The organism is Pseudoalteromonas sp. 2CM36K (genome assembly GCF_023161865.1).
Taxonomy (GTDB): Bacteria; Pseudomonadota; Gammaproteobacteria; order Enterobacterales; family Alteromonadaceae; genus Pseudoalteromonas; species Pseudoalteromonas tetraodonis.
Genome location: NZ_JALNTK010000010.1, coordinates 1 through 57,671, shown reverse-complemented (window position 1 = coordinate 57,671; position 57,671 = coordinate 1). Strand labels below are relative to the sequence as shown.

Below are 57,671 nucleotides of genomic sequence, written 5' to 3'. Positions count from 1 at the left end.
ATGACTGGCTTATTACCGCTGGGCTGCGTTATGAGCACATGCAATATGACTATCAAAATAATATGCTTGCAGGGCGTACAAAAGAGGATGGCAACGAATGTGGTTTTGGTGGCTGTCGATATAGCCGCCCCGAAAGCACTAAAAACAGCTTTAGTAATCTTTCGCCAAAACTCGGGGTGAGCTATCAGCTTAATACTAACAATACATTATACGCTAATTTTTCAAGAGGCTATCGAGCCCCCCAAGCGGCTGAACTCTATCAATTACAACGCGAGCAAAGTACTGCCAACTTAGACGCAGAAATAGCAAATAATGCTGAGATGGGTATTAAAGGGATGTACAACAATACTCGCTATGGCTTATCGATGTATGCGATGAGCAAGCACAATACCATCTACCGCGACAGTGACTTTTTTACTGTTAATGACGGCCAAACTCGGCATCGCGGTATTGAGCTTGAATTAGCGCATAGCTTTAATCAGCATTTATCTGTTAATTTTGCAGGCACCTATGCCAAGCATACGTACTCGAATGAGCAAATTATTGGCAGCATTAATATTAAAGGTAACGATATTGATACCGCACCTCGAAAGGTTGCTAATATCGATTTTAACTGGCAAGCCAACGAGAGTATTAGCCTTGCGTTGCAATGGCACTATGTGGGCCGCTACTTTACCGACCCTGAAAACTTACATGAATATCAAGGCCACGATATTTTAAGCTTGCGCGGCCAGTGGCAAATTAGCCCACATTTATTACTCAGTGCGCGAATAATAAACCTAACAGACACTGCTTACGCTGAGCGCGCCGATTACACCAGTTTTACTGGCGAGCGTTACTTCCCAGGAAAACCGCGTAATGCCATGATTTCGGCAACTTATAATTGGTAGGCAACTAGTTCGCTCATGTAACGCATGGGCGATTTTTTCATTACCTTTTTGAACATAGTAATAAACGCACTCACCGATTCATAACCTAATAACTCTGATACCTGTTGTACACTTTGCTGATTAGATAACGCCTGCAGTGCAATTATAATATGCAATTGAGTACGCCATTTACCAAAGGTCATGCCTGTTTCTTTTTTTATCAATCGCGCTAAAGTACGCTCAGTTAAAGCAAATTGCTGCGCCCATTGTGGTAATGTTTTGCGGCTATAAGGCTGACTAATAAGCTGATCACTCATGTTTTTAATCACACTATTTTTTGATAGTACAAAATCTAAAGGTTGAATTGGCATATCCACTAATTGATCAAATAATACTTGTGCAAGCCGCGCGGTTTTACCTATTAAGCTATAGTTTTGCTGGTTACCTGCCAAACTAAGCATTAATTCTTTTACAAGAGGACTGATAGTTAATGTACAGGCTGTAGCTGGCATTCCTTGTAAGTTTACATCAATAAATAAATGGCATAAATGCGCACTATCAGATGCCCTATTACTGTGCTCTACATTTGCTGGGATCCAAATAGCACTGTGGGTAGGTACCATCCACATTTTTGTTGCTACTTCACAAGTAACATAGCCGTATAGAGCTAAAATTAACTGCCCTTTTGGGTGTGTATGCAGTGGAATTTCACGGCTAAGCTGGGCATATTCTATTTTTGCAATAATCGGCTGCGGCATGATTTCAAAGTTTATTATTTCATTCCAATCTTGGGAAAGCTGCATTTTGTCCGTTTTTAGTTATTTAATGTCTCTTTTACTAAATTATAGTGATGATTAAGCCTTTATACTAGGCTCAATTGCCTCTTGCTAAATAACTAACCTGCTAGGACATTTACCTTGTTAATCCAACAACCTCAATCTCGTTTATCTTTCGCATTATTAATACTGGGTATTTTACTTATTGCTAGTAACTTACGTGCGCCGGTGACTGGTTTAGCGCCTGTATTGGACCAAATAATTCTTAGTTTTAATTTAAGCGCATCACAAGCCGGTATGCTTACCACCTTACCTTTAATTGCATTTGCTGTAGCAAGCCCATTAGCAACTAGTATAGCTAAAAGACAAGGTTTAGAAGTATCGCTATTCATTGCTCTTATTTTGATTGGCCTAGGCTTAGCATCACGCATGATAGATTCTGTGCCGATACTCTATTTAGGCACCGTTGTCATCGGGGTAGGCATTGCAATAGGTAATGTACTGTTACCGAGTTTAATTAAGCGCGACTTTGCACATAAAGTAGCAGTAATGACCTCGGCGTATGTACTTGCTATGGGTATTTTTGGTGGTAGTTACTCAGCGTTAATTATTCCACTTGCAGAATATAAACAAATGGGTTGGCAAATCGCTTTGGCCAGTTATGCGTTAATTACTTTACTAAGTTTATTTATTTGGTTACCGCAATTAAAGCTACGCACCAAACCAACTAAAGATCTAGTTGAAAATACCGATGAGGTTAAAGTGTGGCACCAAGCGCTTGCGTGGCAAATTACCTTGCTACTTGGCTGTAATTCGTTATTTACTTATATAATTATTGGCTGGTTACCAAGTATATTAATTGACAGTGGCTTCAATGCACAGCAAGCGGGTGCATTACAAGGCTCATTTCAGGTGGCTTCGGCATTGCCTGGTATTATCTTAATTCCTTTATTAGCAAAACTGAAAGATCAGCGTGTACTCACCTTTGCCTTAGGAGTATTGGCAAGCCTATCTTCAATAGGACTACTGTATATGCCAGTACATGCGTTTGTGTGGTCAATTACTATGGGGTTTTGCTCGGGAGCATGCTTTATATTGGGCTTGTCGTTTATAAGTTTACGTACTCACGACTCACATCAAGCTGCTGCCCTTTCAGGTATGGCGCAGTGTATTGGTTATTTACTTGCCGCTACGGGGCCTATTATTGCAGGTGCACTACATAGTTATTTTGGTAACTGGACATCTACTTTGTGGTTTTGCGCGAGTGCGAGTGCACTAAGCGCTATGTTTGGCTATTTAGGCGGACGGAATATTACTATGCGCAACAAGGCCTAAGTGTAAATTAAAGGTGGGCCGTGCAATCATAAGCCCACTGTTTATACTTTAAACTAGTTTAATAAGCCTGAATTGCTTTTTGCCACGCTGCATTATCCAAAAGCGTTCAAACAACGAAATATCAAGCTGCGCATGCTCGTCAGTAACGACCATACTGTTAATTTTAATCGCATTAGCTGTTATTAATTCACGCGCCTGTCGCTTTGAGCTGGCCAGTTTACTTTTAACTAATAACTCAGCAATACTTATTTGCGTGTCGCTAATAGTGTTCACGGTTAGCCCATCTTGCTCTAACTGTTCAAGCTCTGCCAAGGTGAGTGTTTGCACCTGACCATTAAATAACAACTCAGTGATACGCTGCGCACTTGCCAAGCCTTCTTCAGCATGAACAAAACGTGTTAATTGCTCAGCTAAAATGCGCTGTGCTTGAGGCTTTTGGCCGCTTATCTTATCGTTTGCTTCTATGGCCTCAATTTCTTTAACTGACAAAAAAGTATAAAAACGCAAAAAGTTATACACATCAGCATCTTCACAATTTAACCAAAACTGATAAAAGCGATACGGTGAGGTTTTTTTAGGCTCGAGCCAAATAGCACCGCCCTCAGTTTTTCCAAATTTTGTGCCATCTGACTTAGTAATAAGTGGCAGTGTTAAACCAAACACTGTTTGCTGGTTTAAACGGCGGGTTAAATCAATTCCACTGATAATATTACCCCACTGATCGTTACCACCTATCTGCAAAGTACAATTTAACTCACTATTGAGCTTAGCAAAGTCATAAGACTGCAATAAGGAGTAACTAAATTCAGTAAACGACAACCCTTGGTCTGGACGTTGCAAACGTTGTTTTACTGACTCGCGGTTAAACATGGTGTTAATTGAAAAGTGTTTACCTACATCACGAAAAAAGTCTAATAAATCAATACAGCTAAACCAGTCAGCGTTATTTTTTATTTGCAGTGGCTGGTTTAAATGCGGACCAAGTACACTTTCAACTTGGTTTGCAAGCGCTGTCACCCATTGTGACACCGTTTGCTTGGTGTTTAGATTGCGCTCAGTGGCTTTAAAACTCGGGTCACCAATCAACCCTGTAGCACCCCCAATTAATGCCACACCTTGATGCCCTGCATCCATAAAACGCTTTAGCATTATTAATGGTACTAAGTGCCCTATGTGTAAGCTACCTGCGGTAGGATCGAAGCCACAGTAAACCACCTGTGGAGTTTTAAGCTTATGGGTTAATTGCTCAATATTACTCACTTGAGAGACTAAACCACGCTGCGTAATGTCATTAAGTAAATGTGCTGTCATCGTATTTCTCAAAATTATCTATAAGAAAAATACTAATTAAACTCAGCGATGGGCACTATATCCCTAAAGGGACATAATCGCGTTTTATTTTGCGTGCATTAAATGATTTAAAAACAATCGAAAAAATTCACTCAGTGAAGCAACGTTTAACTGCGAATATATACGTTTGCGATGGTTTTTAACTGTACCTAGGGCAATCCCAAGCTGAGCAGCAATATCTGCGGAGTCGCAACCTTGCACAATTAAACAAGCCACTTGATGCTCTCGTTGAGTAAGTTGTAGGTTAGCAAATGATGTGAGGGCATTTTCTATAAGCTGCCCAGTAACTGAATTATTAAATTGATTTAATAGTAATTTTTGGCTACCCCAATGTTGGCTACACAGTGCTTTTATTAAATTAAAATGTGCTATTAATTGCTGCTTTTGCAACGCAATAAAGCGTTGGTTATTGGATAATAAACCAAGGTAAATAACAATCGAGCGACCGTTACCTATATTAGTACAAATACTGAGCTCATCAGTCCAGCCAGTGTGAGTATAAAACTGCTTTTGATATGCCTTAAAGGTCAGTTCATCTTGATAACGAGCTATATCAGCGAGCCGAAATACTCCTTCCTCAGCTTTACTAACCAGTTCAGTATAAAAAGGGTCGTTTACAAACGAGTTAGTAAGGTAGCGCTGAAATAAAAGTTCACGCTGTTTCTCGATAGAATCGAATAAATAAATGGGATGCTTATTTACTCTGCAAGCCAATACAACCGCACAATCAAACTCAACAATAAGGGCAATGTAATTAACCAGCTTTTGCGCAAAACTGGTCCCCTTTATAGCTTGTACACATTGCGCTAACGCATCTTGCTGAGTTAATTGCTGCTGCGAGTCCGACTGCATTATGATGCCATTTTACACTGAGTATTACTGATACAAGTTTGCTTGCTTAATACTGGCAAAATCATTAAAACGCACGCCGTGTTGGCGCATCACTTCAAGGATTTTTTTACTGATCATTTGTCGTAAATAAAACGGCTGATTCGGCACAAAATGATGAATAGTATGAGTATGCCCAAAGTTAAAGCAAAATAAATTAAATGGCATAAACAAACGGCTGGTGATGACGTGAGTTTGTTCAAGCATATTATTAACACCGCCGTAATAATGCATACTTGAAGTAACAAAATTAAGTGAGCTCGAACGCACAATATTAGGCACAATCAGCACCACCATTAGAAATTCAAACACATTCATTACATCAAGCAGCAATACAGGTGAATTAGCAGCCAGTGGAGTGAACAAATTAACTAAGTGAAACACAATTACGCTATATAAAATGGCGAAATACGCAGTGGTAATTGGAAAACCTGCATTAAACACTTTAAAGAAGCTAAACCCATTAATTTCTTTACTAAAACGTTTTGCATTAATTAATAAACCGAGTAATCCATCAACAATTACCAAAGCACGTAAAAACGGATTTTTAATACCATTACCTACCAAACGTTCTTCTAAGTCTTGCTCAGTACCCGACGTTTTATGATGATGTAAATGCATCTTGCGACGGTACCATGGGCTTATGGTATTAGGACGCATCAGCCACACGGTTAACATCATAAAATTATGCAAAAATGGTTGGTTGCTAAAATACTGTTTGTGGATTAAGTCATGCTCAAGCTCATGGGAAATTGAGGTAGCAATCGCCGCTAAAATAATGCATAGCCAAGCGGGAATAATAGCAAAATAATACAGCGTGCCAATTCCGATTAATGCACTCAAAGAAAGTAATAAAATAGTCATTCCTAAGGTATTTTGATGCATTAATAGCGGGTGTTTTTTACGCAGTAATGCTTCTTCAGCCTTAATCGCTTTTACAATGGCTTGAATATTCTGTTTTGCGGTTAGTTGAGTCATGGTGTTTTATTCGCAACAAGAGGTTGAGGTATATAATACCCGAGTCAAAACACATTGCATAACTTGTCACACCCGTATCAATGAAAAATACGATTAAAGTAGGCACGTGTTTACTATATAACCATAGTTCTGGATAAGAAACCTACCTCAAGCAGATCTTAAGGTTAGGTAAACCAAAACGTTTACTGAGCAAGTTTAGATCAAAACCTACTGCTTATAAAAGTAGCAATGTTGGACACATTTTTTGTAATTAAAATCCGTAAACTCAAATCTTAGGCATAAAAAAACCCCTGCTAAATCTAGCAGGGGTTATAAAAAGTGGTACCAGCGGCCGGACTTGAACCGGCACGCCTTGCGGCAGGGGATTTTGAATCCCCCATGTATACCAATTTCATCACGCTGGCATCATTTTTCTTTAACCTTCTAAACACGAGAAGATAAAGAAAAACCACTTAAGAGTGAAAGATTATGTACCCTCTTCCATCTCATTGCCTAGCATTATACAAACAATGAGCAAAGCGGCAAGCGTTTTATGTATTAAGCGTGATCGACCGCTTAACATTTAGGCAACCATTAACATTTGAGCCAATATCGAGTTAAGCACGTAGCGTAATAGGTAGTATTTAATGGCTTATTTGCTAAACTATCGCGCACATTAACAGTGAGAGTATATTTATGTCGGCTGAGTTTCCACGAGCAGGGTTTTGGCGTCGTTTTGCGTCATTGGTGTACGACACATTAGCTATTATCGCTTTTGCGATGCTAGCGGTGGTATTGTATTTATTTGCTATCCAAGGACTTATTTCCCTTGATGTTATTGCCCTCAATGGCGCTGAAGATGTATCTGCACGAATTCAGGATTCACTATTACTTTCTGGTATTCGCAGCTCGCTGCTGGTGCTTGTTGGCTTGGTCTTTTTTGGCTATTTTTGGACAAAAAGCGGGCAAACAATTGGTATGCGCGCATGGCGCTTAAAAGTGCAAACCAGCCAAGGAAGTTTAATTAGCTGGCCACAAGCTATTATCCGCAGTATCAGCGCATTACTTGGTTTAGGGAATTTAATGGTATTAGTCGACTTTAAAAATAAAAAAGCACTGCAAGATTACTTATCAAAAACCGAAGTAGTTACGCTCACCAAAGAAGAAAATAAACGCGTGTATCGCGAACTATGATATCAATCCGCAATAATACTTAATTAAGCTAATTGGTATAACCTCAAGCTAAAGCATAAAAAACGCGGCACTTTTAAAAAAGGCCGCGTTTTTTAATAAAGCTACAAATTAAATTAAACCCGCTTATTCATCAAATAAGCTGCAAACCCAGTAAATAAAATGCTCGGCAGAACGGCGCCTACAATGGCTGGAATTTGATATACCATTACCACTGGGCCAAATATCTCATTGGTTAAGTGGAACACTATCCCCGTTACCACTCCCATAATAATTCGTGCCCCCATAGTTACAGTTCGTAGCGGACCAAATATAAACGATAAGGCAACCAACAACATCACAGCAATAGACACGGGCTGCATTAACTTACGCCATAACGCTAAATCATAGGTACTGGTGTCTTGTTCATTTTGCTGTAAATAAGCTAAATATGACCACAATCCGGAAAACGACAAAGACTCTGGTTTTACTGAAACCACGCCAAGTTTTTCCCCAGTAAGCTGCGACGGATAAAACTCTTCATTAACTTGCTCCGTGGTAATAAGCTCTTCACTGATCAATACTTTATTCACATCGCGCAGTAACCAGCCATTATCACGCCCTACCGCTTCTTTTGCTTTAGTAATTTGTGTAAGTAGTAACGACTTATCAAAGTGGTACATATTTACGCCGCGGAGCATGCCGTTTTGGTCAACGTCTTCAATATTAATAAAGTTACTGCCATCTTTAGCCCACACGCCTTTTTGCGCATTAAATACATCCCCACCATGAATAGCTTGGTTACGCATTTCCTTAGCGTGCAATTGAGCTGCGGGCGCCCCCCACTCACCTAATGCCATTACGCACAGCGCCATAAAAATTGCGGTTTTCATTACCGAGCCAATAATTTGTAAACGCGACATACCCGCTGCTTGCATCACTACCAGCTCACTATTAGAGGCCAAAGCACCTAGCCCTGTTAAGCCACCGATAAGTGCTGCCATTGGAAAAAACACCACTAAATCGCCAGGCATACTATAAATGGTATATAGCAAGGCGGTCATAATATCGTAACTACCACGGCCAACCGATTTAAGCTGCTCTATAAATTTTATTAAAGTACTGATCCCCACCAATACCATTAGTGCAAATCCAGTCGTTTGCATAATGCTACGGCCTAAATACCAATCAAGCGTTTTCATCATATGTGTTGCTCCCGTTTAGTCACGACAGCTTTTAACCAAACACCTAATGGGCGGCCTTTAATAATTAATAAACTACCTATAAATAATGCACTTAGGTGAATCCACCATAGGCCAATAGAGGGCGGAATTTTCCCATCTTCTACCGCAAATTTAGCCGCATTGAGTAAAATGAAATACCCTAAATATAAGCTCAAAGCAGGCACTAATTTAGCAAATTTACCTTGACGCGGATTAACAACGCTAAGGGGTACTGCTAGTAAAGTTAATAATGGAATAGATAACGGAATAGCTAAACGCCATTGCCACTGTGCAATTGCTTCGGGAGTATTAATTGACATAAGTTCACGAGTTGGCACAGCTTCTAACTTACGCCGCTGATGTTCTATTTCTTGTTCGCGAATCTGTACGCTGTAGCCATCAAACTCAGTTAAGTTAAGAGAAGGCGCTTCACCGTCAGTTTCGTAGCGTTTACCGTCAGTAAGTACTAACTGCTGCTCACCATTTTGTGCTTCAATTACAACGCCTTGCTCAGCATATACTAAACGCGCTAAATCGCCTTTTTCACTATCTGGCAACTGTGCAACAAATACTTTATTAAGTTCTTTGCCGCCATTTTCAATATTATGAATAAATACCACGGCTTTTTCATTACCGGTTTGTTGAAAACGCCCAGCTCTAAGCGCCGATAATCCAGCATCCGCCTTTGCTTGCTCTTTTAATTGATATTCTTGCTCGCTAGCCCAAGGTGCAACATACAAGGTAAGTACCGCGGCGAGTAACGCTAAGATGACACTAGAAATAAGCGTAATACGCACCACATACCACTCACTCACGCCACAAGCTTTAAGTACTGTCATTTCACTGTCAGCGTAAATACGGCTATAAGCTAAAATAATTCCTAAAAATAAGCTCAGAGGCAAAATTAGTGATGCTAACTGTGGCAACTTAAGCGCAATCATGGCAAACACAAGCTTTGCTGGGATGCTCCCCTCTGAGGCATCACCAAGAATAACAACAAACTTTTGCGACAAAAATATGGTCATTAAAGTTAAAAATACGGCGACCTGCGATTTTAAAACCTCAGTGGTCAAATAACGGAAAATTAGCAACATTCGCCCCTGTTAAACATGGAATTTCAATATAATAATAAAAAACGATGAGTGAACTAGTTAATTCACCCATTTTAAATGAGTATTAAGCACATATTATAAGCCATCAATATTAATTATCCTACCTAACATCACGATATAATGTTGCATTAGTAACCCTTAAGCATATAAAGTTCAAATACACAGTAAGAGTCGAGTAAAATCTACTAATATTAGCGCTAGACCTAAAAATTTAGGTAAAAAGACTAGAAAACACATTTTTAGTCCCAATTTAGCTTCTATAGATGACTCAAAATCAGGAGTGACAATGGAATTCAACGTAAAAAGTGGTAGCCCAGAAAAACAACGCAGTGCGTGTATCGTTGTGGGTGTATATGAACCACGCAGGTTATCCCCCATTGGTGAACAACTTGATAAAATCAGCGATGGTTATATCTCAAATTTATTACGTCGTGGCGACTTAGAAGGTAAGCCAGGGCAAGTATTACTATTACACCATGTACCTAATATTTTAAGCGAACGTATTCTACTCGTTGGCTGCGGTAAAGAACGCGAACTAGACGATAAACAATATAAACAAATTATTTCAAAAACTATCAACACCTTAAATGAAACAGGCTCGATGGAAGCAGTGTGCTTTTTAACTGAGCAACACGTTAAAGGCCGTGATACCTATTGGAAAGTGCGTCAAGCGGTAGAAACAACCCAAGACTGTTTATACACCTTCAATCAGCTAAAAAGTAAGAAAGTAGACCCTCGTCGTCCACTGCGTAAAATGGTATTTAACGTTCCTACGCGCCGCGAACTGACTATAGGTGAAAGTGCCATTGAGCATGGCCTAGCGATTGCTGCTGGCAGCAAGTTGTGCAAAGACGTTGCCAATATGCCGCCTAATATTTGCAATCCAGCGTACCTTGGCGAGCAAGCCAAAGAACTGGAAGCTAATTTTGACAACATCACTGTTGAGCTAATTGGCGAAGATAAAATGGCCGAACTAGGAATGAACTCATACCTAGCAGTTGGTCGTGGTAGTGATAACGAATCAGTTATGTCAGTAATTAACTACAAAGGCGCAGGCGATGACCAAGCGCCTATCGTATTAGTTGGTAAAGGCTTAACCTTTGACTCAGGCGGTATTTCATTAAAACCAGGCGAAAGCATGGATGAAATGAAATACGACATGGGGGGCGCAGCTGGTGTTATTGGTGCTATGCGCTCGCTTGCACAAATGCAGCTACCTATAAACGTAATTGGTGTTTTAGCCGGCTGTGAAAACATGCCAAGCTCAAACGCCTATCGCCCAGGTGATATTTTAACCACTATGTCTGGACAAACGGTTGAAGTACTTAATACTGATGCCGAAGGCCGTTTAGTGTTATGTGACGCGCTAACCTATGTTGAGCGTTTTGAACCTGAAACCGTGATTGATGTGGCTACATTAACCGGTGCGTGTATTGTTGCTTTAGGTGCCCACGCTACGGGTTTATTAGCAAACCATAATCCACTGGCGCATGATTTATTAAAAGCGTCGGAGCAAAGTGGCGATCGTGCATGGCAACTGCCATTATGGGATGATTATCAAGATCAACTAGAAAGCCCGTTTGCCGACTTTACTAACTTAGGTGGCCGAGCTGCAGGCACTATTACCGCGGCCTGTTTCTTATCTAAATTTACTAAAAAGTATAATTGGGCTCATTTAGATATTGCCGGTACGGCATGGCGCAGCGGCGCTAAAAAAGGCGCAACAGGTCGTCCTGTTCCTATGCTGACTCAGTATTTATTAAACCGAGCTGGTATTAGCGAAGCAACTCACGACTAACAAACCAACACAGGGCTTCACAGCTCAATGTAGAGTAATAAATAAGGCGCTTTTAAAGCGCCTTATTTATTGGGTATTAATTGAAGCAACCCCCGTTATATGGCAAAATCCCCTTCTTAATTTGTGTGTATTTAATAACAGCACAATCAATGTCATGGGAAATCCCGATACAATGAACATGAATGCCCAGTTTTTCATTTTAAAGCAACAAGATGAGTCATTAGCTAAAGCCGATGATCACTTTACTTTAGCAGCTCAAATAGCTGGGCAACAGTATCGGCTTGGTCAACGCGTATTTATTTTTGTAGATAGCGAAGAAACCGCCAACAGCATTGACGAAACTATTTGGACATTTGATGCCGACAGTTTTGTACCTCACAATTTACAAGGCGAAGGCCCAAAAGGCGGCGCACCTGTAGAAATAGGCACAACACCACCCGTTGGTAATCGTAAAGTATTAATTAACTTGGCCAATCACTTACCGGATTTTATTCGTCGGTTTAACCAAGTTTTTGATTTTGTACCCGTAGAGTCCGTAGCCAAACAAGCCGCTCGTGAGCGCTTTAAAAAACTACGCCAACTCGGTGCCAATATCACCACGCAAGATATTAATCGCTAACGCTCACTGCGTACAAAGCTAACTAACTCATTTAAGTACTTATTTAAGGTTCTGTGTAATGGATAAAACCTACAATCCGCAAGATATTGAACAGTCTCTCTATCAAGACTGGGAACAAAAAGGCTACTTTAAGCCATCTGGCCAAGGCACCCCATATTCAATTATGATCCCGCCGCCAAATGTCACGGGTAGCTTACACATGGGCCACGCTTTCCAAGATACCATCATGGATACCTTAACGCGCTTTAAACGTATGCAAGGTAACAATACGTTGTGGCAAGTAGGTACTGACCACGCAGGTATTGCCACACAAATGCTAGTAGAGCGTAAGCTTGCGGCAGAAGAAGGTAAAACACGCCATGATTTGGGCCGTGATGCATTCATCGAAAAAATTTGGGAATGGAAAAACGAGTCTGGTGGCACAATCACTAAACAACTTCGCCGCCTAGGTGCTTCTGTTGATTGGGACCGTGAACGTTTTACTATGGACGATGGCCTATCAGAAGCTGTTAAAGAAGTATTTGTACGCCTTCATAAAGAAAACCTAATTTACCGTGGTAAACGCCTAGTAAACTGGGATCCAAAATTACACACGGCGATTTCTGATCTTGAAGTTGAAAATAAAGACAAACAAGGCCACATGTGGAACTTACGCTACCCACTGGCTGATGGTGTAAAAACACAAGACGGTAAAGACTACATTGTTGTAGCCACTACGCGCCCAGAAACAATGCTGGGTGACTCTGGTGTGGCCGTAAACCCAGATGACGAGCGCTACCAAGACCTAATCGGTAAAGAGATTTTACTACCGATTGTTAATCGTCGTATTAAAATTGTTGCCGATGAACATGCCGATAAAGACAAAGGCACGGGTTGTGTAAAAATCACGCCAGCGCACGACTTTAACGATAACGAAGTAGGTAAACGTCATCAACTGCCGATGATTAATATCTTCGATAAAGACGCGGCTATTTTAACTAAAGGTGAAACCTACACCTTTGATGGTAAAGAACTTGAATTTGACGCGCCAATTCCTGAGCGCTTACATGGCCTTGACCGTTTTGACGCACGTAAAGCGATTGTGGCTGAATTTGAAGAGCTAGGCCTACTTGAAAAAATTGAAGACCATGGCCTAACTGTTCCTTACGGTGATCGCTCTGGTGTGGTTATTGAACCACTACTTACTGACCAATGGTATGTACGTGTTGCACCACTTGCTGAACCTGCAAAAGACGCAGTTAAAAACGGCGACATTCAGTTTGTACCTAAGCAATACGAAAACATGTACTTTTCGTGGATGAACGACGTACAAGATTGGTGTATTTCACGCCAGCTTTGGTGGGGTCACCGTATTCCAGCTTGGTACGATAGCGAAGGCAACGTATACGTTGGTCGTGATGAAGCGGAAGTACGCCGCGACAACAATATTGCAGATAGCGTAGCGCTTAGCCAAGATGAAGACGTTCTTGATACTTGGTTCTCATCTGCACTGTGGACCTTCTCAACCCAAGGTTGGCCAGAAAATACTGATGACTTAAAAACTTTCCACCCGTCTGACGTGTTGGTAACCGGTTTTGATATTATTTTCTTCTGGGTTGCACGTATGATCATGATGACGCTGCACTTTATAAAAGATGAAAATGGCAAACCACAAGTTCCATTTAAAACCGTGTATGTAACTGGCTTAATACGTGACGATAACGGCGATAAAATGTCGAAGTCAAAAGGTAACGTACTTGACCCACTTGATATGATTGACGGCATTGGCCTTGAAGACTTAGTACAAAAACGTACTGGTAATATGATGCAGCCTAAACTTGCCGCTAAAATTGAAAAAGATACCCGCAAAGTATTTACAAACGGTATTGAAGCACATGGTACCGACGCACTGCGCTTTACCTTAGCAGCCATGGCTTCAACTGGTCGTGATATAAACTGGGATATGAACCGCCTTGAAGGCTACCGTAACTTCTGTAACAAGTTATGGAACGCAAGCCGTTACGTATTAATGAACACAGAAGAGCAAGACTGTGGTTTTAACGAGAGCGAAAAGCAGTACTCGTTAGCTGATCGCTGGATTTTAGGCCAATATGAAGCCACGGTTAAAACCTACACTGAGCACCTTGATAACTACCGTTTTGATTTAGCGGCGAACACATTATATGAATTCACCTGGAATCAGTTCTGTGATTGGTACTTAGAACTAACTAAGCCGGTACTATTTAAAGGCAATGAAGCTCAGCAACGTGGTACACGTCATACACTTATTACCGTACTTGAAAGCTTACTGCGTTTAATGCACCCAATGATGCCTTATATTACAGAAACAATTTGGCAACGTGTAGCACCACTTGCAGGGCTTGAAACAACAGGCACTAGCATTATGGTTCAAGGGTTTCCTGTTTATAACCAAGCCAATGTTGATTCACAAGCGATGGATGACTTAGAGTGGGTTAAGCAATTCATTTTAGCGATTCGTAATATTCGTGGTGAAATGGATATCAGCCCGAGCAAGCCGTTATCAGTGCTACTAGCCAATGCATCGAGCGACGATGTGCGCCGTATTAACGAAAATGAATCGTTTTTAGCGTCACTCGCTAAGCTTGAAGCATTTACTCTGCTTGAAAACAAAGACGATGCCCCTGCGTGTGCAACCTCTTATGTTGGCAACCTTGAGATTATGATCCCAATGGCGGGCTTAATTGATGTGGAAGCTGAGCTTGCACGTATTAACAAGCAACTTGAAAAAGCAGAGAAAGGCCTAGCGCAAGTGCAAAACAAACTGGCTAACGAAAAGTTTGTTAACAACGCACCTGAAGCGGTACTTGCTAAAGAAAATGCTAAGCTAGCTGAATTTACCGATGCTAAAACTAAGCTACTAGAGCAAAAAGTTAAAATAGAAAGCTTATAATTAAACCGTTACGGATGGCTTATGCTATTCGTAAACAGTTAATTTATAAGTATAAAAAAAGCCGCTTACTTCATTTGAAGTAAGCGGCTTTTTTGTGTCTAGACTCTAGGCTCTAGGCTCTAGGCTCTAGGCTCTAGGCAGAATTAGAACGTGTAGTTATACTGAGCACCAATAAGTACGGCGTGACCTTTTGATTCAAAAGACCATTGCTGAGGTAGCGTTTCGCTTTCTACTTTTTCAGTGAACTTTTGCGTTTTACCACGTAATACACTCACACCCAAATCAACATTTGAGTTTTGATCAATCGCGTAGTTACCACCAAACGAGAACCAAAAACGGTCTGTATCTGGAATAGAAATTGATAAATGCTGTTGTGACACTGGCGACTCATCAAACGCAAAGCCGGCACGTAGCATTAAGTTTTCGCTGTACTGGTAATCAGCACCGATTGAGTAGCGCATTGCATCAGAAAAGTCTTCTGTTTTTTCGAAGGCACTGAACTTATCGCCTGTAGGCGCAGTAACTTGCGCTTCTAATGAGTCAAAGCTGCTCCAACCTGTCCATAATACGCTGTAGTGAACGCCTAGTTTCTCGTCTAACTGATGAGAGCCTGAGAACTCAGCAATTGCTGGTAATGTAATTTCAACAGAGCCCGGTAATTCAAGCTGTCCGTTTAATCCACCAGGAATAAATGAAGGTAGTTCATTCGAGTATTCACCTTCAAAAGTAATATCTGTTTCTGTGCGGTAATTAAAACCAAAGCGGCTATTTTCATCTAGCTGATACATTAAGCCAACGTTTAAGCCGTAACCCATATCATCACCTTCAAGGTTAACCGCATCAGCACTTGCAGGAATAGAAGCAATAGCAGGGTTTACAGGAGGTACGAAACCAAACTTACGGATAATCTTCGCTTCTGCATAAATTGCATTCAAACCAATACCAAAGCTAAAATGCTCTGATACTTTATAAGCAACACTTGCGTTCATGTTTACAGTAACAATTTCAGTTTCACCGGCAATTTGGCCAGCTGCGTAATCATCGTTAAACTCAGTGGCAAGGCCAAAGTTAGAAAAAGCTCCAAACCCAACCGATACTTTATCGTTTACTGGCATAGTGAAATAGCCCGCAGGAATAATCGCGCTTGGTGCAATGCTGTCATCATTTAATACGCTGTTATCTAAACCATAGGCATTACCTGTGCCTGTTAGGCTCACATCAGGAATAACAGCAATAGCTGCAACGCTAAGTTGCTTCTCTTTAAACAACGTCATTAACGCTGGGTTACGTGCTACTACAGACGCATCATCTGCTACAGACGCTTCACCTGCGTATGCACGACCTAAACCAGATACATTTTGCTCAGCAAGCTGAAAAGCCGCTGCAAAGGTATCTGCTGAAACAAATGCCAGCGATGCAGCAATAAGAGTTTTAGTAAATTTCATTGTTGTGTCCTTAGCCAAACTTACTGTTTGGATAGCTATGTGTGTTGTTATTAGAGTTTCAAACCCGCGTACACTACCTTAATTTTTTATAAAAAACCCTACTAAAACGTTAAAAAAGGCCAAAAAACACGTTTTTTAACGACAATTTAACAACTATTTAAAACTCATCGGAGCAGAAGTGTGGTATTAGAGCATATACTCTAATGATATTAATTCTCATTTACATTGACTTGAAATACTTTGCAATTTACACTGCCAATAAAATCACCAAGGGAGAAAACAGTGATCATTTTACTTATTGTTACAGCGCTTACTTTTTGTGGCTTAAGTGTTTATTTCTTTTATAAAGCAAATTATTGCGCGTGTACGCAGGCAGGTAAATGTGACAACCCAGTTAATCTCTATTGGTTAGCAGCCATTAGCATGGCAATTATTTCTTTGGTTTTTTGCTGCTTAGCGCTGCATGTAGAATTAGGCACATTACTGTGGATAACGTTAATGGGTAATTGCTTTTTAGGTGGGTATATTTCTGCTAAAACAAACAGAAAAAGGCGATGCAAAAATACTAAAGCAGTAAATGCTCTTTTAAAAGTCGAGGTAAGTTAATTTTATAATCAGCGGGGGATCTCTCAAGTAACATAGCGCTAAATTCTCAAAAAGGTGTTTGGCTTAGCAGCAGAGAAGCGATGAAGCACCTTAAAATATCAGGCTGTGAGCTAATGCAACTCCTTAGCTAGATGTAAAAATGTGCTAGTTAGAGTATTAGATTAACACTTTTAAAAATTAATGGTGCTTTTAAGTCAACGTTTTTAACTTGGTCACACTCAGGTCACCATTTACTTGGATGTTAGTATTTACTATCAATAAAAGCTAACGGATCAAATCGCACTCTCGGCAGGGATCGAACCTGCAACTTAGCCTTCGTAAAAACCTATACCCTGATAATCGATTATAGGAATAAAATATGTCTAACCTTTAAATTATTAATTACAGGTATACCCTAAATATTTAATACTTATGAGTCCCTTTTATTTGCATCACCGCTTTAAGAAAAACTATAGTCAGCTAATATTTAAAAGAGAAAAAAGCTTTCCAGTTGTCGTAAGCAATTTTAACTTTTACAAAATAAGATACATTTTTTAAAAAGCTAAACTACACACTTTAAGCAAACACCTTAACCAGCTCTCTTATTTACCCAATTCAGATGTGGATTAAGAAACTTAAAGCTATAAGAATAATGCCCGAAAAAAACCAAACTCCACAGTATTTCACCCAGTAATTACTATTAAGATAAGTGACATTAGGATTGTTAGAGTCAATTAAAATTGTACAATCAATCCCATTTTTAAACTGGGCTATAAGCTGCTGATCAAAAGCAACAAAAACACTATAAAAATTACCTTTAAATTTATAGCTGACTAATATCCTCTTGTAGTGCAAAAGCTCTAAATTGCGCACGTTATTATCAATTACATTGTTAATGTTTACAATTTCACAAACTCGCCAATGGTGCTTATCATAACGAATCCTGAGCCATCTTATAAATGTTAGTAAGCCCAACATAACGAAACAAAGCCCTAATAATAAAAGTAATAAGCTACTCATTTTTTAATGACTTATAAATATAATGTGCAGTTATAAGATCACTTAACGCTGTGCCAACAGACTTAAATACTGTTATATCGGATTCACATTTTCTCTCATAGTTATTTTTTTTAGCTAGCTCCGCAAGCTCGCCGGATATATTAGCTTCATCAAAAACTCCCTCAGAAATAGGAATCAACAATTCACCAGCTTCAGCAAGAACATTCTCCTTGCTATCTACATATACCTTACTTTGTGCGATAGTAATACTGTCACATTCGCGCGAGTCGCAGCGATGATTACCAATCAAATCAACATGCGTACCAGGCTTTAACCAACCACCTTTAAATAATGGCGTTGGTGAACCTGTTGCGCAGCTGATCACATCGGCACTTTTAATAACTTTTTCACAACTTTGTCCGATAACAAACTCAATATCAGTAAATGCACGCTGTAAGCTATTGTGTAAAACAGCAACTTTATCTTGATTACGCCCAATTAACGTTACACATTTAAAATCGCGCACACTCAAGTGTGCTCGAACCATATACTCAGCTAAATTGCCGCTGCCAAAAAACACTAAATGCTGGCTATCTTTTCGCGATAAATAGTAGCTTGCCAAAGCAGATACTACAGCTGTGCGCCAAAGTGTTACACTTGTACCATCAACCAGAGCAAGAGGTTCACCATGAGCGCGAGAGAACAGCATTATTTTTGAATAAAGTGACGCATACTCACTATCAGTATTACTTGGAAAGTAGGTAAATGCCTTTACTCCAATAACCTGTTCATTCCATGCTGGTAATACGGCAAATGCGTCATGGTTTGTGTCTGTTTTATCTAACTCATACACATGACGCTTGGGCATAGTAAACTGCTGAGCAAACCCTTTTTGTAAAGCAATGCGAAGCGAGTCAAAATCTAGGACAGCATCAATTTGCGTTTGATCTATTACTTTCATCCTACCCCTCCAATTCGAACGGCTTAGGGGCGTGGGTTAATACTTCATAACCATTTTGAGTTATTAAAATATCGTCTTCTATTCGCACACCACCAAAATTCGGAATGTAAATACCAGGTTCAATCGTGATCACATTACCTGCCTCTAATACATGACGGCAATTTTTATTAATAAAGGGCAACTCATGTAAAAACAAGCCAACTCCATGGCCCAACCCTTGCCCTGCCCATTTACCAAAACCAGAGTCATCGAGTACTTGCTGTGAGATGTTTTGTAAGTCTAGACAGTCAACACCTGCTTTGAGTAGGTTGATCGCTGCTTGCTGAGCATTGCTTACACTTTGATAGATTGCTGATTGTTTCTTTGAAGCTTTACCAAGTACATAACTGCGAGTCATATCAGAGCGGTAACCATTCACCACTGCGCCAAAGTCAAGAGTAATAAAATCACCTTTAGATAGAGTACGTTCACTCGGGCTGCCATGAGGCAGTGCACAACGCTCTCCAAACATTAAAATAGTGGCAAACGACATTCCTTCAGAGCCTAGTTTTTGCATTCTGAATTCAAGTTCCAGCGCTAGGTCTCGCTCTGTTACACCTTCTTTAAAATAGGGTAATGTTTGTCTAAGCGCTTCGTCAGCAATGGCCGCAGCCGCTTTTATTTGCTCGACTTCCCAATCATTTTTAACCATGCGTAAACGCTCAACCATACCGGTAACTTGTGTAACTGTATGACTAGTTAACTCACTTGCCACTTGCTGCCAAAGTGCAACATCAATAAAAGCGGCATCAAAACCTAATTGACTATTAGTCGTTAAAAAACGATTTATGCACTGACCTAATGTTTCACTATCACGATCACGGCTGACAACCTCAAAGCCAATAGACTCTTCTTGAGCTCGGCCAAAATAGCGATAATCGGTTATTAGTACACTTTCCTCCGCAGTTATTAACGCGTAAGCAGCATTACCGCTAAAGCCACTTAAGTAACGAATATTTTCATGGCCTAATACGAGTAGCGCTGTTAACCCATTTTTTTTTAATGCCTGCTTTAGTAATTGTTGGCGAGAGGTAAATTGATTTTTCATCGAAATATAAATCCTTGCTTTAGGGGATCATTTGGATCAATTAAAAAAGTATGTTTGCCAGTGACAAAGGCTTCACCGCTCACTCTAGGTATTACTGCATGGGTATCAGCTAACATGCGTTGCGCTTTTAGCTCAACTGAAAATATAGAGCCTAAAATACTCTCTATTTTTATTTGCTGTCCTAATTTAAGCCTGCCTTTTGCAAACTCTAATGCAGCTCTGGCACTCACGCCGGTACCCGTAGGGCTGCGATCTAATTCGCCCTCAGCAAAAATACAGACATGGCGGCTAAATACAGAATGACTTTTTTGTGAATTTGAATAGAAAATCACCCCATATAAAAAGCTTAATGTATCATCGGTCGGGTGTTTTGGTTGGTACTGGCTATTAACATGCTGCTTAATGATTTTTCCTAAGCTAATAATTTGTTCATGATTGTTGGGCGCCAAACTTACATCCAAAGTATCAGCATCTACAAAAGCATAATAAGCGCCGCCATAAGCAATATCACAATTGACGGCACCAAACAGAGGTATTTCTATTGGCATATCAAGTTTTTCTGCATAACTTGCAACATTATCAAAACAAACACTTATTAGTTGGTTATTTCGAAGAGTAATATACGCCTTGATAAGCCCTGCTGGTGTATCTATACGTAACTCATTAACGCCTTCAATAAAGTTGCAAATGCTGCTATCTTTAGCTGCTGTGGCAAGCGCTATGATAGCGTGACCACACATTGTGCTATAGCCTTCATTATGTAAAAACAGTACGCCAAAATGGCTATCTTTACGTTCAGGTTTTGTGATCAACGCGCCGTACATATCAGCATGACCTCGGGGTTCGAACATCAGTGCTTTACGTAGGTGATCGAATCTTGTTAGGCAATCAGCTCGCTTTTCAATCATGGTTTGCCCTTGTAGTTCAGCAAACCCATCAATGATTATGCGTAAAGGTTCACCGCCGGTATGCATATCAAGAGTATCCACTTGCAGCCAACCATCTTTAGGCTGTTGCCAATGAGAATATAAACTGTTCGTCATAGTTAACCTTAAAATTTATACGAAAAATGCCAAGCAGTTTCCTGCTCAGCATTAAGGCTGTATGGCTCAAATGAGCATGTGCTTAAACATCAAAACAACACACTAATATTACCCTCAGATAAATAGCTTAGTAGGTTGTTTTCAAACAGCTGTTTCACCAGGGAGTTAAAACTCTATACGTGCAACTAAAGACACATACCGCGCGCCTTGGCGCCCCGTCACGAGTCCATAGTCTGGATTCAGTTCTAAGCCATTATCACCGTACTGCGCACGCTCTTCATTGATTGACATAGCACTATCACCATCAAATAAGTTATAGACGGTGCCTTTTAAAGTCATATCGGTACCAAAAAAGTCCGTGTTATAAGTCAAAGACATATCGACATTCGTTAACCAAGGTAGGTTTCCTTTGCTACCACGAGGAGCTGGATTACCATTTTCATCGTAATGTGATGCTTGATCATAGTATTGGCTAATACACGCATCCCAAGGATTCCCCTCTGCACAGCTATCTACGCCCGCTGGATGAACTGAGAAGTAACTTTTTGGACGGCCTGATGTAGTGCGGGCAACAAGGCCTATGGTCAGAGCTTCGGTGATGTTATATGCACCACTGAATTTAAATGCATGGCGGTGGTCGTTAGGTAAATTACCGTAGCCGTGATCCATCAAATCGCCATAGTCATAAGAGGTTGTCCAGCCTGGGTCGGCTTGATCATTATCTGTTTTCACAAGCCCTTCGGTGTTACCATAACTATGTGACCAGGTATACGAGGTGTTAATACGTAAATCATCCGTCACATTACCATCTAGAGTAAACTCAAGTGCTAAGTACTTACGATGCGCCTCTGGTAAAGCAAGTTCATCAGCACTTAAATTAACCTCATCAACCTGACCATCACCGTCAAAATCATATGACATTTGAATAGCTTCACCTGGGTTATTCAGCACATAATAAGAGCCTTGACCCACGTTATCGGTAATACCCATTTCAGCCAGTTTTTTAGCTAATACCGGGCCGACATCAGTGTCTTCAACACTGCGTCCAAGGTCACGATAAATCGCGCGTACACCCGCTGACATAGTATCGAACACTTCTTGCTGATAGCCGATAGTAAATTCATCACTGTACATTGGTTTTAATGAAGATGAAGCAATCAATCCTGGTTCAGTAATACCACGCTGACGCCAACGCCTATCTCGTAGCATATCTCCTCTGCTTGGCGAGCCATCAGCCATTAAACTTGGTGCACCGTTTGCGTCTAATTCATCTAACTCAAAATACTCAAACCATTCAATTGAAGCTGATCCTTGGGTGATATTCATGTTCGCAGATACGGGTTGAAAATAGCGTCCATACGTAGCAAAGATCTTAGCACTGCCATCACCCGACACATCATAAATTGCTTGCAAACGCGGTGCTATTTGATTGTCAATATCAACGAAGGCACGCCCATCTGATACTGTGTTTTCAAACTGGCTATAGCGTAGCCCCATGTTAAGCACTAAACTATCGGTTGCTTGCCATGAATCATTAATATAAAAAGCGAGTGAAGTTGTATCAGAATCGACTTCGCGACTTCGAACTCGTCTTTCTATAAAGTCACTCCCCAAAGGTGCACCTGATATATCATTTTCACCGGCAGTTTTAACTGTCCACCATCCCTCTGCATCACCGATGCCGTTTTGGCCTTCAAAGTAGTCCACTTTTACATTAGTATAATCAATACCAAACTGAATTGAGTGCATATCTAGATCCCAGTTGAAATCAATTCTTGCTTGGTCGCGCGTGAATTCTTGTTCTGTCACAGACGAGTTTGTATGTTGACTCAAAGTGATAAAGCCATCACGCTCATCCCAAACACCTGGATTTGGTGATGCGACCACATTTTCAACGTTTTCTGTCACTCGGCCAACGACAGCTGAAACAGAAAAAGTATCAGTTAAGTAGCCATTATAATTTAAGCTATATACTTTACCGCCATCTTCCCCTGGTGCATCCACACCTTGTTGCTCACCAATCACATTCTCTTGCCAGCTGTAAGCAAAGGTTTTATCGGTCCAAGTGCGCTTATTGTTCATTGCTGAAAAACCCACTGAGTGATCTTCATTTATAAACCAATCTACTTTTGTGAACCAGCGGTCTTCATCACGCTCAAAATCAGAAAAAGTTGTTTGTCCTGCGCCTGTAGACTCTTCACGGCGAGGTGCGAATAAGCCATAAAAAAACAGGGTATCTTCGATAATTGCACCACTAGCCCATAACTGTAGTTCTTTAAAGTCGTAACTACTTTGCTGTGTATTGGTGCTAATTGTGCCATTTTCTTGATAAATAGAATCGTGCTGGCTACGTAAACTATCAGGATCCCAACGTACTTCTGCCCCGAAGTTAAAGTCATTTTCACCGGATTTAGACACTGCATTAACAATACCGCCAAGTGCTCCACCAAATTTAGGACTAACACCCCCTGTTTTCACTTGCGTTTGTGAAATAGCTTCCCATGGCAAGCGAATTGAACCCAGACCTGTACGAATACTGGTTACGTTTAAGCCATTAAAGTAATAACCATTTTCAGCTGCTGATGAACCACCAAAGCTCGATGCACCATTAAAATTTGCGCCGCCCGGTGCCGCAGTGCCTGGAGCTAGTAAAGCGATACTTTCAAATCCTGTGTTTACTGGCATTGCTTTTAATTCAGCATCACTGAATGTTAAACCCGAAGTAGACGAGGCCATATCAACACGGCGAATGGCTGATCCCGTAACAGCAATGCGCTCAATATCGCTACCGGCTTTATATAATTGTGCATCGAGAATAATGGATTGCCCAATCGTCACAGCGACATTTTCTTCTACTAACGGCTCAAAACCTTCTTTGCTTATAGTGACATCATATATCCCAACGGGCACATTGCGCAGTAAATATTCACCATCATTATTGCTGATAATGGTATACACTAAACCTTTACTTTTATGCTTTAAAGTTATTGTTGCCCCAGTTAAATCGTTGCCAGCGTGGGCCACCACATGACCTTTAACAACACTACTACCATCAACTGCTTTTGCTGTAGGGGTCATTATTAATGCAGCTGTTACCGCCGTTGCTAACAGCGATTTAATGCCTATTCCCCGAGTTTGCTTTTTATTATTTGTAAACATGTGAATGTTCCCTTGTTCCTGTTGGTTTTTAATGCCTATCTAACTTAGACAACAAAAAATATACACCTATTACATATTGTATACAATATTAAATATACACAAAATTCACATTTAAAAATAACCAACTGATCTTAATAGTAAAAAAATTTATGAACTTTCGATCCAACAGAAAGGAGCTATTTATGGTGCTAATTGGAATAATAAAAAGAGGGGAAAGGCATCACTTCTTTATTATTGCTGCTGGAAAGCTAAAGCGATGCCTAAAGTTATAAATTAGAGTTTAGTAGCCTGTACTTATTGCCAGATATATTTTTTAATTACTATTTTCACCTTCTAATTTTATAAGTAATCTTTTTATATCGTTTTTAGCTTTAACAATATGATTTTTTAGAAATTCACAGGCATTTTGACAGTCTTTTTTTCTGCATAACTCGAGTAAAGTACGGTGCTCTTCAGGAGCTTTTGTTAAACCGCCTGCCAATAAAATATGCATACGTACATAGCGCTCTGAGTTTTTGCTGTACATATCAACCAACTCACGGGTTTGTGGGCGCGCGGCGCGGCTGTATAATTTAGCATGAAACTGGCTGTTTAAATCGCCAGTGGCAAGGTGGGTATCGCCGGCATCCATGGCACTTTCAAGCTCAGTTAAAATAAGCTCGGCATCAATTAAGTCTTGATCAGTTAAGCTTTGTATTGAATGTTTTAATAGCTCGGCTTCAAGAAGTGCTCTGAGGTCAAAAATCTCATCAATTTGCGATGCCGAAAGCTGTGTAGCAGTCGCACCTTTATGAGCTTCAAAATTGACTAGTCCTTCGGCTTCTAGTTGTAGCAAAGCTTCACGTACTGGAATCCGACTTACGTTTAGCTCAGTGGCTAATGCTGCTTGACGTAATGGATCTCCCGCTTTTATTTCACCTGAAAGAATTTTTTCACGGATAGCTTCTGCAACAAGCTGAGTTCGAGTTTTATGTTCTATGGCCATAGTAATTTCTATAAATTGCATTTGATATACATTATACCTATAAAAACACGCATGCCAAGTTAGAATCCTTCACAATAAAGAGATAGCGGGAAATGCAATTTCCACTCCCGCTACAATTAACTAAGACTGATAGCAAATTGGTCGCAAAAATCTCAACATTGCATTTAACCCAACGGAAGTGCTACGTACATCTGTGGAGCTTGGAAATGGTCCACCATGGTTCATTGAGCTACACACTTCTACACCGGTTGGCATTTGATTGTGTATTAAACGCCCTACTTTGTATTGTAGCGCTTCAATGACTTTTTCTGCACTAACGAAATCATCACTACTTCCATGCACACTTGCTGTCAGCTGACCTTCAAGCGCTGCTACTAGTAAACTTAACTGCTCCATGCTTTCATACCGAACCAATAAAGCGGCTGGGCCAAATACTTCTTCACGTAATGCAGGGGTTGCTAAATAGGTATCAACATTACAGGCAAATACATGGGCATTACCATGAAAGTCTTCTGTAAGTGCGCCTTTTGCAATAAGCTCTACGTTTTCGAGCTCACTGCGCTGGCTAACTTGCTTTTTAAAGGTCTTTACAATACCTGGGGTTAATAAAGTATCTGAGGCGGCTGCACTAATGCAGTTGGCTACCTCGGCTTCTAATTCATCACAGCCCGTTGGTACCAGCCATAAGCCAGGACTGGTACAAAATTGGCCATTACCCATTAGCATTGATTGGCAAAGAGCTTCAGCCATAGCTTTACCTTCATTTTGCGCTTTATTGGGTAAAACTATTTGTGGGTTTATGCTACCTAGCTCACCATAAAATGGAATTGGTTCTTGGCGTTTCGCTATAGTAGCTTGCAGTAAGTTAGCCACATTAAACGACCCAGTAAAACCGACTGCTTTAATGGCCGGAGCTGCGACTAATTGATGCGAAATATCGTAAACATCACTTTGCAGCACTGAAAATACACCTAGCGGCATATCACATTCTTTAATCGCAGCAAGCGCTGCACGAGCCATTAGCTCCCCTGTGCCTGGATGCGCAGTATGATTTTTAACAACCACTGGGCAGCCTGCTGCAAGTGCGGCGGCGGTATCCCCCCCGAGTGTTGAAAATGCATACGGAAAATTAGACGCACCAAATACAGCTACAGGCCCAAGCGGTAAGTAATTAAGCTCTGTACGAGGTTTAGGTAGTGGCGAGCGATTACTATCAGCTTCATCAATCAGCTTTAAACCTAGTGGTGAATCTGGGTTTTCACGCAGTGCACTGGCAAATGCTTTTAACTGATTAACCGTGCGCATTCGCTCACCTTGTAAGCGTGCCATAGGTAAATTGGTTTCTTGCGCGGTTTGCGTTAGTAAATCATCGCCAAGTGCTAAAATTTGCTCTGCAATACTCTCTAAAAAATCTGCACGCTGACTAAAACTCGTTTTTCTGTACTCGATAAAAGCATTATCAGCAGCATTAACTGCCGTATTTAACTGAGTACTCGTTACATTAAAGTAGCGTGTCGATAATGGTTGATTTTTAGCCGGTGAAAAGGCTTGAAATTCACCTTGCTCAGCGCGACCTTGCCATTGTCCGGCAATTAGGCTTTGTCCTGTTAATGTCATGCTTTTCTCCTCGTTAAATTACTTGAAACCCATAGGCATATGGGTCGTCGTCATCTACTGTAATGGTGCTCGTTCCGGTTACCCGAGACCAGCCGCGAATGCTAGGTAAAATAGCAGTTTGACCTGCCACTTCAGACACCTGCTCTATACAGCCAATAAACTGGCTGCCAATATAACTTTCATGAATAAATGCATCGCCTTGCTGCAATAAGCCTTTACTAAACAACTGAGCCATGCGGGCGCTAGTGCCTGTTCCGCATGGTGAGCGGTCAATGGCTTTATCACCATAAAAAACCGCATTAGCGGCGTCAGAACCAGAGTTTTTAGGTATACCTGTCCACAACACATGGCTAGCACCTTGAACGGTAGAATCAAGTGGATGTATACATTGTATTTTGGCGTTAATGGCATCGCGCACTAGGGGGCTGTACTTGAGTATTTGCCCCGCGCTTAAATGTTCAATGCCCTTAAAGTTACCCTGTGGCTCGACAATAATATAAAAGTTACCACCAAAAGCGATATCAACCTTTAACTCACCCAACTCTGTGATATTGATACATATAGACTGATACGCTAAATAAGCAGGCACATTATAAATTTTAACCCACTGTACTTTGCCATCCGTCATTTCATAATTGACCTGAATTCGTCCTGCTGGCGTATCCAGTTTTAAAGTACCGGGGGTTTTAGCATGTAGCAAACCATGCTCTAAGGCGAAGGTAACAATACCCATTGTACCGTGGCCACACATGGGTAAGCAGCCGGAAGTTTCTACAAATAAAATGGCTGCATCACCATCTTCGCTAGTAGGTGGGTATAAAAAACCGCCCGACATCATATCGTGACCTCTGGGCTCAAACATGAGCGCTTGACGGATCCAATCATGGTTAGCTAAAAAGTCCTGGCGCTTTTCGCTCATGGTATTTCCCTGTAACAGAGGGTGGCCACTTGTTATAAGCCGCACAGGGTTACCGCAAGTATGGCCATCTATACAAAAAAATGTTCCTTTGCGCATCACTTAATCCAATTTAGGTTTATTTACATCAACACAATACGCTTTCGCAGTATCGTTAAGCGTTGATGAAGAAGTTTTTTCATTTACAACCAGTAGTTTAAAATCTGCTATAGCTTTTACTATAGCGCTGCCAACTAGTTGCCATGTAGAGCTAGCTAACTCATCACTATTAAACTGAGCGGCCATTGCTGGGTTTATGCCATGCCAATTGGTTTTCATTTGCCTATTCCGAACTGAATTTATGTTTGATATGATAAGTATATTGTATACAATAATCAATATCCTATTTTAATATTGAATTTATAGGTACACACCCTTAAAAGATTACAAATAACAAATTACACATAACTAATTGAAAGTTATAACTAAAAATGAGTTAGAAAGAGCTTGTAGAGTTTTTTCTTACTACTTGTCAGTAAATACAATATCGATTTAGTCCTTAAAAAAACGTATAGCGTTTTACTTTTATCATCAGGGGAAGGTAATTTTGGCCAATAAAAAAACACAAAGAGTCGCTGTGATCGGTGCTGGTGTAATTGGTATTTGCACAGCTTTACAGTTACAACAAGCTGGCTTTGCAGTGACGCTATACGATGAAAATGGCCTAGCGCAAGGCTGCTCAAAAGGTAATGCTGGGCACTTTGCCACCGAACAGGTATTTCCTCTAGCGCAGGTAGCATTATTAAAAAAATTACCTGCTATGCTTTTTAACCCATTAGGGCCATTGCGCATTGATTGGCGCTATGCAATAAAAGCTCTCCCTTGGTTTTGGCAGTTTATTAAAAATATGCCTACTGCCAGATTTATTGCACATACACACGCTCTCAAAGCCTTAAATGAACATGCAATTCATGCATATGAAAGATTATTAGCAAACTATCAACTGGGCCACCTGCTTACTAAACAAGGGAGTTTACTTACCTTTGAAAAAACCCCATTGGTTGATGTGCAGCGCACCTTGGCTATGTATCAAGCGCAAGGAATTAAAGTAAAGCTACTTGATACAAAGCAAGTACATGCTCTAGAGCCCAGTTTATCCGACAAAATAAATCACGCTTTATTATTTGAAGACGTTGCTCATAGTATTGAACCACATTTATTTTGTATCCAATTAGCGCAAAAGTTCAGTTTATTAAAGGGGCAATTTCGTCAACAGAAAGTAGTTGCTATCACGCCTAAAAGTGAAGGTTTTATGGTGAGTGATGAACAAGATAGTCTCAATTTCGATAAAGTCGTGATCGCAGCGGGTGCTTGGAGTGCCTCTCTCATCGAGCCGCTTGGATACACAGCACCTTTAGATACCGAGCGTGGTTACCACTGTATGGTTAATATTAACCATGGCCTAACACGGCCCGTAGCTTCTGCTGAACGGAGTCTTATCATGACCCCGATGAGTCAAGGGTTAAGAGTGGCAGGCACAGTGGAGTTTGCGGGTATAAATAGAAAGGCTAACAATAAACGTGCATTAGCTTTACTGCCCCATGCACAAGCGTTATTAGCTAGCCAGCCTCTTAGTGCCACGACTACATGGATGGGCTGTAGGCCATCATTGCCTGACTCATTACCTATAATAGACCAAGCCCCCAATCACAATAACCTGTACTTTGCCTTTGGTCATCAGCATTTAGGGTTGACACAAGGAGCCATAACTGCCGAGTTAATTACAGATTTGTGTCTCAATAAAGCCCCCTCCATAAATTTAGAGCCATATTCTATAAACCGGTTTATGCGCTAATTCTTTAAAAATTATAATTAAACAAATACATAGGAGAACCTAATGATGACCAAAGGTATTAGTACTCAAACGAAAGAACAAGCACTTGCTAGTCTTTCCAATATGACTCGCGATTTAATTCCCATTCAAGCTGATGAGCATCTAGCCCGTATTGCCCGTGCTCAAGAGTATATGCAAGCCAATAATATTGATGCCATTTACTTAAATGCAGGGACTAACCTTACTTACTTTACGGGTATGCGCTGGTACGCAAGTGAGCGCATGGTCGGTGCTATTTTACCCGCGAAGGGCGAAGTACAATATATAGCCCCTGATTTTGAAATTGGCTCTCTCAATGGCTTTAAAGTTATAGAAGGCCCAATTCGCGGCTGGCTTGAACACGAAAGTCCTTATGCATTATTTGTCAAAGTGCTCACCGAAATGGGTATTGCTGAGAGCGGCACTGTAGGGATTGACGAAAGCGCGCAGTTTTTCATTTTCGATGGCATAAATAAAGCGCAAACAGGCTTAAACCTCGTTAATGCACAGCCTGTTACAGCTCATTGCCGCATGCATAAGTCAGCCAATGAACTAATGCTAATACAGCGTGCGATGGATATGACCTTAAAAGTTCATCAGGCCACTGCCAGTATGCTATATGAGGGTATAAGCACGACTGAGGTAGAAGAATTTATTAAACAAGCCCACCAAAAAGTTGGCGCGCCAGGTAACTACTTTTGCATAGTTTTGTTTGGCCTCGCGACATCATTTCCTCATGGTATCAAAGAACCACAGATTCTTAAAAAAGGAGATATGGTTTTAATTGATACTGGCTGTAAAGTACACGACTACTTATCAGATATTACACGCACTTACGTATTTGGTGAAGCTACGGACCGCCAACGACAGTTTTGGAATTATGAAAAAGCCGCACAAATGGCCGCTTTTGATGCAGCTCAAATAGGTCAAAGCTGTGAAAGTGTCGACCACGCTGCCCGCTCTTACTTAGCTGAGCAAGGCCTTGGACCTAAGTATCAAACTCCTGGCTGCCCACACCGTACCGGGCATGGCATAGGCTTAGACATCCATGAATGGCCTTATTTGGTCGGCGGTGACAAAACACCTCTAGCCGCTGGTATGTGCTTTAGTAATGAGCCAATGCTAGTTGTACCTGGTGAATTTGGTGTGCGTTTAGAGGATCACTTTTATATTACTGAAAATGGTCCAAAGTGGTTCACTGAACCCGCTCATAGCCTCGAAAACCCATTTGGGTTATAAGATAAATATACTCATTGCTGCACGGCGAATGCTTACCGTGCAGCTAATTAGTACTTGAAAGAACTAGAAAACGAATTAGCCTAACAAGTCCAAAGCTTTGAGTCTCTCTCTAGCTAAAAGATATCTTGCACAAACGTCATCAATTTGCTGTTGAGTTAATTTATTACCGAAGGTACGAAGTCCACCATCCTTATCGTCATGATGAATTCCAAATGCGCACTTAAGGTACTCCATAAGTAGCGGTTGAGCATCCAAGTAAGAGATGGAATTCATAGCCTGAGAAATTTTGTTAGCCTCAGCCCATTCCCCTTTATTTACATACTCCTGCATCGTCACACTCGCTTTTGGAAAGATACAACCTACACCTGTGATCCCGCCACATGCTCCTGCTAGTCCGGCATACACAGTGACAGTGTCTACACCTGCCAAAATTTTTGCATCTTTGTTTTCTAACATTATCGTCTCAATGATTGAAACATCTGACGTCGATATTTTTAACGCAGTTACTTCAGGAAGCGCAGCAAGTTTTTTAAGAAGCTCGGTTGAGAGCGCATGGTAGCCAGCTGCATCTGGGTTGTTATAAGGCATAATTGTAATGCCAGCCTCTTTAGCGGCTGTTGCACAAAGCGCATAATATTCATACATATCTTCATCACTAGGTGCTTCTTTGGTTTTTGGTGGCATAACCATGACAGTATCTACGCCAACAGATGCAAGTTGCTTTACAATTTCAGCTATTTCTTCTTTCGTTTCTGCCGCAGCACCACTGATCAGTGGCACACTGTATTCTTTTGCAACATCAGAAAGAGCTTCAAGTAAAGAAAGACGCTGATCAACACTTAGATAACTATTTTCACCTAATGTGCCTGAGCCAACAAGCCCCCCCATTCTACTACCGCCTTTCCCTTGTACTTTTAAAATTTCTGCAGCGTATTTCTTTGTTGTATCAAAGTCTATTTCAAATGATCCAGATTCAGACTCTTTTAGCCATGTGAATACGGCCGGCATAACTGAAAAGCGCCAATCTGTGTTCGTTGTTTTCATCATATTTCCTGTTGCTTAAAGGTAACTCCTATAAATATTAACACAAATAGAATATTGTATACAATATTCTATTTGTGTTAATTCTCTTGTAATTTGTGAAGCTTAAGCTATGGTGATTAATTTATGCCATAGTGTGATTAGTCTGGTGAACTGAATTAAACAGTGCCAATTATTGGCACCATTTACCTTGCTTTTGAGCAATTAGTAATAAGTGTGCTGCGCTCCATGAAAAGTTAGGCGCTCCTTGTTGCTCACCATTAAGCGGATTATAATTCTCACGTATTGGCGCATTAGAAAGCAAACCATTGGCATGATTTAATAGCTTTTCACTTAATTGCTGAGCTTGTTTGCAATAACCGTAATGACTCATACCTACTAACCCAAAGTAAGCTTGATCAAGCCATACACGTCCACGCCAATAAATATCCGCACCGAAAGCCGGGTTAGTCAGCGCAGCACTGCCAAGCGGAACGTAAGTATTAAACTCATTGTTATCAAGCATTGTTTTTACCACATCACTGGCCTGTTCCATACTCGCTACTTGATTAAACAACGGTGACCACCCTTCAGGACCTTTGCCTCTTTTTACTAAAGTCCTCCCAGCGCAACCATTCGCTAAGGGGGTATCTGCTATTTCAATGTCGTAGTAGAAGCCTGTATTTTTATCAAACATGCACCGATTGATATAATCCCTTAACTGAGCGGCTTGCCTTAAAAAGTAACTTGCTTGGTGCGGTAATTTAAGCTGCTTCGCTATTTTACTTAAATAACGGTTATCAGCAGCCATATAAGAGGCTTGATCCACAGATTCTTGCAATAATGAATACCCAACTAATGTACCTGTATCATTACGATTTTCTGCAAAACCAACGTGCCAGTCACCACGAATCCCGCCGTTTTTTATATAACGATTTAACTGTTGATTATTTATAAAACCAAACACAGCAGCATCATCACGACCAGATTCCCAAGATGCGGCTGTTTGTGCCGGAACTTTAATTTCTAAGGTTGCTTCATCGCTTAGGTAAGTCCTATAGTTTTTTAAGCCACTTTTTGTTCGCCAACCTGCCGAGGTTTTTACTTTAAACAATAACTTACCGTCACGAGTATTATGAGCTTTATCAACAGTGGCACCATACTCAGGCACACCGTTTTTGTTATGATCACGGTTGCGTAACCACCATTCACGATAAGCAACTAGTTTAGGATACATGCGTCTGAGCCACTGAGTATCGCCTGTATTTTCAAATACCTGCCACACAGCCCAAGCTGCCAAGCTTGGCTTAGTATTACGCTCATTCCAATTTGTGCCGTCACCACCGCGTTTTGCACTAAAATTATAGGCCACTAAGTCAGGTATAAATCCAGCATCCCATGGCCTGACAGCATCGTTTGGCGTTATTTGATGCTCAAACACAGCATTCAAATTTTGTTTTGCAAGCTCTGGATTAAATGTTACCAGTGCATATGCCTGCTTGTAACTATCCCAAGGCCAAGTTTGATTACCTGAAAACCAGCGACCGGTAACGGCTGGACTAACGGTATCAAAACCTACTGCACCAGCTTTACTGCGCCAATTTCCAATTAACGTTTCAACACTTTTTACTGCAAGTTTTTGTAGAGCTGGTTGCTTGTTACTAATTGGCTGTGTGGCTTTATTTATATACTCTTGCCAACGTAATTTACTAAGTGATAAATGATGTTCGGGTTGCTTTAAAATTTTATCAATAACCTCTTTTTCACGTACCGCTTCTTGATTATTTAATAAATATGAATAGCTTGTGTAGAATGTACGATTGTTTTTTATGTGCGTTGTGCTTGAGTAACTTAGGTCGTCATGACGTGTTCTAACCGCTAACGTTTTTTTAAGCAATAACTGTGAGCTCCCCGAAGTGAGTATGTGTCCATGCGCCCTTACTTTGCCAAAACTAATCGCAATACTATTGTTGGTGACTTGCCATTGGGGATTTAATTCCGGATAAACCACAAATGGCGAACGCCCCTCTCTTTCAGTGCCATTGTTAGCACGTAAATGGTTTATAAGCTGTCCTGCAAAATGTAATGTAATAGGCTCTGTGGTTTTGATCTGTGTTTTAACTAATGAAGTGCGATTTGTCACAAAGCGCAAAGTAAGTATTATGTTTACCCCGTCACCGCTTAGCTCTTGCACTAACGCGCCGGGTAAGCTGTAAGCCCGCATTGCTAGCTTCACTTTATTGGCCTCGTCAATTTTCTGGCCTTTATAAACAGTCAGCTTTTCTAAATAAGGTGCTATAAAATTTAAATACTCCTCAGTAACAATAGCAGGCCCGGTGAACGCGCCGGCGTTTTCACCTGTTGGTAACAAATGTCCATGCCATGCGCCTAAATCAAAAAGAGGGCTAAAACGTTGGTGGCCGCCTTGCTCAAAGTCCTGCATATAATATGGGCTGCCGGTTCTATTTATTAAGTTCTTATAATTAACCACCTCACTGGCAGCAGCCTTACAATGACTGATTAAAAGCACGGTGATTAAAATAAACAGATTTTTAAAAATCATTTATTTAGTCCTTTTTGTATCGCGCTAATAAATAAAAACCAAACCCAGTAGCTAGTGCAATGCCTGCAAATAATAACCACATGATTTCAGGTGACTTTATCTCTTTGACCAGGTAGCCGTAGCTCCACCCAGACAAAAATCCAGCAAATAAAAAGCCTAATGCCATAGACACAAAGTAATAACCCATAAACATAGCAGCACTGCCTTTTGGAGCTATGCTGGCAACATACTCTTGGCTTTTTGGAGAGGTGAGCATTTCACCAAAAGCAATTAATAATATAACCGTTACCACTACTAAACCTCCCAACTGGCTTAGTAATACCCCCGCACTCATTAATAACAACACTAAAAAAGCACCTGCTGTGACAAGTAAACCGCTTATTAAGACAGATATAACTTTAAAATGCTGACATTTAACACTTACTATTATTTGTAACAGAACAATAGCTGCAAAATCTAAATTAATCAGGTATTCAGGGTTTACCTGTCGGTATTTAAGCCACTGCTGCGCCACTTGCATACTTTGCTCAGCTGAAAAGTTAGAAGCACTAGCTTGTTTAAAAAATAACGCTATTTCAGCAACAGGAACATTAACTTTTAAGTGGACTAACTCTAGACGCACTGCCTCTAAATTTATCTCTTTGACTGGTGTTAGACTTTGAGTAGCAGCCAGTGTTTGCAGTTTGTTACTTAAAGCTTGAATATCAACATAAGCAAAAAAATCCACTGCTGATTGACCAAAGTAACTCAAGAGTGCAACTAAATCTTGAGTATCAATATAGTCACGTATAAACAGAGGTAGAGTATAGAAAAGTTGGTTATATACCGTCCAAAACCCCGTTAATATTGCTAAATATAGTGCAAAACTACGGTTGCTAACCCTCACCGGTTGTAGATACCATTTAGACGCTTTTTGCACGCTTACGCACTTATCCCATAACCAGTTCGCAGCTAACCAAATCGTAATTAGTGAAAAAGCTTGAGTGTATGTTAACCAGCTAACTCCCCCCGTCATTAAAATAATTACACTGGTAAACAGTAATAATGCGAAACGGCTGTTACCCAAAACATGTTGAGCTTGCTGTAAAACCGCTGCCGCACCTATGCTGCTACGTAGTTTACTGCTTGACTCACGGTAAAAAAGCAATGGAATAAAATTAACAACTATCCAAGATGCCGACATAATAAATACCGCATCCCAACTAATAGTCCGTAAATACCCAGCCACTAACGGGCCTATGAAGCCCCCCAAATTAACCATAGTGTAAAAAATACCAAAGCCTAAACCCCGGTTACTGTCGTTAGTGTTTTGACTTATAGTGCCAACTACCACAGGCTTAAAGCAGGATGCACCAAAAGCGACTAACATTAAAATCATAAAGAACGAATTAAAGTCTGTCACTTGACCCAAAAAGTAATAACTCGGCGCCATCACAATAAATGAGCATGTAAACATTTTTTTATAGCCATAGCGATCGGCAAAAGCCCCAGTGATCACAGGTAATAAATATAAAAAAAACGGAATTATCCCCTGTACTGCACCTCGCTCTGCATCACTAAATCCGACCCCCCCTTGTTCAACGGGTGTGGTCATATATACCGATGATACAGCAAAGAAACCATACCAAGCTAAACGCTCAAAAATTTCCATGGTATTAGCCAAATAGAAACCTAATCCAAAGCTACGCCAAGTTTGTTTATTTTTCTCGGTTCCCTGCTGTGCTGCTGATTGTAATTGTTGGTTATTATTCATAGTTTACTTTTTCAATTAAACACAGTATTTTATATTGCATACAATATACACTTAAAGCAAATAAAATGACAAAAATTATATCTCTCACATTATTAACTTTACTACTCATGGCCTGTCAGCCCACGCCTAATTCTAGTGCGAATAATAAGCCTAGTATTGGCAATATAAAAAGCAGCCCAAGTAAAATGCAAGCAAACATTACCGTGCAGGGCTATACCAGCACACTCAATAATATCGATATAGAGTTTTTAGGAAAAAAAATTCCATATACATACAGCGATGGCAAAATAGGAAATAGTCGGGGCTACAACTGGTGGGTAAGTAAGCACTTTGCGCTAAAAAGTGATCTACCTAAAGAAAAAGTCACGCTTTACTTAGAGCTACTTGAAATGGCATACCCACATTATGTTGCTTTATTTGGTATGGCTCCCCCTAATATTGAACGCCAACGCATTGCCGTTGTTTATGGTAGTAGTCGATCCCGTGTTCGAGAAGCCATGCTTGATGATGGTTTTTTACGTGGGGTACATAAAACTGCCGGTGGTGAAACCATGTTTTATAACCGTGCCGGATATAATTTCCCCAGCCACCGTGAGCACCACCAGCGCTATATAGTTATTCACGAAACCATGCATGCTTTTCATATGGCATTAAACGGCCATTCAACGTGGGCACCTAATTGGATCACCGAAGGTTTAGCTGATTCGATTGCTCACCATGTTTATGATCCTAAGCAAAAACAACTCACCGTTATGGTATTTGATCGCGCTCCAATGAATTACATTGAAACCGGTTTAAAACAATATTACAGTGCAAATAAACCTACAATTGAAGAAATAAATGACGATCCTGCACTAAAACGTGGACTTAATTTTTTTATAATTCATTACCTTTTAAGCTCTCCTGAACGGGCACAGTACTTTGCTCACTTTATTGAAGAGCTCAGATTAGCAAACCCACACAGCGAAGCCACACTTTCAACAGCTAACTCACTGCTTAAGAGTACTTTTAAAAATTGGTCGGAAATAGAACAAGGTTTTGCTGATTTTGTAGAAAATATCCAGCCTAGCTTCCATATTGTATCGGGCCCTTGGGAGCAAGACGGTAACGCTTACTGGCTACGTAATACTCAATCGACGGCATTATCGCGGTTAGATATTACCCCCCCCTCAACGGCTAATCACCCAGTCATGGACTTTCCTGCTCCAAAGCCGAGTTCACTCATTGATGTAGCAAATAAACACCAAGTGGCCGCGCTAATCGAGTTCGAAGCTGCTCAATTACATCGAGGAAAAATTGGCATAGCACTACAAGGAAAGCGTGACCAACAAAATCTAAAATATCGTCGTACTTTTGTTGGTGAAGAGCAGGCAAGTGATGATCAATTGCTGATGCTGCTTATTGAAGATGGCAGTCACTTAATTATAAATGCACAAAGCTACGATAACTTTAAAGCAAAGCAAATAGCCCTGACACCTGAGATAAAAAGTGCATTAATCGCAGATAAGAAACTTGCAATAAACCTAACGCTCGAGCAAGCACAATTAAGCATTAACTTACACGCTCAAAGTAATAGTCAAAAAGTAACCCAACAATTTTCTATTCCCCTGAATAAGCAAATGATTTCAACACTTAACAGCGAAAAGATCAGCTTAATAGGTCAAAATAACAACCATAAAATCACCCCGTACTTATTTAACCCTACCCCCACTCGCTTGGTGTCTGTCACAGCAGAGAATGCGCTTACAAACCCTTGGCTTTTTAAAAATTATGCTCTATTAAACCGAATGTTTAAAACCTGCCTGCAACACGAGAGATTTATACCACAATGCGATCTTGAATTGAGTAATATTTTGGCAAAACTCCCCTCTATAGAGCTGCACGATGAAGCCAGTTCTGAACTAGAGTTCTTGGAAAATCAATATATAGCCACATTAAATAATACTGGTTTTAGTACTCTTTCCGGGGTTAAATCTGATATTTATTATCACCAAAAAAGGCCTTTTTTAAGAGTGGTCAATCCAACTGGTTCCCCTTTAGAAATTACTGCACAAGTGATACTCACAAATAGCGCTGATAAGCCAAGCAAAACTCATCAGCTAAAACGCAGCTTGAGCTCAGGAACACATAATATCTCACTGCCAACAGAAATAAATGCTGAAAAGATTACTATTGCGCAAACTCTCAAATGGAAGTCGTTAACGCACCAAACTACGCTCTCCAAACGAGTAACCCCGTTTAATGGCGTTGAGTTTAATATAGTAAAATCGAAAGAGCATGAAGACCATTGGTTAGTAGAGCTTAATTTATCAGGGCCTTATTCTGGGGATACAATTGGTGACATTATTCTAACCTCGACATCATTCGAGCAAGCCACTCCCGCAAAATCTCAACAGAAAAGTGTTGATTTAGCACCTTATGAACAAAAAAAATACATCTTCAAAGTAACAAAAACTGACAAACCACAACAGATTTCTGTAAAGGCCATTTTAAATGTTGATGGTGAGCCTATTCGCCTTATTCAAGAGCTAACTTTGTCCTAAGCTTAACAATAGGACAAACGCCACTTTCGAAAGAAAGTGGCTTTAAGCTTCTCTTTAAATAACCATTATTTAGTCCAGCGTTAACTGAGTTGCTTGCTTCCTTTCTCTTCATACTCAGCCACCTATGCCCTAATTTAATTACCTTTCAATGTACTCATCAATATTGAAGTTGTCAGCTTTATCGACACTTTTGCAACGTAAGTACAATTGAATGTTTATTTATCAACTTTACATCTAAGTAGTTCAATTTATAAAAAAGATAAAGGGGGGGTTTTGACCTTGAAGAAATGAACCTTTGCATTTGTTTCTTTATAAAAAAGAGCCACCAGAAAACTGATGACTCCATTATATAAAGTACGTGAGATCACGCTTTAAGTTTATATATAAACTAACGACACCCTTGACTGTTAAAGTCGACGACTAAGCTTGCACCAGTGCTATTACCAGCTACTTTTAGGTAGCCCCAGTATTCACTCTGGCCTGAAATATAAATACACTCTCCATTTCCGCTATTATTTGACTCAGCCACTTCATTGTTACCATTTGGCCAACCACTTGCAGCGTAGCTTAGACTTAAATCACCACTACCATTAGCGGTGGTGATCGCAATACCATTTTGGCCTTGAACATCTGCAATGCTAAACCACATAGGATCGCTATTACCTAGACAAATTACTTCGCCATCATTTAAGCGGCCACTGCTTCGGCTGCCTTGACTAGCACATACATCTGGCACGTTAGAAGTCACTTGGGTAAATGATGCTGTTAACTGAACGTTATCAAATGCATTATAACCTCTAACCATCACATGGTATCGGCCTACTTGTGCAGGGTTTATAGCACACGACTCTTCGTTACCACCAATGTAAGGGCGACAATCATATATAGCTTCACTCGGTGCTGCTTCAAAACTTACATATAAATCCGCATCACCTGTACCACCAGTTAAATTAAACATAAGGTCGCTGGCGCCTGAAGGAACATCAAAAGTGAAATATAAAAATTCATCTTGAGCGCCACTGATGTTAATTGGCTGGCTATTCAATAGCACACCATCATCAACACTACTGTCAGCTTCGATAGTTGCTACTGTAGTGACAGTTTGGCTTGCACCTTCATTATCAACCACAGTTAATGTTATGGTGTATTCTCCTGCACTTGTGTAACTATGAGTAGGATTTGCCAGATTTGAACTGCTACCATCGCCAAAGTTCCATTGATAACTGGCGATACTACCATCGCTATCATTACTACCATTACTCGTGAAGCTAATATTGTTATTTTGCATGCCAGAATACGGGCCATTAATTTGTGCTATTGGTGGGGTATTAGTGCTCGTACCTGCAACTAAGTCATCGCACCACTGTACAAATTCATTCTCATAGTTATTGGCCCACTCTACAGTTTTTGATTTATAGGCACTCCAATTACCAGTGCGGGTATGAGCCAACATGGCATCAAGTTCGTTGTTGTGACGTTCAAACATAAAGCGAACAGCTAAGTAACCCCAGCGATAAATTCGATCTTGATCAAATCCATCATAGGTGGTGTCAAAAATTTGCGCTAGTGTATAGCGCGAGCCATCACTAATAGTGGCTTTTGCAGCATCGTTGTTATTTAAATTAGCAACATACTCTGCAACCCCCTCTGACCACCAGACAATATCTTCTGTGGGTGCGTTAAAGTCACCATATAAGTCGAAACGGCCATCTAAATAGTGAACATACTCGTGCTCTAAGTTCCATACATAGTGCTCTGCATTGGCATAACTTGCTTCATAAGCTATAAAATTAGCTTGATTGCCAGCTACAGATGGGTCACCTTCTAAATACATACCGCCATTGTTCGTATCTATACCAAAGATAGCACCTGCGTACTTGCTATAATCGTCACTACTGTCAAAAATATTTACTTGTAAAAAGTTATTGTTGTCATCAGCAACAGGGGTGTTATTTGTGGCTAGCTTATTATGAAAAAGCCCTTCTTCAGCGCCCATAGCATCACATGCTGATGCATGTTGAATAGCCGTCATATTTTGTGAGCGAATTTTTATAGTACTACTACAGCTATAACTTTGTGACAACACTTGTTGAGTTAGTTCATCAACAAAGCCACAAATACCGTAGTCATTACAATCTGCGTAATAACTTACAGAATCAGCTGCTGCAAGCCATACTGCATCACCATAACCAAAACTGTTATAGGTGCTAAAAATAGCTTTCAAACCAGTATCAACACTTGCTTGTATTGGCGTGCCTGAATATTGTTTTAAACGAGCTAGTTCACTGGCAGCGTTAACAATCAAGTATTGTGCATCTGAGTCTATCATCCACTGCTTTTGAGTAAATGCGCTTAGCTTAGCAACTAAGTCAGTATCAGTGCCGATAGCGGTTACAAATGCATCATTCCACTGGCCACGATAAAGTAGCGTGAAAATACCATTAACAGCACTACGCATATTCCATTTTGCAGCATAACTCTCATTGAAGCGCGTTAACCACTGCTTTACCACGTTTAAGTAACGATGCTGCTGCTCAGCACTATCCATAGTTATGATAACTTCAGCAAGTGTTTTACCGTGTCCATCATTATCATCATAAAAGTGGCTATTGTTTACAAATGCATCTATAGCATCAACTACTGCAGGCTGTACCCAAGAACTAAAATTCACGTCACCGTTGTAAAACTCAACATAAAAACCCGCACGCAAATATAAAAACAGCGCTTCTAAGTCAACATCTCCACCACCAGCATAAGTCTGTGAGAGTGACTTAGCATGATTTGCAACGGCATACATGTTATCTGAACTGTAAACTTGACTCTGAATAGAGGATGGCGCACTAAATAGTTCATTAATACAACTAGTACCTTGGCTTTTAAGTTCAGTGATAATTGCACTAGTGCTTGCACTTGCCATCGCAGCTAAATCACAACTGACAACGGCGGCTTGGCTGCGCATCATAAATTGATTAAGTTGTTGTGGCTGCTTTTGCAACTCAGCTATAGGGGCTTTTTCATTATGTTGGTGATCTACACCGTGATGATGTGTGCGCTCAACTTCTGCATTTTTTGGTGTAAACAAGCGCTCTTGCAGGTTAGCTGATTGAGCTAAAGAGCTTGCTCCAAGTATAGGTAGCGCCAGAATTAATGTTTTAATTTTCATAATTTACCTTTGATAATTATTGTTTTCTCTATCCAACTCGAAAAGAGAAATACTTTTGTAACATTAAATTATCATTGTATACAATATATTTTATATTTAAATAACAGTGTAAGTAGCTCCTGTTGATGGTTTGACGAAAGAAATAAAATCTGAAGTTAATCTATATTTCAACTAAGAAAACAAAGTCATTAAATATTTAGGATGAGAAGTATGGCTAGAAAGGACAAAGCTGTAGATATGCGTAAATGTAAATACACCCTAAATTTAAGATAAACTTTTATTACGCAAAAGTTACGAAATTGTCAGCTCTTAAAATTAAAATAGTTTTAAGTTGGCCACACTCAGGTCATCATTTGTTTAGATATTAGTAGACACTATCAATAAAGGAAAGGGACCAAATGGCGCTCTCGGTAGGGATCGAACCTACAACTTAGCCTCCGGAGGGCCACGTGATATCCATTTCACCACGAGAGCACATTTGTTGCCTCCACATCAACTCGCGATATCAATGCTTTAGCATGCGCAATAATAAAGGCATCTTTGTATAAATACCAGCATGATTCGTTTACATGTCTATAATTTGAGCTAATCACTTAACAAAAGGTAAAAAAAGCGCTATTTATTTATATCCTATAAAAAACAGTAACGCTTTAGACACATATTATCTATTATTGTCACTGGACGGAAAGATTAAATACGAGGAAGTAATTATGAAGTTAATGTTAACAGAACAAGTTGCTGATTTTTTAGGAGTTAAAGTCGAGCGAGTTAAACGCCTTGCTCGAGAAAGCCTATTAATCGCTAAATCAGAAGATGATAACGGCGAAATGCAATTTGACGCTGATGAAGTAGCAAAATACAAAGAGCTTGCGGAACGCTTTGGCGGACTTTAACCCTCCATTAAAGCAATAAGCTCATCCAGTTGCGCGCGCAATACAACAACCTGATTGTCTATATCGCGTTGCTCATACCAACCTATACATAACAGTAAGTAAACTAACTGATAGCAATTGAGTTTATGCATAGATAAATAAAATTGATCTGATAGGGTGTGCGTTTTGTAATTGTTAAGCAGAGCCTGCTTGCCTGAAGCATCTAATTTAAAACTAACCGCTAACGCAGCAAGATCAAAATACACATCATTTGTTTGAGCATACTCAAAATCGATTAAATAAACGCCTTGCGGGTTTACCACGATATTTTCTTTGACTAAGTCGTTATGGCAAAAGCCGCTATCTACGGGCATGTTGGCAATGCTTTTTAATGTTTTGCTTATGAGCTTTTCATACTGTTTAAACACTAATAAATGCTGATAGGCTTGCAATTCCAAAGCTATATTCATTGCCTCATTATTAGTTGTATACGCATGTAGCTTAACAAGTTTAGTCAGTAGCGGCATCGCCAAATAAGACTGAGCGACGTCGCCATCAATATAGTTAAAAGCTGCGCGCTTATTTTGCTTATCAAGCCAGATGGGAGCAGAGCAAACTTGTTGTTTACTGAGCTCATATTGGGCATGTAACCCTACTTGTGGCCAATACGATTTATAACACTTTAATAAATAAGCTTGGCTGTCAGTACGGATCAAAAAGTTATCGTTGCTTAAACCGTTAACCAAATACTCTGTTGAGGTTATTGTGCTCGGTACTAAAAACGCGCTACAAATATTAACTAGCTGAGAATGCTGATTCATAGATTAAAGTTGCGCCATGGGCTTGGCTTGGCTTTGCTCGTATTCTTCGTACCACGTTTTAAATCCCCATGCTGCCATAACGGTATAAAATACAAATAAAACAAGGGTTGGGTAATAGCCTTTTTCATAGTACAAATACATAGAGGCCGCATCAATGACTATCCAATAGAGCCAATTTTCTAATACTTTTTTAGCTACCAGATACGTAGTAACCACGGCAAAGCAGGTTGTGAAACTATCAAGATACGCAAAATCTGCATGCGTATAGTTTTGCATTACATAGCCAATTGCTAATGACACTAATGCAGTCAGTACAATTAAAATAATATGTCGGTTTACCGGCCAGGATGTAATTAGTCGCTGCGCTTGATTAGCCTTACCTTTGCGCCACACGACCCAACCAAACACCGCCATATACATATAATAAAAGTTTAGTAACGACTCCATTACCAGCGCGCCATTCCAATACATAATGGTATAAATAAGCGTACTAAAAAAAGCCGCAGGCCAGCACCATAAGTTCTCTTTAATGGCCAGTAATAAATACGCCATCGACAAAGCAACCGCAATATATTCCCAATGCGACATAGCAGTAAAACCACTGAGTATTTGCGTTACAAAATCCATCATTATAAAACGACCGTGTTTGTTAAGGGGTTATTCGGGAGATAAATCGCCCGAAATAAATTTACACACAAATATAGCTTTACCAAATTGCTCATATGAATGTTTAATTTCTGTGCTGATCACTTGCATAACTAGATCATAATCACCAAATATTTGGGTCGACATCGTATTAGTGATCACTTTAAGCTCTTCGTAGGCATTAACTCTGTCGATAAAGCCTTTAATAAAAGGAATGTAATCTTGGTGGAGCGGGTATTTACTGATCTCTACTGATAATTTCATTTCAAACTCACCTTTTTAATTATTTGATTTCATCTAATCATTCAACGCAACTTAAATACAGTGTAAAATTACACTAACACTCAATTTAAATGAGCTCATTATGGCACGCAGAATTACCTACACTTTTAAAAATCAACCGCGCGAAATTAACTTCGCCAAAGATAAATACCACGATATGTATCAGGCTATTGCGGCTGCCGAAGGTATCGATTTAACTAACTACTTAAACATGGTACGCCAAATTGAAATGACCTCTAAAGGGTCATCGGCTGTGCGTAACTTTCGTGATCAAGAATTTGCTCGCATGGGCTTTAGCGATATTTACTTTATAAAAGAGTAACGATACCGATTAAGTGAGCATCACGATCATTCTAGTAATGTAAACTTAATGGGTATTTTTAAAATAAATATTAGCGCTGGTACTCATAACTTACGCGCGGTGTAATATTACACAATAACTCGTAAGATATAGTATCAGCACATTGTGCAATTTCTTCTACCGGCAACTCAGGGCCCCACATTACTACCTCATCGCCGACTTTGATGCCATCAGCATTTTCACCAATATCAACACTGATCATATCCATAGAGATGTTGCCAGCAATACCATAACGTTTGCCAGCAATCACTACTGGGGTACCATGTTTAGCATGACGCGGATAACCATCACCATAGCCCATAGCAACCACTGCAAGCTTAGTTGGCTGAGTACTTTGCCAACTGCCACCATAACCAACACCTTGCGCAGCATCAACATCGCGAATTGCAATGACCTTAGTGGTTAAGCGCATCACAGGCTTAAGCTGATGATCTTTGCCTGAAGTGTTAAGCATTGGTGATACACCATACATCATCAAACCTGGACGCACCCACTCGCCATGACCGGCAGGCCAAGCAATAATACCGGCCGAATTTGCTAAACAATGTGCTTGTTGTTTGCCTTGCACTAATGAATCAAACAAAGCAATTTGCTCAGCTGTTTTGGGATCATTAACATCATCGGCACTGGAAAAGTGCGTCATTAAATTGATTGTATCTTTAGCGTTATCAGTCGCTTGCAAGCGCTGATAAAAATCATTCAATTGCGTTGGTGCAACCCCTAAACGATGCATACCCGTATTGATTTTTAACCAGCAACTGATTGGTGCATCGAGCTTTGCATTTTCAAGTGCTCTGAGCTGGTTTTCATCATGGATTATGGTTTGAAAGTTATTGGCTAATAAAATCGGCAAGTCATCTTGATGGAAAAAACCTTCCAACAACACAATAGGCTTGGTCAGCCCGCCTGCTCGCAGTGCGAGCGCTTCATCTATTCGTGCCACTGCAAATGCGTCGGCATCATTAAGGTGCTGCGCTATTTTTACTAAACCATGGCCATAAGCATTGGCTTTTAATACCGCCATAACTTTACTGTTAGGCGCAAACTGTCGCACTTGCGCTAAATTATGAGCAAGTGCTTGTAAGTTAATTTCGGCAATAGCTAAGCGCATTAGTAATCATCATCTACAGCAGGCCCCGCGTAATTATCAAAGCGAGAGAATTGACCTTGGAAGGTTAGGCGCACTTTACCAATCGGACCGTTACGCTGTTTACCGATGATAATTTCTGCAACACCTTTATCAGTACTGTCTTCGTTGTATACTTCGTCACGATAAATAAACATGATTAAATCGGCATCTTGTTCAATAGAGCCCGACTCACGCAAATCTGAGTTAATTGGGCGTTTATCAGCACGTTGCTCTAGGGTACGGTTAAGCTGCGATAGTGCAACAACCGGACACTGTAATTCTTTTGCTAATGCTTTAAGTGAACGTGAAATTTCGGCAATTTCTAAGGTACGATTATCTGACAAGCTAGGTACGCGCATTAATTGTAGGTAATCGACCATGATCATACTAATACCACCATGATCGCGGGCAATACGACGTGCACGTGAACGTACATCAGTGGGTGTTAAGCCTGAGGCGTCATCAACATACATTTTGCCTTTTTCCATGAGTAACCCCATGGTTGATGAAAGGCGCGCCCAGTCATCGTCATCTAGCTGACCAGTACGTACTTTGGTTTGGTTAATTCGGCCAAGGGACGCCAGCATCCTCATCATAATTTGTTCAGAGGGCATCTCTAGTGAGTAGATAAGTACAGGCTTGTCTTGGGTCATTGCTGCATGCTCAGCAAGGTTCATCGCAAAGGTAGTTTTACCCATCGATGGACGTGCTGCTACAATAATTAAATCTGAGGGCTGCAGACCAGTCGTCATTTTATCTAAATCAGCGTAACCTGTGCTTACACCGGTAACACCATCTTGTGGTGACTGATAAAGCTCTTCTATTTTATCAACGGTTTTTTCAAGTATATTGTGAATGCTTTGTGGGCCTTCACTACTTTTTGTACGCTGCTCAGCAATTTTAAAGACTTTACTTTCAGCAAAATCAAGTAAGTCGTGGCTAGTACGCCCCTCAGGATTAAAGCCCGCTTCGGCTATTTCATTGGCAACACCAATCATTTCACGAACAACGGCGCGCTCGCGAACAATACTTGCGTAAGCGTCAATATTGGCAGCACTTGGGGTGTTTTTAGCTATTTCGGCTAAATACGCAAAGCCACCAATCCCTGAAAGCTGATTATTTTTTTCTAGACTTTCAGAAATAGTAATTAAATCAATCGGGTCGCCAATTTCAGCCAGTGCTGTCATTGCCTCAAAAATAAGCTTATGGGTACGGGTATAAAAGTCCTGTGACACAACAAGTTCAGCTACGCGATCAAATGCTTGATTATCAAGCATTAAACCACCTAAAACAGATTGTTCAGCTTCTATTGAATGGGGAGGAACTTTAAGAGTGTCGACTTGCTTATCTGGTTTGGCCATAACTTCACAGTACTAAAATTGAATGGCTCTATTCTATCGACTTGGCGGGGCTGTGCAAATAGCAAAGCAGGAAATCTTTCCTGCTTTTTGTAACTTAAAATAAAATGGATGATTATTGACGCTTAAGTCCAATCGTCCCACTTATGGTATTCATTTCTACACTGGCATCGGTGCCATTAGTATTAAACTTAATTCCACTGGCTGGGCCATATTTGGCTTTTTGCACTTGGTCGCTCGTTAGCTGGTTGTCAATTTTACCGCCGGCATGGGCTTGAACTTCAAATTGTGCCGATAAATCAGCTGGAAAGTAAAACTCAGCATTGCCACTTACAGATTCAAAACTTACATCAGCATCACTTAAAAGGCGATTAATACGCACTTCAACTTCGCCATTTACAGTGCTTATTTGTAACTCTTTGATTGCATCGAAGGTAAGATTGATATCACCGTTTACGTTTTCTAAGCGAATATCATTGGCAGTCGAGTTTGATTTTATATTCCCATTAACCGCATTAAAACGAACTTCTCCGTTAGATTGCTGATCATCAATTGCGCCATTTACAGTTTCAAATTGCACTTTACCACTGAGGTTTTTTGCGTTGATGTCACCGTTAACACTAGTAAGCTTAATATCGCCGTTAAGATCATTTACTGTAATGGCGCCATTGACTACATCAATTTCAGTGCCTCTTTTTAACTCTTTTGCAGTTACCGAAGCGTTAACCCCAACATACTCCAGCGCACTGCTTTGCGGCATGAAAATAGTTAGCGTTGAGCCATTATTGTTATTATCCCAGTTTGAAAGATCAGGCATTTTTACAATAAACTGAGTTTTATTACCCTGTGTTTTAAGAGTGTAGCCTTGTGCTTTATCATCAAGCTCGCCGCTCACTTTAAATTGATTTTTCTCCCAGCCCATAATATTTACATTGCCGCGCTGATTTTCTATATGAATAACGCCACCGTTTGGTACTTCAATTTGTTGTTCTATTTTTTCACCGGCAAATACAGCCATTGGTAATAAAGCGATTCCAAGTATTATTGCTTTCATTTATTTCTCCTAGATTTGTTGCCAACGCGGTGCATGCACCTTGTTAATTAAGTCGAGTTGTTGTTGATATACTTGCGCTAACATAGACAGTAGCGCCTTATTTTGTGGTTCATTTTCAAGTGTTTGCTTTATAGCCTGCTCAGCATCTTCAAGTTCTTGTAACTGTACTTGCCAGTTATCTGTTAGTGCAGCTTGGCTTTGGTATTGAACAAGTAAACTTTGTTTTTGCTTAGTAAAAAAATCACTCATCGCCACAGCGGTATTTGTCTCCGGAGATGTAAAAAACACCATAGTGCTAACCAAAGCAGCCACACAACATGCCGCAATAGCAGTTAGCTTCGGCCAAACGACACTCTTAACTGTACTTGCCTGCTTATTAGTCATTATGGCGCGCTCAATCCCATCCCAGAGCTCTTTATCGGGTGTTATATTTTTATTTAATTGTGTTAGCGACTCATTTAAGTAGTCATCAAAATTTGTTTTACTCATTTTCATACCACTGCTTTAATAATTGCCTTACACGATGATATTGCGCTTTACTAGAGCCTACCGCCATGCCTAGCAAGGTTGCTATTTCTTCATGCCTATAACCTTCAACGGCATACAGTACAAATACCATTCTTGCGCGCTCAGGCAGCCTAACGATTAATTTATCTAAGCCATTTAAGCCATTGCAGTCATTTGCAGATTGCTCATCCATACCGCTTTGTTCAAAGCTAATAACTTTATTAAGCCAATGTTTTTGCTTACGCACATAGCTAATAGCAATATTACTGGTGACACTGTAAAGCCAGGTAGAAAATTGCGAACGCCCATTAAATTGCGCTATTTTGTGCCATACCTGTACAAACACTTCTTGGGTTACATCTTGCGCATGCCCCTCATCGGCAATTAGCCTCAGGCATAAGCCATAAACTTTTGCTTTATGCATGTCATAGAGCGCTTTATAGGCTAACTGGTCGCCGTTTTTAACTTGATCAATAAGCATTTGCTGCACTTGATCAGTTATTGGCTGATTAGCGTCCATTAACATCGCAAATTTTTCCTGTTTATAATTATGTAATTGCAATTTAAATTATTAGACGTGAGAAGAAATAGAAAGGTTTAAATGAAATAGAAAATATTTGTAGAAAATGAAGCTTTATTTTAGAAAAGTGTTTTATTTTACCCACAACAAACAATTTATTATTTTGGGTTATAAATTTTAGACACAAAAAAACCGTGCAAAGCACGGTTTTTTTAGCTTAATATTTAAAATTAAGCTTCAGCAATAACGATTACTTTAATAGTAGCTGTTACGTCTGAGTGTACTGCGATTGCAACGTCAAATTCGCCAGTCTCACGGATAGTACCTAGAGGTAAACGAACTTCTGATTTAGCAACTTCAACACCAACAGCTGAGATAGCGTCAGCGATGTCACGAGTACCGATTGAACCGAATAATTTACCTTCGTCACCAGCTTTAGATACTAATGTAACTTCAGCTAATGCTTCAAGTTTGTCAGCGCGTGCTTGTGCTGCAGTTAACTGTTCAGCGATTTTTGCTTCTAGTTCTGCGCGACGTGCGTCAAACGTTTCAATGTTTGCTTTAGTTGCAGGAACTGCCTTACCTTGTGGGAAAAGGAAGTTACGTGCGAAGCCAGATTTAACTACAACCTGGTCACCTAGGCCACCTAGGTTAGCGATCTTATCTAGTAGAATAACTTGCATGTTTCTACACCTTTTAAAAACGTGTTAATCCGCTGCTTACTTATGTAAGTCAGTGTATGGAAGAAGGGCTAAGTAGCGAGCACGCTTAATAGCAGTTGCTAGCTGGCGCTGGTATTTAGCGCTAGTACCTGTGATACGGCTAGGTACGATTTTGCCACTTTCTGTAACATAGTTTCTAAGAGTAGCTAGATCTTTGTAATCGATTTGTTGTACGCCTTCCGCTTTAAAGCGGCAGAACTTACGACGTCTGAAATAACGTGCCATGAGATTAATTCCTCAAATAATTCTTTCTATATGCTGAGCATGCAAAACCAATTGGCTAAGGCCGTTACGACCTTCGTGGCGATTTAAAAAACCACTCACTTGCAATGCCTGCCCAACGTGCAAATGTTGAGTCTGTTGTTGCATTTGCTTACCACTGGCAACCACCTGAAGCCTCACATAACTATTACGGTTAAGATCTGCTTCAACTTGCATTGATTTATGTTCTACAACAAAAATACAATGCGGTATGCCCGCGGGGCTTTGGCTAAACTTGGGTGTTTTACAAACAACCCCCGATATAACCAGCTGATTCGTATATGGGCTAACCATTATAGTAACTGCTGACTACGTGCCATGCTAGGACTCAAAACAATTAAGCAGCTGGTGCTTCTTTCTTCTCTTCTCTTACAAGAGGAGACGCTTCAGTTACAGCGTTTTTAGTACGCATAACTAAGTTACGAAGCACTGCATCGTTGTAGCGGAAAGTAGTTTCTAGCTCGCTGATTACTTCAGTTGGTGCTTCAACGTTCATAAGAACATAATGAGCTTTATGAAGCTTGTTGATTGGGTAAGCCAGTTGACGACGGCCCCAGTCTTCAAGACGGTGGATAGTACCACCTGCTTCAGTGATAGAACCAGTATAACGTTCGATCATACCAGATACTTGCTCACTCTGATCAGGGTGAACCATGAATACGATTTCGTAATGACGCATGGATATTCCTTACGGTTAATAGAGCCTTCTACCGTTTCGGCCGGTCGGTTTAAGGCAAGGAATTAATAGTTTAAAAGCCGAAATGAGCGCGCATTTTACGCTTAGTAGGATAATTAAGCAAGCAGGTTTTTTAAGCTTTGATAGATAAGTGTTAAAGGTTTCGGGTTTCGGGTTTCGGGTTTCGGGTTTCGGGTTTCGGGAAGACATTATTGGGGTTCCCTTGATATCAACAAGTAAAATAAAGATAAGTGTTTAAATTTTTAGTGGTAGACGCCGAGCTGGATCGGCGCGAAAAGCGATGTTTAAACTAAACATCGGTTTTTCTTTGGCTGAAAGCTGATAGCTGATAGCTAAAAACTGACAGCTTGTCTTCATCACTTCCCTATCGCTTCTTTAGCGAATAGGTGTTTGATTGGGCCCAAGTTATCAACTAACGAAAGCCCTACTCCACGAATCAGCTTTTTAACTGGGTTTGCACCTTCAAATAGCTCTTTGAGCCCTTGCATCATGGCGATGTGTTTTTGTGCGTCGAGCTTACGAGTACGTTCGTAATCACGCAGTGTGCGCGTACTGGCAAATTCTTTGGCGCCTTGACTTAGTAGCTCAATTAAATAAGCGGCATCTTTTAGGCCCAGGTTCATACCCAGCCCTGCTAATGGATGAATGGTATGCGCTGCATCGCCCATTAACACCACCTTGCCATTAAGCCATTGTTGGGCGTAACGCATTTTAAGTGGGAACGCGACGCGCTTACTTTGCACTTCACATAAACCGCACTGCCCATCTATGGCAGCCATAACTGCTTTGTTAAAAGTAGTGTCGTCCATTGCTAACAATTCATCACAATGATTCGGGCTGGTAGACCACACAATTGAATGAGTATGCTCATCGCTCAATGGTAAAAAAGCTAGCGGCCCCGTTGGTAAAAACACTTGGCGTGCGGTATTTGTATGTGACTCTTTGGTTTTAACTGTCGCTACTAACGCATGGTGATCGTAATCTTTAAAGCTCAGCGCCATATTAAACTGTTTACGAATCGCTGAATTTGCCCCATCAGCCGCCACCAGCAACTTAGCAATAATAGGTTCGCCAGTTTTTAAATTAATAAATACATCAGACTCGCTTTGGTGTATTTGCTGATACTCGGTATTAAACATGAGTGTGGCATTACTTTGCTGCACAAGCTCTTTTATTAGTGCAAAGCGAATAATATCGTTTTCAACAATGTGCCCTAAATGCTCAAGCTCAAGTTGCTCGTTATTAAAGGCTATTTTTCCAAAGCTGTCGGCATCGCGTACATCCATGTGCGTATAAGCACAAGCACGCTCAGCTATTATGTGTGGCCATACATTTAACTGCTCGAGCAATGTTTGGCTGGCAATGCTCAATGCGCTTACACGTAAACCATAGTCATCGCTCGGTGGAGCTTGAGTTGGCGCTGCATCTAACACAACCACGCTGACATTTGCTTTAGCAAGCCCTAGCGCCAGCGTTAAACCTACGCAGCCACCACCCACTATACAAACCTGTACTTGTTTCATAAACGTGTACCTTGTTTAACTTGTCCCATTAACTGTTTAGCCAATGGGGCTTTGAATGCGGGGAATAAATCCATTGAAAATAGCCCAATACTACGACCAAGCGCTAACACCCGTGATGAGTTTGAAAAAAGTCGAACCAAGGCATCGGTCAATGTCATCACGGTGTTTATATCATCACTGCGCTTAATTGAATATTGACGAGTAAAGGCATAACTACCTAAATCGTGTTCACTGTTTGCTATTAAGTCACTAAGCACTTGTACGTCGCGCAGCCCTAAATTAAAGCCTTGACCTGCAATTGGGTGAATTGCATGTGCCGCGTTACCTATTACCACAGTACGGTGCGCCGTCAACGATTCTATTTGCCCATAAACCAGAGAATAACTGGCGCGCATCCCTACTTTTATAAACTGCCCAGCACGATAACCAAAGGCGGTTTGCAGCGCACTTATAAAGTCTGGTTCACTTAGCGACATATACTGCTCAATATGTTCTTGGCGCATACACCATACTAACGAATAGCGGTTATTACTCATGGGTAATAAAGCCATTGGGCCATTTTGGGTAAACCGCTCAAACGCCTGATGATGGTGTCCACCAGCCACTTCTATATTGGCAATAATCGCGCCTTGTTCATAAGGCTGGGTATTGAAACCTAAGCCTAGCAAGTGACGGGTTGGCGATTGTGCACCGTCGGCAATCACTAACAGCTTAGCGCTTAGTTTTTCACTACTTTGTAATGTAAGTTCATTACTTTCGGCATTTTGTTTTATCGCCGTTACGCTATTAGGGCAAAAAAGCGATATATTTGATTGCGTTAAACGTTGATGCAGCGCTCTGCCAAATGGGTTTACCTCTACCACATAGCCTAATGAGGGTTTTGCAAATTCATCACACTGTATGTGGGTTTTACCAAAGTGCCCTTTGTCTGACACACTGACTTTTTTTATGGCCGCCGCATAGGGAGCGTTTATTTCAAACAAATTGAGGCTTTGTAAATACTCCACCGACTGCTGTGCAAGTGCGATGCTTCTGTCGTCAAAACTTGGGTGATAATCTGTGGTTACTTGGTTTGCTTCAACCACGGCAATATGTAGGCTGGGATTTTTTTTACTTATACTCAGTGCGCAACTTGCGCCCACTAAACCACCGCCAATAACTACAACATCAAACTGCTTAGCCACTTTTATCTCCAAGCTTATGCGTTTTTAGCGCTTTGCATTAACGCTTCTATTTCGCTAATTTTTTTAGGCACGGTAATCGTTAAGTTTTCGTGACCAGACTCAGTTACTAATAAGTTATCTTCAATACGAATACCTATACCTTGGTATTTTTTGGGTGCGTTTGAATCTTTACTAATATAAAGCCCTGGTTCAATGGTCAGTACCATACCCGGTTCAAAAGCACGCTCTTGGTTATTAACCTTGTAATCGCCCACATCGTGAACATCGAGTCCTAACCAATGGCCAAGACCATGCATGTAATATTCTTTACAGGCACCTTGCGCCATTAACTCATCAAAATCGCCGGTTAAAATACCTAAATCGAGTAACCCTTGGGTTAGCTCTTGCATAGCTAATTTATTAGCCTGCGATAAGTAGCCACCGGGCTTTACTTCGCTAAATGCCACTTCTTGCGCTTTGAGTACAATATTATAAAGCGCAGCTTGCTCGGTGCTAAATTTACCATTAACGGGGAAAGTACGCGTTATATCGGCGGCGTAACCTTGTAGCTCACAACCTGAATCAATCAGCACTAGGTCGCCATTGTTTAATACATCGCTGTTTTGGGTGTAGTGCAAAATATTAGCGTTATCGCCACTACCGACAATGGTGCCATAAGCTGGATGTGGCGCCCCATTCATCGCATAGTGATGATGAAGCTCTGCCTCTAATTGAAACTCGGTTGCGCCAACGTGGGAAAAGCGCATGGCACGCATGTGTGCTCGAGCACTTATTTCGCAGCCTTCACGCATAATGTTAATTTCGCTTGGCGATTTAAATAGGCGCATTTCATGTAGTAGCGGACGAATATCTTTAATTGTACTCGGTGCTGTATCGCCTTTTTTGGGGGCACTACGCAAAGTATTGAGCATTGAAAATACTTTGCCGTCGAAGGCAGGATACGTCCCTTGTGCATAAAATAAAATCTGTTGGCCGTTCACCAAATTCAATAATTGTTCGTTTAGTTCACTTAATGCATAAGTTTTGTCGAATAAGTATTCGCTTTGCGCTTTTTCAAAACCAATGCGCCTGCCGTGCCATACCTCTGCAAGTTTATCTTTATCTAAACAAAACAATATAGAAGGCGTATCACTGTCTTTGCATAACACCAATACCGCATCGGGTTCGTTAAAACCAGTTAAGTAAAAAAAGTCACTGTCTTGTCGAAACGGATAATGAGTATCTCGGCTACGTGTGAGCTCGGTTGCAGCAGGAATTATCGCAATACTGTTGCTATCCATTGCCGCCAATAAAAGCTCGCGGCGCGCTTTAAACTCTGACTTTTGTATTTCAACCATTAATAACTAACCCATTACTTTTGTTGTATTACTAAATTAATGCAGTGTTTTTTTGTTGCTTTGTGGGTTTTGCTCTTTGCCAAGTTCAGCAAAACACAGTAACGCCGATACGCGTACGTACTCAATCACTTCATGCAGTGCTTGGCTATCTTCTTCGGTTTCTTCAAAGGTTGTATCAAGGCGCGTAATTTCGCTAAAGTCGCTAATCACTTCTTTTACATCTGCCGACAGCTTGCCATAGTCTTTTTGCTTTAAGCCAAAGCCCAGCATAAACCCAGCTACCCATGATACGAGCCCATTGGCTTGATCGATGAGTGTTTCGTCATCACTCGGTAAAAACAAATCAAATTGAAACTCTTCATTGTTAAAGCTTTCAACAACTTGTTGATAAACTTTACCAAAAAACTGTTTTAAATCGTTGCTAAACGACTCGCCATCATTAAATACGTCGCTCAGTAAGCCTAAGTATTCTTTATCGTCAATGCTTAGCCCACAAGCAAGTAAACCGCTAATAACGCCATGCGCTTCAGCAGGTGATACAAATATTTCGTTTTTCTCTAAAAGAAGTTGGGCTTTTTCGTAATCTGGTAAGTTATTCATAATGACGTCTTCGCTTTGCTAATTAAAGCAATGCTACCACTCGATAAAAAGCAACTCCAATGAATTCTATGACTGAGGTCAAAAGCAAGCGATTGAAAAGCTGATTAAGTTCAAAAAGCAATCTTAAAAGTAAATACAAGATTAGGGTCTGTTGACCCTTAAAGGTTAAACTTTCAGCAGTCTGTTTGGTATTTAAGCAAGGCAGAGCCTATGTGGTGTCGTTACTCCCCATAAATAGGCGATAACGCAGCATCAATGCCAAACAGGCGCTGCCCGAAGAGTTCTGCCTAGGGGCGATTTACTCTTTGTTGCCTACATGGATGTAGGTAAGGGGCGTGAGCAGGACGCGGAAGCTTTGCTCGGTTTTTACTTATTCTTACATGGATGTAAGTCAGTAGAATAACGCAGGAGCAGTTATCGAGCCCACTAGGTTACAAACCTCGCGCCGCGATTAAACCGCCCCTAGTTTACCTGAGATCTGGTTAAGCCAACATTAGATTATTACTCTCTAAAATTTCAAGTTCTTGCGATGTTAAATCTAATGACGGCATTTCCTCTTTTAGGCAATAGGCAATTAATCCACCAAGTAAATTTAGCATAAAGCCATGCATACTGCGGTGTCTAGAGTGTTCAATGTAAGAAATGTTTTTCAATTGATCATTCACCGTTTCGATTATAAATCGTTTTTTCAATAAAGCCCTGTCCCACAATGAAATAAATTTTTTCTTCATATTCTTCCGAACCGTCGTGATCAACTCGATACCTTTTTCTAGTAACTCACCAGAGAGCGCTTTGCTGATATAACCTTTGTCGCCATAGAGTTTTCCGAAGATAGAGTCCGCCATATCAGAAACAGGCTCTCGATCATCCACATTGCCCGTTGTGAGCTTTAGCGCCACAATCTCACCTAAATGATTAATTATTAAATGTAGTTTGAATCCATATGACCAACCCATAGTGCCTTTTCCATGATGAGCAACGCCTTCAAACACTTTATTTCTTTTAGCTCTGATGATGTGAGGTAACTGCACATCGGAACCACCACACTAGGCATAAGCGCGAGAAACCTTGTGTAACTCAGCAACTCTGGAAAATAGGCTTTAAGTTGACGGCAAACATAGTGAAGGTAGTAGTTTTTGAAATCTCTGTAATGTGACTGGTGAAAATGGATGATAATAGTCATCACCTCTGACGGAGATAAGCGGCATGCTCTTCGACGTTTAATTTCACCATTTTCGAGCAATATACGCTGCCAGCTTGGGAAAAATAACTTTGAAAAATCATCGACATCACAGTACGTTTCAACTAACTTGTTCATGCTCGTTCCTTTTTGTTCTAATCACTCTTGGTCGAATGATCGGATCATGGAACGAGCATTTAGTTCCTTTAAATTAGTAATTTCTTATCCGAAGCTCAGGTTAGTTTGAAAAAATTTTAATCCGCAAAGGTCAACAGACCCTAAATTTGCAGGAAAACTGAGCGAACAGTTTAATTTTTTACGATTGGGGTTTAAGGATTGGAATATGTCTTATATACTGAATTTGTTCCCTGGGGTGCAGGAGCTTGGTTAAGTCCCTGAGCCGATAAATTTTATACCAGGATTTTTGTTCGTCTACTATTGTGCAAGCTCGGCATGTACCGAGAAGCCTACGGTAAACCGCAGATTTCCGCCCTGAAACCTCAAGGTTTCAGGACTGACACCGGGCACCGCATTCTCGGGGAACACCTCCAATAACTTTAATTCCCCAGCAATTACTTTTTATATCCTTATTTTATTAATCACCACGGCAAGATCATTATAAATTGAACTTATAGAGCAAGTAGCGATCAGATCAAGGCATAATAATTACTTGGTCGCAT

General features: G+C 40.5%; 47 protein-coding genes, 2 tRNA genes, 1 other RNA gene and 1 pseudogene (1 of these 51 running past the window's edge). 13 read left to right on the top strand and 38 right to left on the bottom strand.

The genetic code is table 11. From position 1 onward, the window contains the following. Window positions 1–890, top strand: the 3' portion of a protein-coding gene (locus MTN97_RS07950; protein ID WP_248474106.1) for a TonB-dependent receptor. The gene continues 1,180 nt to the left of window position 1, outside the view; only the last 890 of its 2,070 coding nucleotides appear in the window; its start codon lies off the left edge, out of view; its stop codon occupies window positions 888–890. On the opposite strand, the gene MTN97_RS07945 is transcribed toward MTN97_RS07950, so the two are convergent. Further along, complete coding sequence (locus tag MTN97_RS07945) at window positions 878–1,672, bottom strand: helix-turn-helix domain-containing protein (RefSeq protein WP_248474105.1); 795 nt, start codon at window positions 1,670–1,672, stop codon at window positions 878–880. The genes MTN97_RS07950 and MTN97_RS07945 overlap by 13 nt on opposite strands. 114 nt (window positions 1,673–1,786) lie before the next feature. Between MTN97_RS07945 and MTN97_RS07940 the strand changes: the two genes are divergently transcribed. After that, window positions 1,787–2,980, top strand: a complete 1,194-nt coding sequence (locus MTN97_RS07940) for an MFS transporter (RefSeq protein ID WP_214552084.1) — start codon at window positions 1,787–1,789, stop codon at window positions 2,978–2,980. A 48-nt stretch (window positions 2,981–3,028) separates the two neighbouring features. On the opposite strand, the gene tyrS is transcribed toward MTN97_RS07940, so the two are convergent. The 4 genes from tyrS to MTN97_RS07920 all read right to left on the bottom strand — a co-directional run bounded on the left by tyrS (window position 3,029) and on the right by MTN97_RS07920 (window position 6,600). Continuing rightward, the gene (gene tyrS / locus MTN97_RS07935; protein WP_248474104.1) at window positions 3,029–4,291 is read right to left on the bottom strand and encodes a tyrosine--tRNA ligase; all 1,263 of its coding nucleotides are present in this window, start codon (window positions 4,289–4,291) and stop codon (window positions 3,029–3,031) included. 84 nt (window positions 4,292–4,375) lie between these two features. After that, window positions 4,376–5,182 (bottom strand): LuxR C-terminal-related transcriptional regulator, encoded by an 807-nt coding sequence (locus MTN97_RS07930; protein ID WP_248474103.1) that lies wholly within the window; start codon window positions 5,180–5,182, stop codon window positions 4,376–4,378. Between the two features lie 24 nt (window positions 5,183–5,206). Beyond that, window positions 5,207–6,196 (bottom strand): fatty acid desaturase, encoded by a 990-nt coding sequence (locus MTN97_RS07925; RefSeq protein WP_214552087.1) that lies wholly within the window; start codon window positions 6,194–6,196, stop codon window positions 5,207–5,209. Window positions 6,197–6,515: 319 nt separating this feature from the next. Then, window positions 6,516–6,600, bottom strand: a tRNA-Leu gene (locus tag MTN97_RS07920). Window positions 6,601–6,871: 271 nt separating this feature from the next. Here MTN97_RS07920 and MTN97_RS07915 point away from each other — a divergent pair. After that, the gene (locus MTN97_RS07915; protein WP_036979992.1) at window positions 6,872–7,369 is read left to right on the top strand and encodes an RDD family protein; all 498 of its coding nucleotides are present in this window, start codon (window positions 6,872–6,874) and stop codon (window positions 7,367–7,369) included. 113 nt (window positions 7,370–7,482) lie between these two features. On the opposite strand, the gene lptG is transcribed toward MTN97_RS07915, so the two are convergent. Further along, on the bottom strand, window positions 7,483–8,550 hold the full coding sequence (gene lptG / locus MTN97_RS07910) for an LPS export ABC transporter permease LptG (protein WP_214552088.1): 1,068 nt from the start codon (window positions 8,548–8,550) through the stop codon (window positions 7,483–7,485). Beyond that, window positions 8,547–9,659 (bottom strand): LPS export ABC transporter permease LptF, encoded by a 1,113-nt coding sequence (gene lptF, locus MTN97_RS07905; RefSeq protein ID WP_036983304.1) that lies wholly within the window; start codon window positions 9,657–9,659, stop codon window positions 8,547–8,549. Before lptF ends, lptG begins: the two co-directional genes overlap by 4 nt. 307 nt (window positions 9,660–9,966) lie before the next feature. On the opposite strand from lptF, the gene pepA reads away from it, so the two are divergent. The 3 genes from pepA (at window position 9,967) to MTN97_RS07890 (ending at window position 15,008) form a co-directional block, all read left to right on the top strand. Next, window positions 9,967–11,478 carry a leucyl aminopeptidase gene (gene pepA / locus MTN97_RS07900; protein ID WP_036979996.1) on the top strand — a complete coding sequence of 504 codons (1,512 nt, stop codon included), beginning with the start codon at window positions 9,967–9,969 and terminating at the stop codon, window positions 11,476–11,478. 172 nt (window positions 11,479–11,650) lie between these two features. After that, the gene (locus MTN97_RS07895) at window positions 11,651–12,097 is read left to right on the top strand and encodes a DNA polymerase III subunit chi (protein ID WP_036979998.1); all 447 of its coding nucleotides are present in this window, start codon (window positions 11,651–11,653) and stop codon (window positions 12,095–12,097) included. A gap of 58 nt (window positions 12,098–12,155) precedes the next feature. Continuing rightward, the gene (locus tag MTN97_RS07890; protein ID WP_248474102.1) at window positions 12,156–15,008 is read left to right on the top strand and encodes a valine--tRNA ligase; all 2,853 of its coding nucleotides are present in this window, start codon (window positions 12,156–12,158) and stop codon (window positions 15,006–15,008) included. Between the two features lie 143 nt (window positions 15,009–15,151). On the opposite strand, the gene MTN97_RS07885 is transcribed toward MTN97_RS07890, so the two are convergent. After that, on the bottom strand, window positions 15,152–16,453 hold the full coding sequence (locus tag MTN97_RS07885; RefSeq protein WP_248474101.1) for an outer membrane protein transport protein: 1,302 nt from the start codon (window positions 16,451–16,453) through the stop codon (window positions 15,152–15,154). A gap of 282 nt (window positions 16,454–16,735) precedes the next feature. Between MTN97_RS07885 and MTN97_RS07880 the strand changes: the two genes are divergently transcribed. Further along, window positions 16,736–17,059, top strand: coding sequence for a hypothetical protein (locus tag MTN97_RS07880; protein WP_036980007.1), 324 nt, complete (start codon window positions 16,736–16,738; stop codon window positions 17,057–17,059). A 991-nt stretch (window positions 17,060–18,050) separates the two neighbouring features. On the opposite strand, the gene MTN97_RS07875 is transcribed toward MTN97_RS07880, so the two are convergent. The 8 genes from MTN97_RS07875 to MTN97_RS07840 all read right to left on the bottom strand — a co-directional run bounded on the left by MTN97_RS07875 (window position 18,051) and on the right by MTN97_RS07840 (window position 28,123). After that, window positions 18,051–18,998, bottom strand: coding sequence for an ornithine cyclodeaminase family protein (locus MTN97_RS07875; protein ID WP_248474100.1), 948 nt, complete (start codon window positions 18,996–18,998; stop codon window positions 18,051–18,053). Window position 18,999: 1 nt separating this feature from the next. Then, window positions 19,000–20,085, bottom strand: a complete 1,086-nt coding sequence (locus tag MTN97_RS07870; protein WP_036980015.1) for a Xaa-Pro peptidase family protein — start codon at window positions 20,083–20,085, stop codon at window positions 19,000–19,002. Further along, window positions 20,082–21,128 carry a proline racemase family protein gene (locus tag MTN97_RS07865; protein WP_214552092.1) on the bottom strand — a complete coding sequence of 349 codons (1,047 nt, stop codon included), beginning with the start codon at window positions 21,126–21,128 and terminating at the stop codon, window positions 20,082–20,084. The genes MTN97_RS07870 and MTN97_RS07865 overlap by 4 nt, the downstream gene beginning before the upstream one ends. 165 nt (window positions 21,129–21,293) lie before the next feature. Further along, window positions 21,294–24,287 carry a TonB-dependent receptor domain-containing protein gene (locus MTN97_RS07860; protein ID WP_248474099.1) on the bottom strand — a complete coding sequence of 998 codons (2,994 nt, stop codon included), beginning with the start codon at window positions 24,285–24,287 and terminating at the stop codon, window positions 21,294–21,296. A 313-nt stretch (window positions 24,288–24,600) separates the two neighbouring features. After that, the gene (locus MTN97_RS07855) at window positions 24,601–25,272 is read right to left on the bottom strand and encodes a GntR family transcriptional regulator (RefSeq protein WP_036983306.1); all 672 of its coding nucleotides are present in this window, start codon (window positions 25,270–25,272) and stop codon (window positions 24,601–24,603) included. Between the two features lie 120 nt (window positions 25,273–25,392). Beyond that, a complete protein-coding gene (locus tag MTN97_RS07850; protein ID WP_248474098.1) occupies window positions 25,393–26,889 on the bottom strand; it encodes an aldehyde dehydrogenase (NADP(+)) in 1,497 nt (498 codons plus the stop codon). A gap of 13 nt (window positions 26,890–26,902) precedes the next feature. After that, entirely contained in the window at window positions 26,903–27,904 is a 1,002-nt protein-coding gene (locus MTN97_RS07845; RefSeq protein ID WP_248474097.1) for a 4-hydroxyproline epimerase, read from the bottom strand. Window positions 27,905–27,907: 3 nt separating this feature from the next. Continuing rightward, window positions 27,908–28,123: a hypothetical protein gene (locus MTN97_RS07840; RefSeq protein WP_248474096.1), complete on the bottom strand. Its 216-nt coding sequence runs from the start codon at window positions 28,121–28,123 to the stop codon at window positions 27,908–27,910. Between the two features lie 268 nt (window positions 28,124–28,391). Here MTN97_RS07840 and MTN97_RS07835 point away from each other — a divergent pair, with 268 nt between their 5' ends. Beyond that, on the top strand, window positions 28,392–29,639 hold the full coding sequence (locus MTN97_RS07835; RefSeq protein WP_248474095.1) for an NAD(P)/FAD-dependent oxidoreductase: 1,248 nt from the start codon (window positions 28,392–28,394) through the stop codon (window positions 29,637–29,639). Between the two features lie 42 nt (window positions 29,640–29,681). Further along, on the top strand, window positions 29,682–30,896 hold the full coding sequence (locus MTN97_RS07830) for a Xaa-Pro peptidase family protein (RefSeq protein WP_248474094.1): 1,215 nt from the start codon (window positions 29,682–29,684) through the stop codon (window positions 30,894–30,896). A 75-nt stretch (window positions 30,897–30,971) separates the two neighbouring features. Here the strand turns inward: MTN97_RS07830 and MTN97_RS07825 are convergent, their stop codons facing one another. From MTN97_RS07825 to MTN97_RS07815, 3 genes are all read right to left on the bottom strand, one after another. Then, window positions 30,972–31,940, bottom strand: coding sequence for a dihydrodipicolinate synthase family protein (locus MTN97_RS07825; protein WP_248474139.1), 969 nt, complete (start codon window positions 31,938–31,940; stop codon window positions 30,972–30,974). Window positions 31,941–32,109: 169 nt separating this feature from the next. Then, window positions 32,110–34,479, bottom strand: a complete 2,370-nt coding sequence (gene ygjK / locus MTN97_RS07820; protein WP_248474093.1) for an alpha-glucosidase — start codon at window positions 34,477–34,479, stop codon at window positions 32,110–32,112. A gap of 4 nt (window positions 34,480–34,483) precedes the next feature. Then, the gene (locus tag MTN97_RS07815) at window positions 34,484–36,232 is read right to left on the bottom strand and encodes an MFS transporter (protein WP_248474092.1); all 1,749 of its coding nucleotides are present in this window, start codon (window positions 36,230–36,232) and stop codon (window positions 34,484–34,486) included. Between the two features lie 65 nt (window positions 36,233–36,297). Between MTN97_RS07815 and MTN97_RS07810 the strand changes: the two genes are divergently transcribed. Continuing rightward, complete coding sequence (locus MTN97_RS07810) at window positions 36,298–38,775, top strand: hypothetical protein (RefSeq protein ID WP_248474091.1); 2,478 nt, start codon at window positions 36,298–36,300, stop codon at window positions 38,773–38,775. 388 nt (window positions 38,776–39,163) lie between these two features. Here MTN97_RS07810 and MTN97_RS07805 read toward each other — a convergent pair whose 3' ends face one another. Then, complete coding sequence (locus MTN97_RS07805) at window positions 39,164–41,938, bottom strand: collagenase (RefSeq protein ID WP_248474090.1); 2,775 nt, start codon at window positions 41,936–41,938, stop codon at window positions 39,164–39,166. Between the two features lie 399 nt (window positions 41,939–42,337). Beyond that, window positions 42,338–42,412, bottom strand: a tRNA-Arg gene (locus MTN97_RS07800). 236 nt (window positions 42,413–42,648) lie between these two features. Here MTN97_RS07800 and MTN97_RS07795 point away from each other — a divergent pair. Continuing rightward, a complete protein-coding gene (locus MTN97_RS07795; RefSeq protein WP_248474089.1) occupies window positions 42,649–42,831 on the top strand; it encodes a helix-turn-helix domain-containing protein in 183 nt (60 codons plus the stop codon). Here the strand turns inward: MTN97_RS07795 and MTN97_RS07790 are convergent. The 3 genes from MTN97_RS07790 to MTN97_RS07780 are packed head-to-tail and all read right to left on the bottom strand — an operon-like array spanning window position 42,828 to window position 44,540. Next, window positions 42,828–43,631: a phosphotransferase family protein gene (locus MTN97_RS07790; RefSeq protein ID WP_248474088.1), complete on the bottom strand. Its 804-nt coding sequence runs from the start codon at window positions 43,629–43,631 to the stop codon at window positions 42,828–42,830. The two genes, MTN97_RS07795 and MTN97_RS07790, sit on opposite strands and share 4 nt — an antisense overlap. Before the next feature lie 3 nt (window positions 43,632–43,634). Next, entirely contained in the window at window positions 43,635–44,258 is a 624-nt protein-coding gene (gene pnuC / locus MTN97_RS07785) for a nicotinamide riboside transporter PnuC (RefSeq protein ID WP_248474138.1), read from the bottom strand. Window positions 44,259–44,288: 30 nt separating this feature from the next. Next, window positions 44,289–44,540 (bottom strand): hypothetical protein, encoded by a 252-nt coding sequence (locus MTN97_RS07780; protein WP_008110382.1) that lies wholly within the window; start codon window positions 44,538–44,540, stop codon window positions 44,289–44,291. Between the two features lie 100 nt (window positions 44,541–44,640). Here MTN97_RS07780 and MTN97_RS07775 point away from each other — a divergent pair, with 100 nt between their 5' ends. Next, complete coding sequence (locus MTN97_RS07775) at window positions 44,641–44,880, top strand: DUF2960 domain-containing protein (protein ID WP_004588463.1); 240 nt, start codon at window positions 44,641–44,643, stop codon at window positions 44,878–44,880. Window positions 44,881–44,950: 70 nt separating this feature from the next. On the opposite strand, the gene alr is transcribed toward MTN97_RS07775, so the two are convergent. From alr to MTN97_RS07705, 14 genes and pseudogenes are all read right to left on the bottom strand, one after another. Further along, window positions 44,951–46,030, bottom strand: a complete 1,080-nt coding sequence (gene alr, locus MTN97_RS07770) for an alanine racemase (protein ID WP_248474087.1) — start codon at window positions 46,028–46,030, stop codon at window positions 44,951–44,953. Next, window positions 46,030–47,409, bottom strand: a complete 1,380-nt coding sequence (dnaB, locus tag MTN97_RS07765) for a replicative DNA helicase (RefSeq protein WP_138560849.1) — start codon at window positions 47,407–47,409, stop codon at window positions 46,030–46,032. The genes alr and dnaB overlap by 1 nt, the downstream gene beginning before the upstream one ends. Window positions 47,410–47,521: 112 nt before the next feature. Continuing rightward, a complete protein-coding gene (locus tag MTN97_RS07760) occupies window positions 47,522–48,460 on the bottom strand; it encodes a DUF4097 family beta strand repeat-containing protein (protein ID WP_024601519.1) in 939 nt (312 codons plus the stop codon). A 9-nt stretch (window positions 48,461–48,469) separates the two neighbouring features. Then, on the bottom strand, window positions 48,470–48,955 hold the full coding sequence (locus MTN97_RS07755; protein WP_248474086.1) for a hypothetical protein: 486 nt from the start codon (window positions 48,953–48,955) through the stop codon (window positions 48,470–48,472). Then, a complete protein-coding gene (locus MTN97_RS07750; protein WP_248474085.1) occupies window positions 48,942–49,493 on the bottom strand; it encodes an RNA polymerase sigma factor in 552 nt (183 codons plus the stop codon). Before MTN97_RS07750 ends, MTN97_RS07755 begins: the two co-directional genes overlap by 14 nt. Before the next feature lie 224 nt (window positions 49,494–49,717). Beyond that, window positions 49,718–50,170, bottom strand: a complete 453-nt coding sequence (rplI, locus tag MTN97_RS07745) for a 50S ribosomal protein L9 (RefSeq protein WP_008110407.1) — start codon at window positions 50,168–50,170, stop codon at window positions 49,718–49,720. Window positions 50,171–50,206: 36 nt separating this feature from the next. Further along, a complete protein-coding gene (gene rpsR, locus MTN97_RS07740) occupies window positions 50,207–50,434 on the bottom strand; it encodes a 30S ribosomal protein S18 (protein ID WP_002962753.1) in 228 nt (75 codons plus the stop codon). Between the two features lie 12 nt (window positions 50,435–50,446). Continuing rightward, on the bottom strand, window positions 50,447–50,764 hold the full coding sequence (priB, locus tag MTN97_RS07735; protein WP_008466122.1) for a primosomal replication protein N: 318 nt from the start codon (window positions 50,762–50,764) through the stop codon (window positions 50,447–50,449). Between the two features lie 43 nt (window positions 50,765–50,807). Continuing rightward, window positions 50,808–51,149 (bottom strand): 30S ribosomal protein S6, encoded by a 342-nt coding sequence (rpsF, locus tag MTN97_RS07730; RefSeq protein ID WP_008110420.1) that lies wholly within the window; start codon window positions 51,147–51,149, stop codon window positions 50,808–50,810. 374 nt (window positions 51,150–51,523) lie between these two features. After that, a complete protein-coding gene (locus MTN97_RS07725) occupies window positions 51,524–52,690 on the bottom strand; it encodes an FAD-dependent monooxygenase (protein ID WP_248474084.1) in 1,167 nt (388 codons plus the stop codon). Next, window positions 52,687–53,874: a 2-octaprenyl-6-methoxyphenyl hydroxylase gene (gene ubiH / locus MTN97_RS07720; RefSeq protein ID WP_248474083.1), complete on the bottom strand. Its 1,188-nt coding sequence runs from the start codon at window positions 53,872–53,874 to the stop codon at window positions 52,687–52,689. The genes MTN97_RS07725 and ubiH overlap by 4 nt, the downstream gene beginning before the upstream one ends. 14 nt (window positions 53,875–53,888) lie before the next feature. Beyond that, a complete protein-coding gene (gene pepP, locus MTN97_RS07715; RefSeq protein ID WP_248474082.1) occupies window positions 53,889–55,211 on the bottom strand; it encodes a Xaa-Pro aminopeptidase in 1,323 nt (440 codons plus the stop codon). A 36-nt stretch (window positions 55,212–55,247) separates the two neighbouring features. Beyond that, window positions 55,248–55,811: a UPF0149 family protein gene (locus MTN97_RS07710; protein ID WP_024600851.1), complete on the bottom strand. Its 564-nt coding sequence runs from the start codon at window positions 55,809–55,811 to the stop codon at window positions 55,248–55,250. A 482-nt stretch (window positions 55,812–56,293) separates the two neighbouring features. Next, window positions 56,294–57,129, bottom strand: a pseudogene (locus MTN97_RS07705) (IS982 family transposase). Window positions 57,130–57,353: 224 nt separating this feature from the next. Here MTN97_RS07705 and ssrS point away from each other — a divergent pair. Continuing rightward, window positions 57,354–57,537, top strand: a non-coding RNA gene (gene ssrS / locus MTN97_RS07700) — 6S RNA. Window positions 57,538–57,671 lie beyond the last annotated feature (134 nt).

Bases quoted from the DNA above. Each gene is read 5' to 3' on its own strand.
- MTN97_RS07945 (WP_248474105.1), bottom strand. From the start codon at position 1,672: ATGCAGCTTTCCCAAGATTGGAATGAAATAATAAACTTTGAAATCATG.
- tyrS (WP_248474104.1), bottom strand. From the start codon at position 4,291: ATGACAGCACATTTACTTAATGACATTACGCAGCGTGGTTTAGTCTCT.
- MTN97_RS07930 (WP_248474103.1), bottom strand. From the start codon at position 5,182: ATGCAGTCGGACTCGCAGCAGCAATTAACTCAGCAAGATGCGTTAGCG.
- MTN97_RS07925 (WP_214552087.1), bottom strand. From the start codon at position 6,196: ATGACTCAACTAACCGCAAAACAGAATATTCAAGCCATTGTAAAAGCG.
- MTN97_RS07915 (WP_036979992.1), top strand. From the start codon at position 6,872: ATGTCGGCTGAGTTTCCACGAGCAGGGTTTTGGCGTCGTTTTGCGTCA.
- lptG (WP_214552088.1), bottom strand. From the start codon at position 8,550: ATGATGAAAACGCTTGATTGGTATTTAGGCCGTAGCATTATGCAAACG.
- pepA (WP_036979996.1), top strand. From the start codon at position 9,967: ATGGAATTCAACGTAAAAAGTGGTAGCCCAGAAAAACAACGCAGTGCG.
- MTN97_RS07895 (WP_036979998.1), top strand. From the start codon at position 11,651: ATGAACATGAATGCCCAGTTTTTCATTTTAAAGCAACAAGATGAGTCA.
- MTN97_RS07890 (WP_248474102.1), top strand. From the start codon at position 12,156: ATGGATAAAACCTACAATCCGCAAGATATTGAACAGTCTCTCTATCAA.
- MTN97_RS07885 (WP_248474101.1), bottom strand. From the start codon at position 16,453: ATGAAATTTACTAAAACTCTTATTGCTGCATCGCTGGCATTTGTTTCA.
- MTN97_RS07875 (WP_248474100.1), bottom strand. From the start codon at position 18,998: ATGAAAGTAATAGATCAAACGCAAATTGATGCTGTCCTAGATTTTGAC.
- MTN97_RS07870 (WP_036980015.1), bottom strand. From the start codon at position 20,085: ATGAAAAATCAATTTACCTCTCGCCAACAATTACTAAAGCAGGCATTA.
- MTN97_RS07865 (WP_214552092.1), bottom strand. From the start codon at position 21,128: ATGACGAACAGTTTATATTCTCATTGGCAACAGCCTAAAGATGGTTGG.
- MTN97_RS07860 (WP_248474099.1), bottom strand. From the start codon at position 24,287: ATGTTTACAAATAATAAAAAGCAAACTCGGGGAATAGGCATTAAATCG.
- MTN97_RS07855 (WP_036983306.1), bottom strand. From the start codon at position 25,272: ATGGCCATAGAACATAAAACTCGAACTCAGCTTGTTGCAGAAGCTATC.
- MTN97_RS07850 (WP_248474098.1), bottom strand. From the start codon at position 26,889: ATGACATTAACAGGACAAAGCCTAATTGCCGGACAATGGCAAGGTCGC.
- MTN97_RS07845 (WP_248474097.1), bottom strand. From the start codon at position 27,904: ATGCGCAAAGGAACATTTTTTTGTATAGATGGCCATACTTGCGGTAAC.
- MTN97_RS07840 (WP_248474096.1), bottom strand. From the start codon at position 28,123: ATGAAAACCAATTGGCATGGCATAAACCCAGCAATGGCCGCTCAGTTT.
- MTN97_RS07830 (WP_248474094.1), top strand. From the start codon at position 29,682: ATGATGACCAAAGGTATTAGTACTCAAACGAAAGAACAAGCACTTGCT.
- MTN97_RS07825 (WP_248474139.1), bottom strand. From the start codon at position 31,940: ATGAAAACAACGAACACAGATTGGCGCTTTTCAGTTATGCCGGCCGTA.
- ygjK (WP_248474093.1), bottom strand. From the start codon at position 34,479: ATGATTTTTAAAAATCTGTTTATTTTAATCACCGTGCTTTTAATCAGT.
- MTN97_RS07815 (WP_248474092.1), bottom strand. From the start codon at position 36,232: ATGAATAATAACCAACAATTACAATCAGCAGCACAGCAGGGAACCGAG.
- MTN97_RS07810 (WP_248474091.1), top strand. From the start codon at position 36,298: ATGACAAAAATTATATCTCTCACATTATTAACTTTACTACTCATGGCC.
- MTN97_RS07805 (WP_248474090.1), bottom strand. From the start codon at position 41,938: ATGAAAATTAAAACATTAATTCTGGCGCTACCTATACTTGGAGCAAGC.
- MTN97_RS07795 (WP_248474089.1), top strand. From the start codon at position 42,649: ATGAAGTTAATGTTAACAGAACAAGTTGCTGATTTTTTAGGAGTTAAA.
- MTN97_RS07790 (WP_248474088.1), bottom strand. From the start codon at position 43,631: ATGAATCAGCATTCTCAGCTAGTTAATATTTGTAGCGCGTTTTTAGTA.
- pnuC (WP_248474138.1), bottom strand. From the start codon at position 44,258: ATGGATTTTGTAACGCAAATACTCAGTGGTTTTACTGCTATGTCGCAT.
- MTN97_RS07780 (WP_008110382.1), bottom strand. From the start codon at position 44,540: ATGAAATTATCAGTAGAGATCAGTAAATACCCGCTCCACCAAGATTAC.
- MTN97_RS07775 (WP_004588463.1), top strand. From the start codon at position 44,641: ATGGCACGCAGAATTACCTACACTTTTAAAAATCAACCGCGCGAAATT.
- alr (WP_248474087.1), bottom strand. From the start codon at position 46,030: ATGCGCTTAGCTATTGCCGAAATTAACTTACAAGCACTTGCTCATAAT.
- dnaB (WP_138560849.1), bottom strand. From the start codon at position 47,409: ATGGCCAAACCAGATAAGCAAGTCGACACTCTTAAAGTTCCTCCCCAT.
- MTN97_RS07760 (WP_024601519.1), bottom strand. From the start codon at position 48,460: ATGAAAGCAATAATACTTGGAATCGCTTTATTACCAATGGCTGTATTT.
- MTN97_RS07755 (WP_248474086.1), bottom strand. From the start codon at position 48,955: ATGAAAATGAGTAAAACAAATTTTGATGACTACTTAAATGAGTCGCTA.
- MTN97_RS07750 (WP_248474085.1), bottom strand. From the start codon at position 49,493: ATGTTAATGGACGCTAATCAGCCAATAACTGATCAAGTGCAGCAAATG.
- rplI (WP_008110407.1), bottom strand. From the start codon at position 50,170: ATGCAAGTTATTCTACTAGATAAGATCGCTAACCTAGGTGGCCTAGGT.
- rpsR (WP_002962753.1), bottom strand. From the start codon at position 50,434: ATGGCACGTTATTTCAGACGTCGTAAGTTCTGCCGCTTTAAAGCGGAA.
- priB (WP_008466122.1), bottom strand. From the start codon at position 50,764: ATGGTTAGCCCATATACGAATCAGCTGGTTATATCGGGGGTTGTTTGT.
- rpsF (WP_008110420.1), bottom strand. From the start codon at position 51,149: ATGCGTCATTACGAAATCGTATTCATGGTTCACCCTGATCAGAGTGAG.
- MTN97_RS07725 (WP_248474084.1), bottom strand. From the start codon at position 52,690: ATGAAACAAGTACAGGTTTGTATAGTGGGTGGTGGCTGCGTAGGTTTA.
- pepP (WP_248474082.1), bottom strand. From the start codon at position 55,211: ATGGTTGAAATACAAAAGTCAGAGTTTAAAGCGCGCCGCGAGCTTTTA.
- MTN97_RS07710 (WP_024600851.1), bottom strand. From the start codon at position 55,811: ATGAATAACTTACCAGATTACGAAAAAGCCCAACTTCTTTTAGAGAAA.